The 57,671-nt window shown below is 37.9% G+C and carries 51 protein-coding genes (2 of these 51 cut by a window edge); 36 read left to right on the forward strand and 15 right to left on the reverse strand.

Annotated elements, in window-relative coordinates; translation table 11 throughout:
- The 5 genes from EO766_RS08315 to EO766_RS08335 form a co-directional block, all read left to right on the forward strand.
- On the forward strand, positions 1-1,328 hold the 3' portion of the coding sequence (locus EO766_RS08315; RefSeq protein ID WP_074420904.1) for an efflux RND transporter permease subunit. The gene continues 625 nt to the left of window position 1, outside the view; only the last 1,328 of its 1,953 coding nucleotides appear in the window; its start codon lies beyond the left edge, outside the window; the stop codon is at positions 1,326-1,328.
- Between the two features lie 50 nt (positions 1,329-1,378).
- On the forward strand, positions 1,379-2,635 hold the full coding sequence (locus EO766_RS08320; protein WP_074420317.1) for a TolC family protein: 1,257 nt from the start codon (positions 1,379-1,381) through the stop codon (positions 2,633-2,635).
- A gap of 13 nt (positions 2,636-2,648) precedes the next feature.
- A complete protein-coding gene (locus tag EO766_RS08325) occupies positions 2,649-3,980 on the forward strand; it encodes a heavy metal-binding domain-containing protein (RefSeq protein WP_218331433.1) in 1,332 nt (443 codons plus the stop codon).
- A gap of 21 nt (positions 3,981-4,001) precedes the next feature.
- On the forward strand, positions 4,002-5,222 hold the full coding sequence (locus EO766_RS08330) for an efflux RND transporter periplasmic adaptor subunit (protein ID WP_074420319.1): 1,221 nt from the start codon (positions 4,002-4,004) through the stop codon (positions 5,220-5,222).
- Between the two features lie 522 nt (positions 5,223-5,744).
- On the forward strand, positions 5,745-6,227 hold the full coding sequence (locus tag EO766_RS08335) for a transposase (RefSeq protein WP_074417400.1): 483 nt from the start codon (positions 5,745-5,747) through the stop codon (positions 6,225-6,227).
- Between the two features lie 165 nt (positions 6,228-6,392).
- Here EO766_RS08335 and EO766_RS08340 read toward each other — a convergent pair whose 3' ends face one another.
- The 11 genes from EO766_RS08340 to EO766_RS18550 form a co-directional block, all read right to left on the reverse strand.
- Positions 6,393-6,824: a DUF6799 domain-containing protein gene (locus EO766_RS08340; RefSeq protein ID WP_074420310.1), complete on the reverse strand. Its 432-nt coding sequence runs from the start codon at positions 6,822-6,824 to the stop codon at positions 6,393-6,395.
- A gap of 76 nt (positions 6,825-6,900) precedes the next feature.
- Positions 6,901-7,353 carry a heavy metal-binding domain-containing protein gene (locus EO766_RS08345; RefSeq protein ID WP_143439548.1) on the reverse strand — a complete coding sequence of 151 codons (453 nt, stop codon included), beginning with the start codon at positions 7,351-7,353 and terminating at the stop codon, positions 6,901-6,903.
- A gap of 65 nt (positions 7,354-7,418) precedes the next feature.
- Positions 7,419-8,294 carry a hypothetical protein gene (locus EO766_RS08350; protein ID WP_074417403.1) on the reverse strand — a complete coding sequence of 292 codons (876 nt, stop codon included), beginning with the start codon at positions 8,292-8,294 and terminating at the stop codon, positions 7,419-7,421.
- Positions 8,295-8,693: 399 nt separating this feature from the next.
- Entirely contained in the window at positions 8,694-9,863 is a 1,170-nt protein-coding gene (locus tag EO766_RS08355; RefSeq protein WP_074417405.1) for a putative porin, read from the reverse strand.
- A 27-nt stretch (positions 9,864-9,890) separates the two neighbouring features.
- Positions 9,891-10,322 (reverse strand): c-type cytochrome, encoded by a 432-nt coding sequence (locus EO766_RS08360; RefSeq protein WP_074417406.1) that lies wholly within the window; start codon positions 10,320-10,322, stop codon positions 9,891-9,893.
- A gap of 53 nt (positions 10,323-10,375) precedes the next feature.
- Positions 10,376-11,272: a hypothetical protein gene (locus EO766_RS08365; protein WP_074417407.1), complete on the reverse strand. Its 897-nt coding sequence runs from the start codon at positions 11,270-11,272 to the stop codon at positions 10,376-10,378.
- 22 nt (positions 11,273-11,294) lie between these two features.
- Entirely contained in the window at positions 11,295-12,698 is a 1,404-nt protein-coding gene (nrfD, locus tag EO766_RS08370) for an NrfD/PsrC family molybdoenzyme membrane anchor subunit (RefSeq protein ID WP_074417408.1), read from the reverse strand.
- 10 nt (positions 12,699-12,708) lie between these two features.
- Positions 12,709-13,671: a 4Fe-4S dicluster domain-containing protein gene (locus tag EO766_RS08375; RefSeq protein WP_074420313.1), complete on the reverse strand. Its 963-nt coding sequence runs from the start codon at positions 13,669-13,671 to the stop codon at positions 12,709-12,711.
- 87 nt (positions 13,672-13,758) lie between these two features.
- Entirely contained in the window at positions 13,759-14,250 is a 492-nt protein-coding gene (locus EO766_RS08380) for a helix-turn-helix domain-containing protein (protein WP_074420901.1), read from the reverse strand.
- A 115-nt stretch (positions 14,251-14,365) separates the two neighbouring features.
- Positions 14,366-14,953, reverse strand: coding sequence for a hypothetical protein (locus EO766_RS08385; RefSeq protein ID WP_074420315.1), 588 nt, complete (start codon positions 14,951-14,953; stop codon positions 14,366-14,368).
- Positions 14,954-15,151: 198 nt separating this feature from the next.
- Positions 15,152-15,544, reverse strand: coding sequence for an HYC_CC_PP family protein (locus tag EO766_RS18550; protein WP_502697232.1), 393 nt, complete (start codon positions 15,542-15,544; stop codon positions 15,152-15,154).
- A gap of 177 nt (positions 15,545-15,721) precedes the next feature.
- On the opposite strand from EO766_RS18550, the gene EO766_RS08390 reads away from it, so the two are divergent.
- The 11 genes from EO766_RS08390 (at position 15,722) to EO766_RS08440 (ending at position 29,480) form a co-directional block, all read left to right on the forward strand.
- Positions 15,722-16,294, forward strand: coding sequence for a hypothetical protein (locus EO766_RS08390; protein ID WP_179853763.1), 573 nt, complete (start codon positions 15,722-15,724; stop codon positions 16,292-16,294).
- Positions 16,295-16,301: 7 nt separating this feature from the next.
- Entirely contained in the window at positions 16,302-16,532 is a 231-nt protein-coding gene (locus EO766_RS08395; RefSeq protein WP_074420900.1) for a hypothetical protein, read from the forward strand.
- A gap of 153 nt (positions 16,533-16,685) precedes the next feature.
- The gene (locus EO766_RS08400) at positions 16,686-17,717 is read left to right on the forward strand and encodes a hypothetical protein (RefSeq protein WP_074420899.1); all 1,032 of its coding nucleotides are present in this window, start codon (positions 16,686-16,688) and stop codon (positions 17,715-17,717) included.
- A gap of 60 nt (positions 17,718-17,777) precedes the next feature.
- Complete coding sequence (locus EO766_RS08405; RefSeq protein WP_074420898.1) at positions 17,778-20,942, forward strand: ATP-dependent helicase; 3,165 nt, start codon at positions 17,778-17,780, stop codon at positions 20,940-20,942.
- A 94-nt stretch (positions 20,943-21,036) separates the two neighbouring features.
- Entirely contained in the window at positions 21,037-22,452 is a 1,416-nt protein-coding gene (locus tag EO766_RS08410; protein ID WP_074420897.1) for an Ig-like domain-containing domain, read from the forward strand.
- A 65-nt stretch (positions 22,453-22,517) separates the two neighbouring features.
- Entirely contained in the window at positions 22,518-23,135 is a 618-nt protein-coding gene (recR, locus tag EO766_RS08415) for a recombination mediator RecR (protein ID WP_074417417.1), read from the forward strand.
- 155 nt (positions 23,136-23,290) lie between these two features.
- Positions 23,291-23,707 (forward strand): OB-fold protein, encoded by a 417-nt coding sequence (locus EO766_RS08420; RefSeq protein WP_074420896.1) that lies wholly within the window; start codon positions 23,291-23,293, stop codon positions 23,705-23,707.
- A 62-nt stretch (positions 23,708-23,769) separates the two neighbouring features.
- Complete coding sequence (locus EO766_RS08425) at positions 23,770-24,297, forward strand: YceI family protein (protein ID WP_074420895.1); 528 nt, start codon at positions 23,770-23,772, stop codon at positions 24,295-24,297.
- Positions 24,298-24,662: 365 nt separating this feature from the next.
- Entirely contained in the window at positions 24,663-25,679 is a 1,017-nt protein-coding gene (locus tag EO766_RS08430; RefSeq protein ID WP_074420894.1) for a homocysteine S-methyltransferase family protein, read from the forward strand.
- 26 nt (positions 25,680-25,705) lie between these two features.
- Positions 25,706-28,429, forward strand: coding sequence for a methionine synthase (gene metH / locus EO766_RS08435; protein WP_074418469.1), 2,724 nt, complete (start codon positions 25,706-25,708; stop codon positions 28,427-28,429).
- Positions 28,430-28,559: 130 nt separating this feature from the next.
- Positions 28,560-29,480: a PfkB family carbohydrate kinase gene (locus EO766_RS08440; RefSeq protein ID WP_074418468.1), complete on the forward strand. Its 921-nt coding sequence runs from the start codon at positions 28,560-28,562 to the stop codon at positions 29,478-29,480.
- A gap of 56 nt (positions 29,481-29,536) precedes the next feature.
- Here the strand turns inward: EO766_RS08440 and EO766_RS08445 are convergent, their stop codons facing one another.
- On the reverse strand, positions 29,537-30,235 hold the full coding sequence (locus tag EO766_RS08445; protein ID WP_074418467.1) for an SDR family oxidoreductase: 699 nt from the start codon (positions 30,233-30,235) through the stop codon (positions 29,537-29,539).
- A gap of 75 nt (positions 30,236-30,310) precedes the next feature.
- Between EO766_RS08445 and EO766_RS08450 the strand changes: the two genes are divergently transcribed.
- On the forward strand, positions 30,311-31,006 hold the full coding sequence (locus EO766_RS08450) for a YjjG family noncanonical pyrimidine nucleotidase (protein WP_068243789.1): 696 nt from the start codon (positions 30,311-30,313) through the stop codon (positions 31,004-31,006).
- 72 nt (positions 31,007-31,078) lie between these two features.
- Here EO766_RS08450 and EO766_RS08455 read toward each other — a convergent pair whose 3' ends face one another.
- On the reverse strand, positions 31,079-31,261 hold the full coding sequence (locus tag EO766_RS08455; RefSeq protein ID WP_141676812.1) for a hypothetical protein: 183 nt from the start codon (positions 31,259-31,261) through the stop codon (positions 31,079-31,081).
- Positions 31,262-31,323: 62 nt separating this feature from the next.
- On the reverse strand, positions 31,324-31,992 hold the full coding sequence (locus EO766_RS08460; RefSeq protein WP_074418465.1) for a phosphatidylserine decarboxylase family protein: 669 nt from the start codon (positions 31,990-31,992) through the stop codon (positions 31,324-31,326).
- Positions 31,993-32,251: 259 nt separating this feature from the next.
- On the opposite strand from EO766_RS08460, the gene EO766_RS08465 reads away from it, so the two are divergent.
- From EO766_RS08465 to EO766_RS08520, 12 genes are all read left to right on the forward strand, one after another.
- The gene (locus EO766_RS08465) at positions 32,252-34,240 is read left to right on the forward strand and encodes a M1 family metallopeptidase (protein ID WP_074421154.1); all 1,989 of its coding nucleotides are present in this window, start codon (positions 32,252-32,254) and stop codon (positions 34,238-34,240) included.
- A gap of 70 nt (positions 34,241-34,310) precedes the next feature.
- On the forward strand, positions 34,311-34,916 hold the full coding sequence (locus EO766_RS08470; protein ID WP_228733219.1) for a sigma-70 family RNA polymerase sigma factor: 606 nt from the start codon (positions 34,311-34,313) through the stop codon (positions 34,914-34,916).
- A gap of 53 nt (positions 34,917-34,969) precedes the next feature.
- The gene (locus EO766_RS08475) at positions 34,970-36,106 is read left to right on the forward strand and encodes a FecR family protein (RefSeq protein ID WP_074421155.1); all 1,137 of its coding nucleotides are present in this window, start codon (positions 34,970-34,972) and stop codon (positions 36,104-36,106) included.
- A 168-nt stretch (positions 36,107-36,274) separates the two neighbouring features.
- Positions 36,275-39,628 carry a TonB-dependent receptor gene (locus EO766_RS08480; RefSeq protein ID WP_143439643.1) on the forward strand — a complete coding sequence of 1,118 codons (3,354 nt, stop codon included), beginning with the start codon at positions 36,275-36,277 and terminating at the stop codon, positions 39,626-39,628.
- A 20-nt stretch (positions 39,629-39,648) separates the two neighbouring features.
- Complete coding sequence (locus tag EO766_RS08485) at positions 39,649-41,154, forward strand: RagB/SusD family nutrient uptake outer membrane protein (protein WP_074421156.1); 1,506 nt, start codon at positions 39,649-39,651, stop codon at positions 41,152-41,154.
- A gap of 30 nt (positions 41,155-41,184) precedes the next feature.
- Positions 41,185-42,045: a LamG domain-containing protein gene (locus tag EO766_RS08490; protein WP_074421157.1), complete on the forward strand. Its 861-nt coding sequence runs from the start codon at positions 41,185-41,187 to the stop codon at positions 42,043-42,045.
- Between the two features lie 77 nt (positions 42,046-42,122).
- Complete coding sequence (locus EO766_RS08495) at positions 42,123-43,805, forward strand: glucoamylase family protein (RefSeq protein WP_218331400.1); 1,683 nt, start codon at positions 42,123-42,125, stop codon at positions 43,803-43,805.
- 33 nt (positions 43,806-43,838) lie between these two features.
- Positions 43,839-45,167, forward strand: a complete 1,329-nt coding sequence (locus EO766_RS08500; protein ID WP_218331399.1) for a glucoamylase family protein — start codon at positions 43,839-43,841, stop codon at positions 45,165-45,167.
- 3 nt (positions 45,168-45,170) lie between these two features.
- On the forward strand, positions 45,171-46,937 hold the full coding sequence (locus EO766_RS08505; protein WP_218331398.1) for a family 43 glycosylhydrolase: 1,767 nt from the start codon (positions 45,171-45,173) through the stop codon (positions 46,935-46,937).
- A gap of 26 nt (positions 46,938-46,963) precedes the next feature.
- Positions 46,964-49,252, forward strand: coding sequence for a beta-glucosidase BglX (gene bglX, locus EO766_RS08510; RefSeq protein WP_218331397.1), 2,289 nt, complete (start codon positions 46,964-46,966; stop codon positions 49,250-49,252).
- A 130-nt stretch (positions 49,253-49,382) separates the two neighbouring features.
- Positions 49,383-50,762, forward strand: a complete 1,380-nt coding sequence (locus EO766_RS08515) for an aldehyde dehydrogenase (RefSeq protein ID WP_074421273.1) — start codon at positions 49,383-49,385, stop codon at positions 50,760-50,762.
- A 68-nt stretch (positions 50,763-50,830) separates the two neighbouring features.
- Entirely contained in the window at positions 50,831-51,421 is a 591-nt protein-coding gene (locus EO766_RS08520; RefSeq protein ID WP_074421272.1) for a glutathione peroxidase, read from the forward strand.
- Between the two features lie 93 nt (positions 51,422-51,514).
- Here the strand turns inward: EO766_RS08520 and dusB are convergent, their stop codons facing one another.
- The gene (gene dusB / locus EO766_RS08525; protein ID WP_074417971.1) at positions 51,515-52,552 is read right to left on the reverse strand and encodes a tRNA dihydrouridine synthase DusB; all 1,038 of its coding nucleotides are present in this window, start codon (positions 52,550-52,552) and stop codon (positions 51,515-51,517) included.
- A gap of 70 nt (positions 52,553-52,622) precedes the next feature.
- Here dusB and EO766_RS08530 point away from each other — a divergent pair, with 70 nt between their 5' ends.
- The 7 genes from EO766_RS08530 to paaB form a co-directional block, all read left to right on the forward strand.
- Entirely contained in the window at positions 52,623-53,585 is a 963-nt protein-coding gene (locus tag EO766_RS08530; protein ID WP_287100869.1) for a CPBP family intramembrane glutamic endopeptidase, read from the forward strand.
- 9 nt (positions 53,586-53,594) lie between these two features.
- On the forward strand, positions 53,595-53,810 hold the full coding sequence (locus EO766_RS08535; RefSeq protein WP_068245973.1) for a putative signal transducing protein: 216 nt from the start codon (positions 53,595-53,597) through the stop codon (positions 53,808-53,810).
- Between the two features lie 14 nt (positions 53,811-53,824).
- Positions 53,825-54,715 carry a phosphatidate cytidylyltransferase gene (locus tag EO766_RS08540; RefSeq protein WP_074417961.1) on the forward strand — a complete coding sequence of 297 codons (891 nt, stop codon included), beginning with the start codon at positions 53,825-53,827 and terminating at the stop codon, positions 54,713-54,715.
- 55 nt (positions 54,716-54,770) lie between these two features.
- The gene (locus tag EO766_RS08545; protein ID WP_074417960.1) at positions 54,771-55,361 is read left to right on the forward strand and encodes a TetR/AcrR family transcriptional regulator; all 591 of its coding nucleotides are present in this window, start codon (positions 54,771-54,773) and stop codon (positions 55,359-55,361) included.
- Positions 55,361-56,488 (forward strand): 1,2-phenylacetyl-CoA epoxidase subunit PaaE, encoded by a 1,128-nt coding sequence (gene paaE, locus EO766_RS08550; RefSeq protein WP_287100870.1) that lies wholly within the window; start codon positions 55,361-55,363, stop codon positions 56,486-56,488. The genes EO766_RS08545 and paaE overlap by 1 nt, the downstream gene beginning before the upstream one ends.
- Before the next feature lie 61 nt (positions 56,489-56,549).
- Positions 56,550-57,527 (forward strand): 1,2-phenylacetyl-CoA epoxidase subunit PaaA, encoded by a 978-nt coding sequence (gene paaA / locus EO766_RS08555; RefSeq protein ID WP_074417959.1) that lies wholly within the window; start codon positions 56,550-56,552, stop codon positions 57,525-57,527.
- Between the two features lie 29 nt (positions 57,528-57,556).
- Positions 57,557-57,671 carry the start of a 1,2-phenylacetyl-CoA epoxidase subunit PaaB gene (gene paaB / locus EO766_RS08560; protein ID WP_081300470.1) on the forward strand. Its footprint extends 242 nt past the window's final position, so the window shows 115 of its 357 coding nt (coding positions 1-115); it begins with the start codon at positions 57,557-57,559; its stop codon lies beyond the right edge, outside the window.

Raw genomic sequence — 57,671 nt, forward strand, 5'->3', positions numbered from 1 at the left:
ATTCTCCTATCAGCATGGTAGAAACCATTATTATGCTGAAACCAAGAAACGAATGGAGAAAGGGGTTTACCAAAGACAGTATTATCAATGAACTGAATGCAAAGCTTCAGATACCCGGTGTAACCAACGGATGGACACAGCCTATCATCAACCGCATCAATATGCTTTCCACAGGCATCAGAACAGATGTGGGGATTAAAGTATATGGTCAGGACTTAGACACGATTTATGCTTTTGCACAACAAATTAAAAAAGTGTTAGACGGAACCCCTGGTGTAAAAGATTTATATGTAGAACCAATTACCGGGGGAAAATATATTGACATAACTGTAAAACGTGATGAAATCGGAAGATATGGATTAAGTATTGATGATGTAAACACAGTAGTGGAAAGTGCATTGGGTGGTGTCAGGCTTACCACAACCATTGAAGGGCGGCAACGTTTTTCTGTCAATGCACGTTTTGGCCAAAACTTCCGAAATAATATTCAGGCATTAAAAAGGCTGCAGATTCAAACACCCGGTTATGGCCCCATTCCGCTGGAAGCAGTAGCAGATGTAAAAATTACAGAAGGCCCCCCTATGATTAACTCAGAAAATGCCATGCTCAGGGGAACCGTACTTTTTAATGTGAGGGAAAGAGACTTAGGCAGTACTGTTGATGAAGCACAAAAAAGGGTAAGCGCAATGATTGCTAAAATGCCCAAAGGATATTTTCTTGATTGGAGCGGACAATACGAAAATTTAATCCACGGCGAAAAAACATTAAAAATGATTTTGCCGGTTGTGCTGGTTATCATTTTTATGTGTATGTATTTTGCTTTTCATTCCGCACGGGAAGCTTTCTTCAGTCTGATTTCTATTCCTTTTGCATTGATTGGGGGTGCCTTGATGATTTATTTCTGGCATGTCAATTTATCTGTTGCTGTAGCTGTTGGCTTTATTGCATTGTTTGGTTTAGCAGTAGAAACAGGGATTGTAATGGTTATTTATCTCAATGATGCTATGGACCAATTAATAGCAAAAAAAGGAAACTCAAGTAAAACAATTACCAGAGATGATTTAAGGGAATATGTAATTGCCGGTGCAGCTAAAAGATTAAGGCCAAAGCTGATGACCGTAAGTGTATCCCTATTTGGTTTGGTCCCCATTCTTTGGAGTACAGGTGTGGGAAGTGATGTAATGATTCCTATTGTACTACCTATGATTGGTGGAGTAATTACTTCATCAACACATATACTTTTGGTAACACCATTAATATTTTTAATGCAAAAGGAATATGAGCTAAAAAAGCACGGGAAAATAGAAGTATTGGAAACAAAACATTAAATGTAAAAGTGGTAATGAAAAATGACATATTTAATTTAAAACATGTTTTCATGAAAAGAAAATTTTTTTTTATAACAGGGTTATCGATTTTCATAACTTTCTCAGCCCGGTCTCAAAAAATATTAAACATTAATTCAATCCTCGATTCTATTCAGGCTAGTAATCCATCCATGAAAATGTACGATGCAGAAATACGTTCATTGGATGAAGCCGCCAAAGGTGCTAAAAGCTGGATGGCGCCTGAATTAACTTCCGGTTTTTTTATGACGCCTTATGCGCCAAGATATTGGAAGGCGGCAAACGGGGTGCCAGGTATGGGGCAATATGTAATTGGTGCCCAGCAAATCATTCCTAATCCCAAACGGTTAAAAGCAGACGCTAACTATATGTCATCCATGTCCTCTGTTGAAAAAGAAAAAAAAGGGTATACACTCAATCAGCTATACGCAGAAGCAAAGAAAAATTATTACGAATGGATAGTGATTAAAAAGCAACTGCTGATTTTGGATGATAATGAAAAGCGCCTGAACTACATGATTCAAAGCGCTGAAATACGTTATAAAAACGGGCTGGGAAAAATTAATGCGTATTACAAAGCCAAAGCAGCATTGGCCAATGTACAGAATAGCAGGATTATGCTGGAGAACCAAATAAAACAAAAAAAATACATCCTTAATACATTAATGTATCGCGATAAAACAATTGACTTTGACATTGATACTGCCTATACTTTAAAAGATTATCAAAACATAGTATTTGATACTACCTTATTTGTAACCAACAGGAGCGATGTAAAAGCCCTTGAAAAGGAAATGTATGTTAACCGGTTAAAACAGGAAACCGAAAGGACAAGGTTGTTGCCTGAATTTGGGGTACGGTTCGAAAACGCTTATGGATGGGCACAGCAGCCATTGCAATTCTCGGCAATGGGTATGGTAAGGTTGCCAATGGCAAGATGGTCTTCTAAAATGAATAAAGCCAATATTGAAAGCCTGAAATGGAAAAACGAATCGTTGCAGCAGCAAAAGCAAATGATTTTAAATGAATCTGTAGGCACAGCTTATGGAATGAGGACAGATATCCTCAACAAAAACAAACAAATAAAATTGTACGAAGAAAAAATTTTGCCGGCCTTATACAAAAACTTTAAAACCTATGAATTGGGATATGAACAAAATACAGAAGAACTGTTTGAATTATTTGATGCCTGGGAAACATTAAACATGACACAGTTCGAATACCTCGGGCAGTTGCAACAATTACTGGCTATGCAGGTTGAGCTGGAAAGAATTCTTCAAATACGATAAATTAAAAACATTTATGAGTGGAAAGAAAAATAAAATACTAATTATTATCATGGCTGTAATAGCACTATTAGCTGCTGTTGCCTTACTCTATTTTAAATTCCTGCATCCTAAAAATGCTATTCATACCCAGCATAGCGGGATGGCTGATATGGGAAACATGAATATGCCTGCAAAAGAAGAAAAGGTTTTGTACACTTGTTCCATGCACCCGCAAATTATTCGTGAGCAGCCGGGCAATTGCCCTATTTGCGGCATGCGGTTGGTAAAAAAAGAAAACGAAAGTAAAAAGATACACGATATGTCTTTGCATACCTTGTTACTACCAACCAATAGTTACGCTGTTTCTAGCATACCTGCCACTACCTTACTCAAGAGTAAAGAACCAATAGAAATAAATGCACTCGGATATACAGCCTACAATACTAAAGAAGTAGGGGCTATATCAGCCAGGATAAGCGGCAGAATTGAAAAATTATATATTCGGTACCGCTATCAGAAAATCAGCAAAGGCCAAAAGATAATGGACATTTATAGCCCTGAGTTACTGACTGCACAGCAGAATCTTTTATTCCTGCTAAAGAACGATCCATCAAATACTTTATTAATTAATGCCGCTAAAGAAAAACTATTATTACTGGGTTTTCCAGGTGAACAATTACAGCAGGTAATAACCACACAACAACCACTGTTTACAGTTTCTGTTTACAGCAATTACAGCGGTCACATTCATGATGCTTTAAATAGTGGGATGAATAATAATGCAGTTCCGGAAGCCCCGGCTATGAATGAAGCTACCTCAATAACTACGCAGGGGCTTGCCCTTAAAGAAGGGATGTATCTGCAAAAAGGGCAAACAATTTTTGAAGTGTATAACATGGATAAAGTATGGGTGTTGCTTAATATTTACCCATTAGATCAGCCTTTTATTAAAGTGGGTAATAAAGTAAGAATAGTACCGGAAGCAAGGCCCGACAAAGATTTTCGCAGCTTCATTTACTTCATTGAACCCTTCTTCCGCCCGGGAAGTAAAACGGTAACAGCAAGAGTAAATGTTGATAATAATGTTTTACAATTGCCCATAGGCAGCCAGGTAAGGGCAACTATTTTTAGTAACCCGGTAAATGCAGAATGGTTACCCCGTGAAGCGGTATTATCACTTGGCCTTGAAAAAGTGGTTTTTGTAAAAAGTGGAAACGGATACAAGGCGCAAAAAATAGAAACAGGCGTAACTTATAAAAATCTGATCCAGGTAACAGGTGGTATTACTCCTGTCGATTCAGTAGCAGCCAATGCGCAGTTTTTAATGGATAGTGAAAGTTTTATAAAAGTTCAGGGTAAGGATTAACTAATGAAAAAAAATGAAAAAATGAAAAAAATATTGATAATGGCAGGATTAATACTTTTATCTCTTGCCTGTAAAAATAAAAATGCAAAAAATACTGTCCATTCAGAACATACAAAAGATACAGCCGGCGTGTATTATACCTGCTCTATGCACCCGCAGGTAATGCTGGATAAACCCGGCAACTGCCCTATATGCGGCATGAAACTGATAGAAGTAAAGAAAAGTATAACGCAGGATGACAACGAGGTAAAATTGAATGAGCAGCAAATTCAATTGGGCAATATTTTAACAGATACCATACACAATAGAATGATGATTGGCGACCAAATGGTTTTGACTGCAACACTAAATGCCGATCAGCAAAAAATTAACGCCGTTAGTGCAAGAGTGATGGGAAGAGTTGAACGGTTATACTTTAAAAATTTGGGCGATTATGTTCATAAGGGAGATAAGTTATATGATTTATACAGTGAAGAACTGAATAATGCCAAACAGGAATACATACTTTCTTTAGAAAAAAAAGAAAATCTTGATAATTCAACAATAGATTTTAACGGATTAGTGCAAAGCGCCAAAAACAAATTAGCGCTATGGGGGTTATCTGAATCGCAAATAAAGGATTTAGCAAGTACAAAAGTCATAAACCCGGTCACAACTTTTTATAGTCCCGTTAGCGGTTATATTACCACCTTAGATATACGCGAAGGGGAATATATAAATGAAGGCGGTACTATTGTCAGGATTACTAATCTATCATCACTTTGGGCAGAAGCACAGGTTTATATTTCCCAACTGTCACAGATTGATGTTAATGCAACTGCTCATGTTCAATTTCCTGATTTACCCGACAGGGAAATGACAGGAAAAATTGAATTCACCAATCCGGAAGCTAATCCGCAAACACGTATTACTTTACTGCGGGTAAATGTGGCTAATAGTGATAATCTGCTTAAGCCCGGCATGCCGGCATATGTAATTATAAAGGGGAAACAGGTAAATGCCTTAACATTACCCTCCGATGCAGTACTTCGTACCGGCACCGGTGCATCTGTATGGGTGCAAACCGGCAATCGCTCATTCAAAACCAGAATGGTTGAAATTGGCATGGAAGATGGAGATAGGGTTCAGATAAAATCGGGCCTTCAACCGGGGGATGTTATCGTTATCAGCGGCGCTTATTTATTAAACAGCGAGTATATTTTTAAGAAAGGCGCTAACCCCATGGCCGGGATGAAGATGTAAAACTGTAAATAAGGAAATAGATTTGTCCGTTCGTTTCAATGGGAGTGTAAAATAAACTATATCAGTTAATAATTTTGAGGTATAATACTGAAAAATAGTTGGTAAAATCGTCTGTAATTCAATACAGAGTTGAATTATGAGGAAGTTTGGTGAAAACACTTTCACCAAACTTTTTTTGTTTATGAAAAAGCTAAAAAAAACGTTACTGGAGTTGTCAATCTTTGTCGGTAATAGATAGGGTGGGGTAAACAACAGAATAAACAACGATTTAAGTGCAAAAACTGCGGCACTCTATTTAGCAATAATGACAAGTTACAAACTGTTGAAAACCGTTTTATATGGTTCAAAAAATGGATATTAGAAAGGCAAACATACAAAACATTGCAAAGGGAAAGCGGCTTATCAAAAGATACTTTGCAACGCACCTTTTATCACTTTTTAGCTTAAGCTCCTTTAACCCCAATAATTCACCACGACAATGTATATTTAGGGGTAAATGCTACTTATTTTAAACGCTTTTGTGTGGTGTGTTATCAAGATGATTTATTGAGTTATACCCAGTTATTTCGCTTCTCTGATGCAGAGCGATATGAAGAGATTAAAGAAGATTTAAGCAACCAGGGTCATTTACAATTTATGATTATAGACGGCAGGTTTAACAGCGGAGCGTTTGAAACATTTTTGCGGCAAATGATAAAGTATAGCAGGCAGAAACTATATTTTGTAACAGAAGGGCACCCAGCGTACAAAACAAAAAAACTAAATGAATGGCTCCAGGCAAATAGAAACAAGATTGAAGTATTTTTTCTTCCACCATACAATCCGGAATTGAATCCGCAGGAGTATGCCAATCAGGATGTAAAAACAAATATGATAGGTAAGAAAAGGCCAATCAATAGGGCTCAAATGCGAACCAACGTGGAAGATTTTATGTACAACAGGAAAAAAGACAAAAGGCAGGTGCAAAAGTACTTTCATGTAAGCCATGTCAGGTATGCGGCGTAGCCATTTTATAAGACTTAAATAACTAAACGATTAATAAAGGATTTTAATCTAAAAAATCACCAACTATTTTCCAGTACATTACCAATTTTGATAGAACAGAGCCTGCAGAGGAGTTCTTGCTACCGATAGTCGAGCACAATACGTTGGTTTAACAGCTACACCTGTTCACTTCATATTTTGATGATGGCTGCCGCTACCTCCATTCATATTTTGACGATGACCGCCTGACTGCATTTTTTGCCCCTGCATGTTCATTCCATGATTCCCCTGCATTTGTCTTTGCATCATTCCTTGGGATCTGTATTTCCTTCCATTCATATCCATACATTGCCCATCACGCAGATGTAACTGTTTGCCGTTCTTTAAATGGTAAGAGCCATCGGGCTTAATGATCGTGCCGTTTTTCAATGTCATATCATTTTGCATCTGCATTTCCTTTCCATCCATGTTATGCAATATTTTTCCATCCTTCATTACTAAATGTTCGTTCTTCATTACAGCATTTTGATGTTTTTTTTGTTCTACTTGTTGGCTTTGCGCAACAATAGTACCTGTTAGTATTATTAGCGACATTGATACTAAAAGCATTTTTTTCATGATTGTGTGTTTTAATGTTAAAAAATATTTATCCTGTTATTATTTTATTTACTGTTATTTCAAAATATATAATTGTTTAACGGCTTATCAAAAAAACCAACATCCCTGCCATCATTATTCCCATTCCTATTCCCATTGAAGACATTTTGTGCTTCTTTTCTTTTAAAGTGAGTTTAGAAAATTGGGCAGAATCATTGGTTATTTTATTATTCTCCATATTTTCTCCCGACTTGTCGGGACTCATATTACTCACATTACTCATGCCCTTCATCATCGGGCACATCATTTTCATCTTGTGCTTTTTATGTTTTTTTTCTGATGCTTCAGATTTTTTTACTAATTCCATTCCGCATTTCGGGCAGGTGCCGGGTTGCTTGGATTGTATTTCGGGATGCATGGTGCAGGTGTAAATAACAGTACCTGGTTGGGTGGTATCGACCACACTTTTATTTTGCCCTATTACAGGTACGCCCGCAAATATAAAAACCGTTAATGCCAGCATCATTAAAATCATTTTTTTTGTTTTCATTGCCATAAAGTTTAATTGTTATTATACCATTTGTTAAATACGATGAACATATATTTGGGGGTTTATTAAAATTTATAACTTACCCCCAGAGACCAGAAAAAATTATTGGAAAGATCCTCTTTATAAATATTTGGACCATTGGCAATTGTTGCAGCATTAACTGGTATAGCATAAACAGGGTAAAAGGAAAAACGGAATTTATTAAGTGTATAACTAATCAGTACACTCAGTTCATAATCTAGCATGTAAAAAGAAACTGCTTCGCCCATACCTCCTCCCATTGGAGAAGAGCCTCCGCCGCCAATCATGTGCCGCCCAAAGCGGAGGTTATTGTTATAATTACTATAATAGTTTTGTGTACCGGCATTCAGGTAAACGGTAGGAGTAATTGCGAGGTTATCGTTGGCTGCGTAAAAGGTATGGCTTACAGCAGCGCCCAAAATGAAATCAGTAGTGTTACTAAAATAGGCACTGCCATCAATATATACATCCACTATATCAAAATCATAGTCGGCATAAGCGCTCACATAGCCAGACAATTCCGACTTTACAGTATAACTTTTGTTGTTAAAAAAATATTTGCTTCCGGAGATACCAGCATTGAAATTTTTTAAATAGAAATCATAGCCGGTTGTCAGTGTAAATAAATCAAACCTGTTTTCCCCGGTAGCTGCCAGGTAAGAAGCTCCGCCATTAATGAATAAACCTGATTTATGATAATACCCTGCAAATGCAGATAAGTAAGGAGCCGCTAAAAAACTCTTGCGCCCTAAAAAAACAATATTATTGTTATAATTGGTACTGACCAAGCCATAAGACTTTTTCTCATCTGAACTTTCCTTTTCGGTAGAATCTGCGTTGAATTTTTCCTGCGCAATCGATTTTATTGGTGTAATAAAAAGTACCAATAAAAAGGAGGCAAAAAGTAGTATATTTTTCATTTTATTTTTATTCATACATCCCGATATATTTCGATCATGTCTTTATTCTGCTTAAATCTATTTTGTTTTTTGCCTCCATTGTTTTTTCAACGGAAAAAATATATTAAATATCCTAATCGCCTGTCTGTAGAAATTCCAGGATTTTTTTTGATTCAGTTTCAGTTAGCATTGCCCGCTGCCGCATGTGGCTGCTAATTATGTTCCATTGAGTATTGGTAAAAGCCGAGCTGGGTGGCGAGTTGTGGCACCTCATGCAATTTTGTGCCCAAAGCTGACTGCCGCTTTTGTCAGTTACTTTAGATGATATACAGCTGGCAAACACTAAACCCATAGTGATGATAATTGCAAATACAATTATTAATATATTACGTTTCATAATTTTTATTTTTATAAAATGAATTAAAATCCAACTGCAATCTGGATGAAAATTGCATTGTTATTTTTCTCCGACTGGAAAGCTGCTTTGAATGCAGTACGCCAGTTAAACCAATAATTAATTCCATAGGTATATTGCCTGATTTCCTGAAGGTCTTTAGCACCTGCAGGAGGATTGAAACCGGCATACCGGAATACTAACTCCGTTTTTTTCAAAAATTTGCTTTGAGACATAGTAGGCCGGTAAGCCGCCTGCGAAAAAAAAGAGGTACGCTTATTATCAAATGTGTACCAGGTTGATCCTGTAGGGTCGCCTGGATCTACATAACTGGCATTATCAATATTTGCCTTATTCCATTGCGCTTTAATATCGAGTGTACCTTTAATGATGTCTATCGGATTGATATAAGAAAAGTCTGCCGCATACATAGCAGCTTTAACAGACTTATAATTGTAACTGGTATCCCCTACATTTCCATATCGGTAAGAAAACCCGATTTCAAGGGAAGAATTTTCTATGGGCAATAGACCCACACGACCGCCATACGACAATTTTTTACTTTGTACATCTACATTGCCATAACTAAGTGTGCCTTGTTTAGAGGGTATTGCGGGATCAGTTATTAATGCAGCATTATTACTTACAAAAAAACTATAATTAATTTTCGATGCTCCTATTTGAGCCCCTCCCCGAAAATCAAAACCAACTTCAGATACAGGGCCAAAAGCCAGTTCATCTTCACCGTTGGCTAATGGTACCGTTGGTAGTTTATTAATCCAGGAAGGATGCAGCCTGTCCTGAAAAATACCAAAAGGCGCTAAAAACTTTCCGGCCCTGATGGTTAAATATTTATTCACAAAGAAAGAAGCATCTGCATAGCCCAACTCTATATTTGTGGCATTACCCATAATGGCTGTTTCCATTTCAACCTCCACTAAAATCCTTTCATGCGGTTTCCATAATAATATTGGGGTAAACCCAACATCTGAAAACGTTGACTGATTATTTGAAAACTTACCGGTAAAAGTTGTAAATCCTGATATTAAAAACTTACTGGCTTTTGCAACTTGTGTCTGTGTACTATTTTTTATCAGGCTGTCAATTAACTCCTGGTTATACTGTTGTGCATAAATTTGGGGACTGTTTATCAATCCGCCAATTGCAAACAGGATGATTATTAATTTAGGTTTCATATCGCTATTTTTTTGTTATTAAACTGATTATTTACTGAATGTTCGGATATAATTCAATACTTGCCAGCGTTGTTCATCCGTAAGGGATTTTTTGGTTGATGGCATTGGCTTTCTCCCTTCTTTAATTTTCCAGAAAAGCTCCCCATCTGTCTGATTCTTTACTTTCAGAGTATTGAAACTTTCGGGAGATTTATCAAGTGTAGCGCTGTTCGGTCCATTACCCAATCCCTTTTTGCCATGGCATTCTAAGCATTCTTTTATGTAAATAGCCTTTCCGGCAGCAATAGATGCGTCATTTGCCGGAATGGGGTTCTTTATATTTTTTGCAGATTCCGGCGCCTTCCATTCACTTTGTTGTGGGATGAAAGAAGCTAAAACTAGGCAGACAGCAAAAAAGATGACGCTTATACTTATAAAAGCAGATTTTGTTAGTGGCTTGTATTTTAAAATGTTTTTCATGTTTCTTGTTTTAATTTGTTAAATAATTAAGTTGTACTATTCTTTGGTTGCTCTTATGCTGATGCTTTCTTTTCAATTTTAGTTATCTGATAAATTACAAATCCGTAGGTAAACCAAATGCCACCGAAAATGATGCTGAAAGAGATAATTAAAATGATAGGAGCTCTTGGTTCCCATAGTGCACGGGGAAAGGGATTTTTTTCAACAACCAATGGTTCCCCCCATTTTGAAATAGAAGTGGCTTCCACATTTCCATATACTTCATTGTCTATTATTCTTGCCACCAGAACTACATTTCCTTTTTCATCTCCTTTTATTTCTTTGGGAAAATTAAAAGTTGCCATACCCCTGTCATCTGTTGTTACGTTTGCTTCATCACTTAATGGCATTATGCCGAACAACCGTTGAATGCCAAAGTTTACTTCTACATTTGGTATCGGTTTTTCTTTCCCGTTAGCCAGTATCTCTGTTGCAAGAACGGATATCAATTTGGATGAATCCTCTTCAGATAAACTAAGAACCAGCCTGGCATCTTTCACAGAAGCCTGCGCTTCGGCATCTTCATATCCTTTATCATTTTCAATGCGTGCGATAATAGTAACACCTGAAGTATCTGTGGAAATTTCTTTTGGAAAATTGATGCTTGCTTTACCTCCTTCACTGGTTAAAGCTTCCCCTAAAAATGATTTTCCGGCTAATGCGGATGTATAAAAATTGATTTTGACACCCCGCACAAAAACCAGCTTCCCACTATCATTTTTCGTAGATACATTGGCAACAATTGTCCTGTCTCCATCGGCATTTTTATAAAAAGATAGCTCAACCGTGGCTGTCTTTTTTTTATCAAGTTGCTGCTGGTCTCTGGTATATGAAGTATTCCAAATCAAAACAGCAGCTAAAATGAACGTGGCAGATTTAAATACAATTTGATTTTTTAAAGTAAGTTTCATTTTTCTTTATTTTTTTAGTCGGTTATGATGTAGCTACCTGTACGTTTTCTTTCTCATTTTTAATAGCGTTATCAACCTGTTCATACTTTTCTTCAATCTCTCTCCCTTCTTTCACTTCCCAAATGGAAACGATGGGGAAAATTTTAGCAAACAGTGTTATCACCAGGAATATACCTGCTAATGCCCCAAAGGTGATAGACCATTCAACCCAGTTAGGAAAATATTGTGACCATTCTATCGGCACTTTCTGGATGGGTAAGTAAGGATGTAAAAGGGTTGGTATGACGATGATGTATCTTTTTACCCAGGCTCCAATCACGATAATGATACAGACAATGCTTGCCATAACGGGTGTTCGCCCTTTAGGGAAGGCAAGGATTATGGCGGGTACTAATACGGTACCCAATTGGAGTATCCAGAAAACGGAAGAATAACTACCACTAAATAGGTCGTGCAATAAAAATCCTTCTGAGCTTGCCATCTTATAAGCGGGTACTGCATACTCGTTCAAATTAAAGTAGGCATAGATAAGGGTTAGGGCCAGCACTATTTGCCCCATGTAGTTAAACTGCTTTTTGGTGATATATTTTTCCAAATGATACATCCTGCGGAAGGCCGCCATAATAAGCACTACAGCTGCTGAACCGGAATAAAGGGCTCCTGCTACAAAGTAAGGTCCGAAAACGGTGCTGTTCCATCCGGGGCGAAGCGTCATGGCAAATATGTATCCAACTACCGTATGCACGGAAACAGCAATGGGAATAATAATGATGGTCATTACATGCATTCCTTTTTCCAGCCGTTTCCAATTGCCGGGTGTGTCTTGCCATCCTAAGGATAGTTTTCTGTAAATCCATTTTCTTAAGCGGGTAGCATTACCAGACAAGCGGTCGCGGCAAAGAGCAATATCCGGTATCATAGGTAAATACAAAAACAATGAGCTGCCAACAAAGTAAGTTCCGATACAAATAATATCCCATAAGAGAGGGGATTGCAATCTGCCAAAAATTACTAAATTGGGTATCCGGTCAGGACGTCCCATATCAATAATAGGCATGATGCCGCCAAAAAGTAACGACACCCATGTAAGCAGCTCTGCCGAACGGGTTATGGGTCTTCTCCATTCTTTATTGGTGATCCTGAGTATAGCAGATACTAATGTACCGGAGTGGCTTATTCCAATGAAGAATACAAAAGTGGAAATGTAGAGGCCCCACGATACATAATTTCGCATGGCAGTGGTTCCCAAACCAAAATATATTTGCCGGATGTAAATTGCTGCTCCCCATACTACGATGATAAGCAGAAATCCAATCCACAAACGATTGAGTGGGCTGTACTTTCCTATTGGTTTTAAAAAGTCATTTTCAATACTCTCTACATTATTATTATTTGTAACAGTAGTATGTTCATTTTTCTTTTCCATATAATTTTTTTTACATGTTCATTGACTCATGATTGTGATTTTTCTTTTCGCCTTCTTTTTCATTATTCATGTCTGGTTTCGGGTACTTCCTGTTTTTTGGGGGCAGATAATAGACCCTGGGTTTTGTTCCTAATTCTTCTAAATACCTGTATGCAGCATTATCTTCCAGTAATTTGCTTAACTGTACAGTTACACCTACACTATTTGTAACAGCATTTTCGTTTTCATCCCCCATGTAAATAGCGCCCATAGGGCAGCCTGTTACACAAGCGGGCAATTTGCCTTCTCTCATTACATGAGGGCAAAAATCACATTTCTCTACAGTACCAACTTTACGTGGAAAACTTTGTTCAGGAGAGTATGGTATCATTTTTTCAGCTGCCGATTCTTCGGGTCTGTCCCAATTAAAAAAGCGGGTAGAATAAGGGCAGGCCACCATGCAAAACCGGCACCCGATACATCTTTCATTATCAATGAGCACAATGCCATCCTGGCGCTTAAATGTTGCATCAACCGGACAAACCTTGGTACAGGGAGGATTATCACAATGAAAGCATGGTTTTGGGAAATAATAAGGCGCTAATTTTTCATTATCCTGCATCGTGAACACTTTTATCCATTCCCGGTCAGGTGGGGTAAAGTGCATTTTCTGACAGGCTTTGGTACATTCACCACAGCCATCGCATTTAGCCAGGTCAATCACCATCACAAATTTCTTTCCGGGAATTCCTTTTCTCGCTTCAGTATTGCTCACAGGAGGGGCATTGTGTTCATGTTGTAAATGTGTGCTGTTTACCTCTACTAACTTTCCATCCGGCGTAAGCACTTTCACTTTTTCTCCTTGTGTCTCTCCTTTGTCATTACAGGAAACAAAAGAGTTGATTACCGAACTCCCAATAACACCGGCTGTTATAGTTGCCACTGAAGACTTTAAAAACTTTCTACGCTCATTGTCAGGTGTATTTTTTTGCATAAATCAATGATTTAAGAATTTATAGTAAGATTATCAAAATTGGTTTTAGCGCTTCTTCGCTTTTGTTTGTTATCAAATCCGGTTTGTTCAAAATATTGCGCAGCAGCTTTTTTCCCTGTATTTTTTTCGAAACGGGTTGCAGTTTATATTCATCCGGGGATATCCCTGTTTCTTTTCTAAACAGGGTTCTGAATGTTTGCTGCGAACACGGTAACCCAAATGCAAAGCAATATCTGCAAGGCATAGCTCTCTTTGTACAATGAGTTCTTTGGCCTTCTCTGTTTTTAAGCGGGTATAATATTTTTCAATAGTTACCCCTGTAACATCAGAAAAAATTTTGCTTAAATAATTATAATTGCAGTGCATCAATTCAGGCAGGTAAGCAGGAAGCCTGGGGTGCTTTCTTTCTTTTGCAACAGCCATATTGAGACATTTGCATAAATGCGAATGTATTTTCACTACAAGTTTATCTTCCTCTTTATCAGCAATATCAAATCCATATTGATTAAACGCTACCCTGATTGCAGATAAATCATCCTGACTTAAATGCTTAGCAATTACCGCCTCACCTAAAGTCACTGAAAGCGTTTTATACCCCACCTTTTTTAAAAGGTTCCTAACTGTATCAATGCATCGGTTACAACACATATATTTAATATAAGAATGAATGGTTTCCATAATCTCTTTCTACTAATTACTCCATGATACTTTTATATATCCGGTTTAGCTTGTACATTTTGTGAAAATCATCATAGCGTATGAGATCTGGATCTGATTTGAAGTTTTCATCCAGCATATCGTGAAAAGCATGATTGTTTGGAAATGTTTTTTTTAGATTTATAATAGTTAAAGGTTGCGGAAGAGAAAATGCCCCTACACTAAAAAAATACGTCGGCGCATATTTTGCAGCTGCTTTAGGCGGATATGAAGGAGGCTGGTAAACATACATAAGTAAGTATTCGCCTGGGTTTAGTATTTTATATTGTTTATTATTTATAAACCTGAATTCTTCACCGTTTGTATTCCTGTAGCCATACGTATCACTTTTTAGCAGCATGTATGTATTGCCTTTGTGCTTAATGACTATTATCTTATCGTTGAACAAAATATCGTCTTTTATTTTATGCTTTTCATTTTTATAATTAATTGCATACGATAATTTTCTTTCCTGAAAATCCTGGGCAGTTTTATAAATTCCACTGCTGTCTTTTTGTGCAACAGCATTTCGGGTAATAGCCAGCAGGCTGATTACCAACATCAGGATAAGATGCTTTTTTTTCATTTCTTTTGATTGTAAGTATGGAGAAATAATTATTGATCTTTTTTTCCACCTTTCGAAAATGCCCTTTTTGGCATAAGGAAGGGATGATAATACCGTTGATAAATAACTGTTTTTTATATAAGAAAGCAGTAATTGAGGAATACTACGATTCCTCTCAACATCTCAATAGTATCGTGAAATGATAGATGTTTGAAGGAATCATATTCTAAAAGTCCTATTGAGGAGAAATATAGGAGGTTGGGAACAACTTCGGTCAATTTTATTGATAGCAATACCGAAATTTAAACCATCATTAAGAGGAATAAAACAATTATTATATAAAGAAGAAGGCTCAATGTCAAAATATATGCCAGCAACTAATAAAGAGTTAACCTGGGCACCTTTGTGAATATTAACTTTCGTAAAATGCAATTTATCCTTACAACATCCCTTCGGCATATCTTTTGGGTTGCAATTGCATCCTCTGTGCCCACCAAAATTTAAGACTGATATTTTTGTTAAGTGACCCTGGCAATAGTGAGAATTAATAGCAATGCTGAATGCACTGGCTGAGTAAACAAAGAGAAGCAGTATGACTATTATTTTTTTCACCTTATTTGCATTTAAGGACGGTGTAAAAGTACTTTTTGAAATTATCTGTAAATATGATTTTTGTCAGTTTTTGTCAGGAATAAATATGATTTTAGTCAGTATATGAAAGTTTATTTTCATTTTAATGAAAAGCCATTATTAATTTTTAGGATGCCTGTTTTAACTAAAGTATTATATTTGACACTAAATGTCAACATTCATTTATTGGTATTCCCACCAAAAGAGAAAATCAACGGACACAAAGGAGCCAACTCTTACATTCGTTTAGGTGAATCAATGGGCGTAAACAAAGGCTACAAAACAGGCATCCGTGACAATTGGTTTGTAATCCCTTCAATAAAGTTGTCAGATGCTTTATTTATTAGCAGAAACAATTTATATCCTCGTTTAATCCTGAACGAAGCAAAAGCCTACGCAACGGACACAATGCACCGTGTGTTTATGAAAAAAGATACGATTAAAAACACATTCATAGCCAGTTTTTACAATTCACTTTCATTGGCTTTTTCAAAAATCGTTGGTCGTAGTTATGGTGGTGGAGTATTGGAATTAATGCCAAGCAAAGCAGAAAAAATACTGCTCCCATATCAAACTGAAAATGCTGAATTACTTGCTACCATTGATAAAATGATGCGAGACAAAAAAAGCATTGATGAAATTTTGAAAATCACAAACAAACAAATCCTGAAAGACGGGTACGGCTTTACAGATAAAGAAATAAAGATAGCGGATAGTGTTGTATTTATTTGACAATGATATGAGCTTTGAAATTGGAAAAACAGCAATTACCGAGAATATGTTTTTTGTAGGTGAGCAAGATATTGAAGATTCAATCAGTGACGAAATTTGGTTAAATATCCTTAATGACTATTATCAAGGGGTATTAGAATTTAGTATAAAAGAAATTAAAGATTGGAAAAATGCAGTTGTAAAAAAACTAGGTGTAACGATTACGAAAAATTCTATCCAATTCTTAAAAAAGGAATAAAAACGAAGTGCAAAAAAAATATTGATTACGATTCACTTAAGAGAATGCCTTCAAAGGGGGCTAAATCAGCAGATTTTTTGCAAAGGTTTATAAATTCTGAAAATGACATTCCTGTTAAAATAAAAGAAGCATTTGATAAACTAAGAACTTATTATGCCAACAATAAAAATTAACCAACAACTCAAACGAATCGAAGTCAAAGAATTTGAAATCGAAAATCAAATCGTTTTCAGCTATTTTGATAATCTTCCTGCGAGTGAAAGAGATGAAAAATTGCTGAGAGTAATTTACATAGGTGTTTTGGCTTTAATGGAAGACCGTATTTCCTCGTTTCTTTCAAAAACATCTAACGAACTAGGAACAGAACTAGAAAGTTTGAAGATGATTTTTGAAATGAAGAAAGAACTTTTCTATAAATCAACTATCAAAGGAATATTAGCAGAAGATGAAATTGCAGAATTTTTAAATCAATACTTTTCAGAAAAACGCTTGAAAGACAGAGCGTTTTTAACCGGAAATTCAGCGGGGAATCTTCCTAAGAATAAAACAGGAGATATTATTTGTGAAGTGCACGGAACACCTGATTTAAAAATTGCCATTGAATGTAAGTTTGATAAAAGTGTTCGTTTAGGAGATATTGAGAGCAAAGATATTTTTACCCGAAATTCTCCCACCGCTTGGAGCCAATTAATTGAAGCACAAGCCAACAGAGATAGTAAAGTAAGTTTGATTGTGTTTGATATTTCGTTAGTTGATAACTCTATTCTAAAGAACGTTGAGAATGTCGGTTACATCCCGGGAATTGGTTTCATTGCAATCATTAATTCACAAAAAGGAGATTATAGTAATTTGGCAATTGCTTATATGCTTGCAAGAGATATTGCCTTAAATGCTAAGGAAATTGAATTGGATAAAGATGTTTTGGCAATGATGGTAAACCGCATTATCAAAGACATCAATGAAGTTTTGACAATTAAATCACTCGTTCAGAATAACATTGACAATAACAAAACAATATTGAAACAACTTGAAAAATCAATCCTTTTAATGGAGTTTAATCAAGAATATTTAAAACGGTTTTTAAGTCAGGGAACATTAACTAAAAAAGATTTGCTGGACTTCTATTCAGGTGAAAATGTGAAAGATAAATACCGTTTAATTGAAAAAGAAATTGATGCATCATAGTATCCAAAACAATATGCATAATAAATAGCATAACATTTGTTTGTTAGCAATAAATTTTAAATGAACATAATTAATGTAAAAACTACTACCTATATGCAACTCAATGAAGATTTTCAAAAAATATACCAACAATTAAATGATGAGCAAAAGAAAGCGGTAGATCAAATAGAAGGCCCTGTAATGGTCATTGCCGGGCCTGGCACAGGGAAAACACAAATTTTATCGGCACGAATAGGAAAAATTTTGTTGGAAACCGATACACTGCCCGAAAATATTCTTTGCTTAACTTATACTGATGCCGGTGTTGTTGCCATGCGTAAACGCCTCATGAGTTTTATTGGGCCCGATGCTTATAAAGTGAACATTTATACCTTCCATGCCTTTTGTAATGATATTATTCAGGAAAATCTCTCCATGTTCGAAAAAACAGTACTCGATCCAATTTCTGATTTGGAGCTTACTGCATTGCTTAAACAACTCATTGATACTTTTCCCAAGAATCATCCGCTCAAACGTTACAGGGGTGATGTATATTTTGAAATAGAAAACCTGCAGAAATTATTCAGCACCATGAAAAAAGAAGGGTGGACACCTGAATATATCCTTTCTGCTATTGATGCTTATTTGAATGATTTGCCCAATCGTGAAGAATTTATTTATAAAAGAAAAACCGGCCGTAATAATCCGGGCGATTTAAAAGAAAAACAAATACACGAAGAAAAAGAAAAAATGGAAAAACTCCGTGCTGCCGTGCAGGAATTTGACCGTTTTCAGGCAATGATGAAACAAAACAACCGCTACGATTTTGATGATATGATTAACTGGGTAATTCAGGCATTTGAACAAAACCCGGGTTTATTGTTAAAATATCAGGAGCAGTTTTTATATATTTTGGTAGATGAATACCAGGATACCAGCGGTACACAGAATAAGCTGGTACAATTGCTCATTAATTATTGGGAAGAACCCAATGTTTTTGTGGTGGGCGATGATGATCAAAGTATTTACCGTTTTCAGGGTGCTAATATCGAAAACATGTTCACGTTTGCACAACAATACCAAAATAGTTTAGAAAAGATTGTGCTCACAAAAAATTATCGTTCCATTCAACCTATTTTGAATACTGCTAAATCTGTGATTGATCGCAATGAAGAGCGTTTGGTAAAACACATGGAAGGGTTATCAAAAGAGTTATCTGCCGCTAATCCTCATATTAGTGAAATGAAGCAACCGCCAGTTGTGCAGGAATACGATAATCAACAGGCAGAAATGATAGGCATTACACTTCAAATTGAGGCCCTTTTACAACAAGGAATTGCACCCGGAAAGATTGCGATAATTTATAAAGAACATAAATTTGGAGAAGAACTGGCTAAATATTGCACTGTTAAAAATATTCCTGTTTTTACCAAAAAGCATGTCAATATTTTCACCATTCCTTTAGCAAAAAAAATACTCTTGCTATTAGAGTATTTAGCTGCTGAACACGATGCACCTTATGGGGGCGATGAAATGTTATTTGAAATTTTGCATTTTAACTGGTTTCAAATTCCACCCATTGAAATTGCAGCACTCTCTGTTGAAGTGGCCGATTTGAAATACACTACAAAAAAAACATCCATCCGAAAATTATTATACGATAAAGCCAATGCACCTGCCAAAGATTTATTTACTGAATCACTGCTTCCTGCTTTAAAAGAAGCTTCTTTCATCATCGAAAAACTGATTGCTGCTGTACCCAATGTTACCCTGCAACATTTATTTGAAAAAGTAATTTCTGAAACAGGTATTATACAACACATCATGCAGCAACCCGATAAGTTTTATGCATTGCAGGTACTCACCGCTTTATTCGATTTTGTGAAAGAAGAAACCCGCCGCAATCCTTTTTTATCACTAAAAGAATTTGTATCTCTCATTCAATTAATGCAAAGCGAAAAAATTCCATTGCCCTTAGTACAGGTGAACGGAAACGATAAAGGCGTTAACTTTTTAACAGCGCACGGTTCTAAAGGGCTGGAGTTTACTTATGTATTTTTTGCAGGTTGTAATGCATCTTTCTGGGAAAAAAAGCGCAAACAAAGTGATGGGTATAGTTTTCCCGATACCCTTTTTGCTTCTACTCCTAAGCATAAAGAGGAAGAAGAATTGCGCCGCTTATTTTATGTAGCACTTACCCGGGCAGAACAATATTTAACGGTAAGCTATGCGGCATTTAAAAATGATGGCAAATACCTTGAACCTTCTATGTTTATTGCCGAAATGATGGAGCACAATGGTGTAACCATTGAAAAGAAAACCTTGGATGCGGCAACTATCGCCGATTTTCAGGCGCTTAGTTTTGCCAATACTGCTGCACCTGAAATTGATAAATTAGAAACCGATGTGATCAATCGCCTGCTCGAAAAATTTGTAATGAATGTTACGGCATTGAATAATTATTTAAAATGTCCGCTGGAGTTTTATTATAAAAATTTAATTCGAATTCCTTCACCTAAAAATGAATCAACCGAATTTGGTTCAGCGGTTCACTATGCACTGGAAAAATTGTTTAAAAAAATGAAGGAAGATCCCAATAACCAATTCCCTCCATTGGAAGAATTTATTTCCGATTTTGAATGGTACATGCACCGCCATCGCGAAAGCTTTACTAAAGAGCAGTTTGAACGCCGGTTAGAATACGGCCAAATTGTATTAAGCAACTATTATCAGGAACATATTTTAACCTGGCATAAAATTGTAGTAGTAGAACATACCATCAAAAATATTGTCATCAATGGGGTACCGTTAAAAGGAAAATTAGATAAATTAGAATTTGATGGGAAATATGTAAATGTGGTAGATTATAAAACCGGCGATTATGAAAAAGCGCAAACAAAATTATTACCCCCGAACGATAAAAACGAATTGGGTGGCGATTACTGGCGACAAGCCGTTTTTTATAAAATTCTGGTAGATAACGATGCCACCAAAAATTGGGAAGTGGTTAGTACAGAATTCGATTTTGTTGAGCCTGATAAAAAAAACAATTACATCAAACAAAAACTGGTGATTGAACCCGAAGATGTAACCACCGTAAAACAACAAATTACCACCGTATGGGAAAAAATTCAGGCACATGATTTTTATACCGGCTGCGGCAGCACTGACTGTCATTGGTGTAATTTTGTGAAAGATAATCAATTAGCCATTGCTTTACACGAGCTGAATGAAGAGGAAACATAGATTTTATAGTTCTGTTAATCGGCTTTACCCATTTCTAAGCGTAAGTTTGCGCTTGCCGGTTCACTGCCATTTCGTTGTATAAAACAATAATTACATGCAAAAAATAATTGGATATTTCTTCATAGCTGCCTTGTTTATTCCCTTTACTTTTACGGGATGTGCTAATATTATTCCACCATCTGGCGGCCCAAGAGATACCATTCCACCTCATTTGGTAACCGCCGTACCCGATGATTCTATGTTGTATTTTAATACCAATAAAATTCTGCTAACTTTCGATGAATATATAGATGTAAAAGATGTACAAAAAAATTTAATTGTTTCCCCCAACCCTAAAAGTACCCCCATTATTGAAAATCATTTGAAAAATGTAACCATTAAATTAAAAGATACACTCCATCCCAATACTACCTATTCCATCAATTTTGGAAATGCTATTCGCGATGTAAATGAAGGAAATATTCTTAAAAATTTTATTTATGTATTCTCAACCGGTAATCATTTAGATACGTTTAGTTTCAGAGGCAAAGTATTACTGGCCGAGACCGGAAAAACCGATTCAACCCTAATTGTGGTTTTGCATGAAAATTTGAACGATACAGCCGTGGTAAAAGATGCACCTAAATACTATGCTCGTGTAAGTGGCAACGGCAATTTTGTATTTCATTTTTTACCTGCCAAAACATTTGCAGCCTATGTATTGCCCGATGATTACAGTAAACGTTATGATGATTCAACCAAAATGTTTGCTTTTCTCGATTCAAATATTGCTGTAGGTACGCATACACCTATGGTTACTTTCTATGCATTTGAGGCAGCAAAGAAAAAAGAAAAAACAGCTAAACCCAATGTGCCACCTGCTGCTAAACTCAGCAAAAACAAAGAACGGAATGAAGAGCAGAAGCGGCTGCGCTTTAGCATTAACTTCGACAATGGTAAACAGGATTTATTAAACCCGGCACTTCAAATTAAATTCAATACACCTTTAGATACGCTCAACACTGCGGCAGTGGAGTTGTTAGATACCTTGTTTAAACCTGTAAAAGGTTATACTGTTCAGTTAGATAGTACCAAAACCATTTGTAGTATTACTTATTCTTGGAAAGAGGCTGAACATTTTGTATTGCTGCTTCAAAAAGATGCGGCGGTTGATACCAACCACCTGCAATTAGCCAAGACCGATACCATTCGCTTCACCACTAAAAACGAATCAGATTACGGCTCGCTGCGCATACGTTTCAATCATCTCGATTTGGCCAAACATCCGGTGTTACAAATGTTACAAAACAATACCATCGCTGAATCAATCCCCATTACTTCAAAAGAAATTTACAGAAAATTATACCGCCCCGGCGATTATGATTTGCGTATTCTTTACGATACCAACCAAAATGGCATTTGGGATACCGGTAATTTTAAAAAACACCTGCAACCTGAAATTGTATTCGATCTCGATAAAAAAATTGTGCTGAAAAATAATTGGGATAATGAGTATGAGTTGAATTTGTAAATGCCATTTTTGTTTTTACGCTTCAACAAAATGTGTTCCTTACTGCAAAACTTTATCTTTGCGCCATGCAGTTACCTTCCGGTTTATTAGAAAATGCAGTGGCGCAATTTGCCAAATTACCCGGCATAGGCAAAAAAACTGCCTTACGCTTAGTTCTGCATTTATTAAAACAAAACGAGAATGAGGTAACCGTTTTTGCCAATACCATTGCCAAAATGCGCCGCGAAATAAAATTTTGCCAACGCTGCTTCAATATCAGTGATGGCGATATTTGCAGCATTTGTGCCAATTCTATGCGCAACGCCGGGGTTATATGTGTAGTAGAAAATATTCGCGATGTAATAGCTATTGAAACCACACAACAGTTTAACGGAACGTATCATGTGTTAGGCGGCATTATATCGCCGTTAGATGGGGTTGGCCCCGATCAGCTTACCATACAGCCATTGGTGCACCGCTTGGAAACCGAACATACCGAAGAGTTGATTTTTGCATTAAACCCCACCATTCAGGGCGATACCACCATTTATTATATCCAAAAAAAAATACAGCACCTGCCCTGTAAAATTACTACCATTGCCCGTGGCATTGCTTTTGGCGGAGAGTTGGAATATGCCGATGAAATGACTTTGGCCCGCAGCTTAGCCAATCGCTTACCCATACAACAATATGTTAAAGGTTAGCTGAAGGTAGTACAATAATTTTTTTAAAAATTTACAGCTCATTATTTTTAGGTAATTACACTTTGGTAGCATATTGGTACAACATTTAAGTCATCTGTTGGTTGTATATAAAAAAATAATACAATTCAGCAGTTGTACAAAAATTGAATACACACATGAAAAAAACATTGAAATATTTTTTAATTCTGGTAGTAGTAGTAGCCATTGCTGCTACCGGTTTTGTAGTGTATGTGTATAATAAACCACACAGAAATGTTGCTAAAGAAAAAGCAGTAACCCTTACTGCAGAACAATTATATCATGCGTTTAAAGACAATGAACAACAGGCCAATCAGCTATATTTAGATAAAGCCATTGAATTAACAGGTCGAATTGCACAAATTGCTACCAATCAGCAAGGCCAAACCGTTATCGATTTTAATACCGCCGATTCAATGGTAACCATTAATTGTACCTTTAAAAATAAGCCTGCTAATATTAAAGTTGGCGATTCTGTTCACTTTAAGGGCATTTGTACCGGCTATATCCCCGATATGAATGTGGTAATGAACAATGGCATTTTAGTAGAATAGATGTTTCAATCAATTACAGCCATCTGAAAACAATTCATAAAATAGTATAAAATCATCGCTTCATGTATACTAAACTTTCTCTTCTATTCCTTTTCTGCGTTTTAAGTGTTTCCTGCCTTCAGGCACAAAAATCGTTTGTTACCCGTAACGGGCAAATTAGTTTTGTAGCCACCAATGATGATGATGTAAGTGCTGTGAATAATGAAGTAGCCAGCCGTATCACTACTAACGGACAAATCACTTTTAGTCTGTTAATCAAAAGTTTCTTTTTTCAATATGCCGAAATGCAGGATCATTTCAACAGCGATTATCTGCAAAGCAATACCTATCCGCGTTCCGATTATAAAGGCAATATCACCAATATCCAATCCGTTAATTTTTCGAAAAACGGAATATATCCTGTTACCGTACAGGGTAATTTAACGCTGCATGGCATTACAAAACCCATCACCGTTCCCGGTACCATAGAAGTGGCAGACAATAAAATTATTGCCAAAGCCAGGTTTATATTGGTTTTGAGCGATTTTAACATTCATGCCGACAGGGTAGCCAAAAAAGTAGCCATTCAATTCAATTGCACCTGTCAATAATCTATTGCTACTAACATTTGTTTGTATTTTTTCCCGCTTACTTACCTTAACTTTGCAGCACTTCAGGTGGATTTGTTTATTGTTCGGCCTGTGCAAATTGAACTAATAAACGGTAAAAGCTGCTGCATTTTCTTCACAGTAACTCAATCGTTCAACAGTTCAAAATTTTTATGTTACCGGCTGCAGTAAGGCTATTGAACTGCCGTTGCGTCGCACACTGCATCGTTCAAAACACTGCTCAGCCAAACCGCTCCGCAACAAACATTCCACCATCGAAGTAAAGTTTGTTATAAAATGGCATGTGCACAGCACGCAAAACTTTATAACAATATTTATCCGGGTATCAAAAAAAAACAGATACAAAAATGAAATCAATTAAAGAATGTTTACAGGAACGCATATTAATCATCGATGGAGCCATGGGTACTATGATACAACGGCATCAATTACAGGAGGCCGATTACCGGGGCGAAAGATTTAAAGACTGGCCGGTAGATGTTAAGGGAAATAATGATTTGTTGTGTATTACCCAACCCGAGATTATTAAAAATATACACCGCCAATACCTGGAAGCCGGTGCAGATATTATTGAAACCAATACGTTCAGCAGTACGGCCATTGCCATGGCGGATTATAAAATGGAAGCGCTGGCTTATGAACTGAATGTTGCAGCCGCAAAATGTGCCCGCTCTGTAGCCAATGAGTTTACCGCCAAAAATCCCGATAAACCGCGCTTTGTTGCCGGTGCCATGGGGCCGCTGAACAAAACACTCAGCCTTTCGCCCGATGTCAATAATCCAGGTTTTCGTGCTGTTACCTTTGATGAGGTAATGCAAGCCTACTACGAACAGGTAAAAGGTTTGGTACATGGCGGCGTAGATGTATTGCTGATTGAAACCATTTTCGATACCCTGAATGCTAAAGCGGCCATATTTGCCATTAAAAAATATTTTCGCGACCATCAGCAACCGGAACTGCCCATTATGATCAGCGGTACCATTACCGATGCCAGTGGGCGCACTTTAAGCGGACAAACACTCGAGGCGTTTTATACCTCTGTTATGCATGCACAACCCTTAAGTGTTGGTTTAAATTGTGCATTGGGTGCAGCAGAAATGCGCAGCCATATTGAAGAGTTATCGCAAATTGCTGCCGCATACACCTCTGCCTATCCCAATGCCGGCTTGCCTAATGCCATGGGCGAATACGATGAACAACCTCACGAAACGGCACATTTTATTGAAGAATGGGCAAAACAGGGCTATGTAAACATTGTTGGAGGTTGCTGTGGTACCACGCCTGAACACATAAAACATATTGCCAATAATGTAAAAAATATAAAGCCGAGGCCGTTACCTGTTGTTGAAAATGAAATTGTATAATCCTATACTAAGTGTAAATTATTGTTATGAGTGAGCTAATTGTAATACATCCTTATTTGCGTTTAGCAGGACTGGAACCCTTAGTGGTGCGACCCGAAACCAATTTTGTGAATATTGGAGAGCGTACCAATGTAACCGGTTCAAAAAAATTTGCCCGGCTTATTCGCGAAAATAAATTTGAAGAAGCGCTTTCTGTTGCCCGGCAACAGGTTGAAAATGGTGCGCAGGTGTTGGATGTAAATATGGATGATGCCATGTTAGATGGCGTATTAGCCATGACAACATTTTTAAACCTGTTACAGGCAGAACCCGATATTGCCAAAATTCCCATCATGATCGATTCATCTAAGTTTGCAATTATTGAAGCAGGCTTAAAATGTGTACAGGGAAAATGCATCGTCAATTCTATCTCCCTGAAAGAGGGAGAAGAAAAATTTATTGAACAGGCCATCATTTGTAAATCATTTGGTGCAGCAGTGGTGGTCATGGCTTTTGATGAAGCAGGCCAGGCCGATACCCTGCAACGCAAAGTAGAAATTTGTAAACGTGGTTATCAAATTCTTACAGAAAAAGTGCATTACCAGCCTCAGGATATCATTTTCGATCCAAATATTTTCGCCATTGCTACCGGTATTGAGGAACACAATAATTATGCAGTAGATTTTATAGAAGCTACCCGGCAAATAAAACAACTGATGCCAATGGCTAAGGTGAGTGGCGGTGTATCTAATGTGTCATTTTCTTTTAGAGGTAATGATGTAGTACGCGAAGCCATACATGCCGTATTCCTGTATTATGCTATTCAGGCAGGTATGGATATGGGTATCGTCAATGCAGGGCAATTAGCTGTGTACGATGAAATTGAACCTACATTAAGACAGTTATGTGAAGATGTGGTACTGAACCGGAATAATGACAACAACCAGGCTACCGAAGCCTTGATTGCTTATGCCGAAACTGTAAAAAGTAAAGGGAAAACAATTGTTAAAGATGAAGCCTGGCGCAATGCCCCTGTTGAAGAACGCCTGAAACATGCACTTGTAAACGGCATTACCGATTATATTGATGTAGATACTGAAGAGGCTCGCTTACAATATTCGCAGCCTTTAGATGTAATTGAAGGCCCTTTAATGGATGGCATGAATGTAGTGGGCGATTTATTTGGCGCCGGTAAAATGTTTTTACCACAGGTGGTTAAAAGTGCCAGAGTAATGAAAAAAAGTGTGGCCATATTAACGCCTTATATTGAAGCGGAGAAGGAAGTTCGTAAACAGGCACATTTGGCAGCAGGCACCGAAAATACAGAAGCAGCAGGTGCGGCAAAAATATTGCTGGCCACCGTAAAAGGTGATGTACACGATATTGGTAAAAATATTGTAGGTGTGGTATTGGGCTGTAATGGTTATGATGTAATTGACTTAGGCGTGATGGTGCCCACCGATAAAATTTTAGATACCGCTATTAAAGAAAAGGTAGATATTATTGGTTTGAGTGGATTAATCACTCCTTCACTCGATGAAATGGTGCATGTAGCCAAAGAAATGAAACGCCGCAATATGCAGCAGCCATTGCTGATTGGAGGTGCCACTACTTCACGCATACATACTGCCGTTAAAATTGCACAGGAATATCCAAATGGCGTAGTGCATGTGTTAGATGCTTCCAGAAGTGTAACAGTAGCAGGCGCTTTATTAAGTGCAGAACAAAAAGATGCTTTTTTACAACAAACTGCTGCTGAGTACCATAAATTACGTGAATCATTCTTAAATAAAAAGCCCGTAAAACAATACATCAGCTATCAGGAAGCGCTGACACATAAAACCAAAATAGATTGGAACAATTATACTGCTATTACTCCAAAATTTATAGGCAATAAAGTTTTTGATGATTTTCCTTTAAATGAATTAAGGCCTTTTATTGATTGGAAACCCTTTTTTATCGCATGGGAAATGCACGGAAACTTTCCGGATATTTTAACCGATGAAGTGGTGGGCGTAGAAGCTTCAAAATTGTATAAAGATGCCAATGCCTTATTAGATAAAATTATTCAGGAAAAATGGCTTACAGCAAAAGGCACCATTGGGTTTTATAAAGCCGGTAGCCATAACGATACCCTGTTGGTGCAGCATGGTAATGAAACCTACCGGTTAGAATGCTTGCGTCAACAGGTAAAAAAAGCTGCCGATCAGCCCAACTTATCATTGGCCGACTTCGTAAAACCTGCCAATTCAATCAATGAAGCAAATGATTATATAGGTGCATTTGCCGTTGCCATTCATGGTATTGAAAAACATATTAAAAAGTTTGAGCAGCAATACGATGATTATAATAAGATCATGTTACAGGCATTGGCCGACAGACTGGCTGAAGCTTTTGCAGAATGTTTGCATTATAAAGTTAGAACCAACTATTGGGGTTATGCTTCTAATGAACAGCTGAGCAATGATGATTTAATTCATGAAAAATACCAGGGTATTCGCCCGGCACCGGGTTATCCTGCCTGCCCCGACCATACCGAAAAATATAAGTTGTTTGCTTTGCTCAATGCTACTGAAACAACCGGCATACAATTAACCGAATCACTGGCAATGTATCCGGGAGCAGCAGTTTGTGGCTGGTATTTTTCGCATCCGCAAAGCCAGTATTTTGGTATTGGCAAAATTCAGCGCGATCAGTTGGAAGATTATGCACAACGTAAAAACTGGCCGTTGGAAGAAGCAGAAAAATGGCTAAGTCCGGTATTGGAATAGGTTGTACGCATTCAATTATGCTGCACAATGAATGAATATTAAAATTAATTGAATGCTGTAGCTGTAAAAAATTAGGCATATCTGCTGCATTTTGTATAGTTTCGCTCCCCGATAATCAAATTTTTTTATTATGTCATTAGTTGTTGTCGGTTCTATGGCTTTTGATGCCATTGAAACGCCTTTTGGAAAAAGCGATAAAATAGTAGGAGGTGCTGCCACTTATATAGCCTGGTGTGCCACTAATTTTACACCGGTTAAACAAATTTCTATAGTGGGGGGCGATTTTCCGGCAGAGGAATTGAGTGCTTTGAAAGCAAGAGGCGTTGATTTAGAAGGGGTGCAAATTAAAAAAGAGGAAAAATCTTTTTTTTGGAGTGGCCGCTATCATATGGATATGAACAGCCGCGATACATTAATTACCGAATTAAATGTACTCGCCAATTTTGAACCCAAAGTGCCCAAAAGTTATCAGGATTGCGAATTTTTAATGTTAGGAAATTTGGTACCATCTGTTCAGCGCAGTGTAATTGAACAATTACGCCAACGGCCAAAACTCATTGTAATGGATACCATGAATTTTTGGATGGATACCATGCCGGAAGAGCTGGAAAAAACCATTGCTATGGTAGATGTTTTGATGGTAAATGATAGTGAAGCCCGACAGTTAAGCGGTCAATATTCTTTAGTAAAAGCTGCAGCCACCATTTTAAGAATGGGCCCTAAATTTTTAGTGATTAAAAAAGGCGAACATGGTGCATTGTTGTTTCATGATAACAAAGTTTTCTTTGCTCCTGCATTGCCGTTAGAGGAAGTGTTTGACCCAACCGGTGCCGGCGATACTTTTGCTGGTGGCTTTATTGGTCACTTAGCCAAAACAAAAGATATTTCATTTGAAAATATGAAAACGGCAATTATTATTGGTTCGGCATTGGCCAGTTTTTGCGTAGAAAAATTTGGCACTGCCAAACTTCGTGAAATTTCAGCAAACGATATTACTGAGCGTATTGAAGAATTTGTACAATTGGTACACTTTGATATTAACCTGAAATAAAGGAAATTGAATGAAATGAATCGGGGCCGGAATACTGAAATGTATTTCGGCCTTTTTTATAAATCGCCCAATTGTGGCCTGATGATGATGTCTTCTACACAGGCTTGCGGTGATAAGTTTGCTGCTGAAAATATTAAATTGGCAATATCCTTTACTTCCATAATGCGTTGTGGGTCAATTCCACTGCCATACCAGCTTTCGGTATATACAGCGCCGGGCATTACAGCCGTTACTTTTACATGATGCGGTTTTAACTCTTCACGTAAATTTTTACTGAATCCCAATAAAGCAAATTTACTAATGCTATATGCTCCTCCGTTAGGATAGGCATTTAATGATGCAATTGAACAAATATTAAAAATATGTCCTTTTTTTTCTGATATCATTGCAGGGGCAATGATTCTGGTTAAATGATAAGCGCTAAAAAGATTTACCTGCATTAAATCCATCAGGGTACCTTCCGGTTCAGTTAAAATAGAGCCGGGCTTATATTGGCCGGTATTATTTACCAGAATATCCGGTGCGCCAATACCCAGGCACCAATCACCAAAAGCAGCTACTTCATTGTAATCAGACATATCCGTTGCCCTGAAATGAATAGTTGATTGCGGGTATTTTTGTTGCAATTCATCTGCTGTTGCCTCAAGTGTTACTGCATTTCTGGCACATAACAATAAGGTATACCCCTGCTCGGCAAATTTTCCTGCAATCGCTTTTCCCATTCCTTTTGAAGCGCCGGTAATAATGATATTCATGGTATTGCTGGTTAATTGGTAATAAATTCTGTTACATTTGTTCTCAAATATCGCACATTATTCAGAATAAATAATATGAAATATCAACATATATTTTTTGATCTTGACCATACGTTATGGGACTTTGAAGCCAATGCAAAAGCTACACTGCAGGATTTATATGCGCTGCATCAGTTGTCAGACAAAGGTATTGATTCATTCAACCATTTTTTTGAACGCTACAGTTATCATAACGAACGTTTATGGGATAGATATACCAAAGGGTTTATTAAACAGGATGAATTGCGTTGGAAAAGAATGTGGCTTGCTTTATTAGATTTTAAAATTGCAGATGAGCCACTTTCCCGGCAAATGGCTGTTGATTTTTTAGAAAGATTGCCATTCAAGAATGCAGTTTTTCCCTACACGAATGAAATACTCATTTACCTTACACAAAAAGGCTATCAGTTACACCTCATTACCAATGGCTTTGAAGCTGTTCAACACAAAAAATTATACAATGCCGGCTTGCAGGGTTATTTTAAAAAAGTAATTACTTCTGAGGTTTCCAATAGCTTAAAGCCCAATAAAGAAATTTTTTTATTTGCAATGGAACAAGCCGGTGCAGTTGCAGAAAACAGTATTATGATTGGCGATAATTTAGATGCTGATATTCAGGGTGCAGTGAATGTGGGTATGGATAGTATTTTTGTAAATCATTTGGGCATAGAGCCACATATTCAGGCCACTTATGCAGTAAGTCATTTACAGCAATTGGAAAATATTTTATAATTTTAGGAAATTAAAAACCGGCTACTCATGTTTGAATGGGCAGCCGGTTTTTTATGGGAATCAAAATATTTCTTATTTATACATGGCGGTAGTTCCGGACTTTTTGCAACAATCCTTTTTGCAAATTTTTTTGCACTCTTTTTTAGAACAGTCTTTACAATCTTTATTATTGCATTTCTTTTTTCCACCATCCTGAGCAATTACGGTTCCTGCCAATAGCAGAACCAGTATTCCTGCAGTTGCAAATTTTTTCATGTGTTGATGATTTGTTTGAATTAAAGTTAAGGAAATTTTAATTATTTGTACTGCCACAAATGTTAAATATTAAAAGTCCAGGTGGCTAAAACGGTTACTCCGCCCTGTACTTGTTGGTTAAGTTTTACTTTAATATTGGTATGTAAAGGCAATATAACATCTACCCGGCTGCCAAATTTAATAAAACCATATTCAGCACTCTGTTGCACTTTATCGCCCACTTTTGTATAATTACAAATGCGTTTGGCTAAAGCTCCGGCAATTTGTTTGTATAATACTTCACCATAACCATTTCTAACTACCACACTCCAACGTTCATTTTCAGTAGAGCTTTTCGGGTGCCAGGCTACCAGATACTTTCCTTTGTGATATTGGTTGTAAACAATTTCACCACTCATTGGGTTTCTGTTTACATGAACGTTGGCAGGGCTCATAAAAATGCTTACCTGAATACGTTTATCTTTAAAATATTCAGTATCTGTTATTTCCTCAATCACCACAACTTTCCCGTCTGCCGGACAAACAATGGCATTGTCCTGTATGGTTAATGTGCGATGCGGTATCCTGAAAAATGAAATAATAAATAATAACAAAATTAGAGTAATGATAAAAATGGCAATGGACAGCCATAGTACCGCGCCGCTTAAAAATGCAAATGATAAAACATTGATGAGCCCGAACAGCAAACTGGCAATGCCTATAGTACGGTAACCTTCGTGGTGTATTGTCATTCTAATTGGTTATGCTGCAAAGTTAATAGATGCAGGGTAAATTTGTAAATTCAGTGTTCTATTGGTTTTTCGCATATCCCGGATAATAGAATAGTACCCATTTTAATTTTAAATTCAAAATTAGTTGTTGCATAATTTTCGGAGCATAGTTAATACAATCTGCTTAATTTCAATTTTTGAATGAAGGTGGGCTTTGATGCTGTAATTTTTAAAATATTGATCCAGCAGCCTTCAACATCTAATCGTTAAATATTGTACAATGAAAAGTAGTTATGTTTTTTTAGGAATGGTATGGTTAATGACTTTTTCAAGGGTGCAGGCACAAAATATACAGCAAAAAAGCTCATTAAACGGCAATTGGCAGGTATTTGCGCCACTCAGTTATCAAGGTAACGGAAGTGTATACCGTTCTGCTAATGGCGCTCCGTTAGCAGATTATTGGCAAAATAGAAGCGATTATAAAATACATGCAACTTTAGATACTGTGCAGAATATACTCACTGCTTCTGAAACAATTACCTATACCAATAACAGTCCCGATGCGTTAAATATTTTGTGGTTGCAATTGGACCAAAATACCTATTTACCCAATGCCCGTTCTCAATATTATACCAATCGTATCCGAAATGAATCTACAAATGGTTTTCAAATTGCATCTGTGCAAATTGAAGAGAATGGAAAATTGCAGCAGGTAAACTATTTGGTGAATGATACCCGTATGCAGATACAATTATCAAAAGCGCTGGCAGCAAAAAATGGTAAAATTTTCATTCATATTCAATATCAATATCAGATTCCAGGTGCATTTGGCGGTAGAACCGATTATGTTGCTACGCAATATGGTAAAATTTTTGAGATAGCACAATGGTACCCAAGAATGTGTGTATACGATGATTTGGAGGGATGGAGTACTTTGCCATTTTTAGGTAGCGGAGAATTTTATTGTGATTATGGCGATTACGATTACACCATTACATTACCTGCAGGAATGATTGTGGCCGGTAGTGGCGAATTGCAAAATCCGGAAGAGGTATTAACTCCTTTGCAACTGAATAGGCTTGCCGAAGCTGCAAAAAGTAACCAAACCGTATGGATTAGAACACTTGCTGAAGTGCAACAACAGCCTGCTTTAAAGGGAAATAAAACCTGGCATTTTAAAATGTTTAATACACGAGATGTGGCGTTTGGTGCATCAAAAGCATATATATGGGATGCATCAAAAGTAAATTTACCAAGTGGTAAAAATTGTATGGCCATGTCGGTTTATCCGGTCGAAAGTATAGGGGATAGCGCATGGGGCAGGGCAACTGAATACTTAAAAAAATCAATTGAATATTTTTCTGAAAAATGGTTTGAATATCCCTATCCGGTAGCCATTAACGAGGCAGGCATTGCCGGTGGAATGGAATATCCGGGAATTGTATTTGATGGCATTACCGATAAAGGAAAAGAATTATACTGGGTAACTGCGCATGAAATTGGGCACAACTGGTTCCCCATGATTGTAGGATCTGATGAACGCAGGTATCCCTGGATGGATGAAGGCTTTAACACATTTATTGATGTGTATGCATCTGATGTGTTTAACCATGGCGAATATGCTCCTAAAAGAGATGGCGAGTATGCACCGGATGGAGGTAATCCTGCAGATGAAATAGTGCCTTATTTATCTGATCCGCATGCTCCGGTAATGATGACCAGGGCAGATGGTATTCCCGAAAAATATCGACATCCTATGGTATATTTTAAACCGGCGTACGGGTTGGTTTTATTGCGTGAAGTAATTCTGGGCCCTGATAGATTTGATGCAGCTTTTAAGCACTACATTCAGCAATGGGCTTATCGGCACCCTGCACCATTCGACTTTTTCAACACCATGAATAATCAGGGTGGCGAAGATTTATCGTGGTTTTGGCGGGAGTGGTTTTTTGACAATCAATCGCTCGATCAATCCATTGAAAATGTTGTGTATACAAATCAAAACCCGGCTGATGGTATAGATGTTACTCTTATAAATTTGCAATCCATGGTAATGCCAATACCCTTGGAAGTTAAATACACCAATGGCGCAAAAATGCAATTGCAGTTACCGGTAGAAACCTGGTTGCAAGGCAATCACAGAACGGTACATCTTGCTACCAGCAGCCCCGTAAAAAGCATTGTTATTGATCCCAAAAAGCTGTTACCGGATGAAAACAGAAAGAATAATGTATTTATGATGGCAACTGTGCAGCACAATTCTAATTAAGTTTTATGGTAAATTCCCATAACGTATTACGCAAAAAATATTGGCGGCAATTCTAAATGAATGAATAACTTTGAGTGAAAATCTGCTGAAATTGGCTGCTAACAATAGTATATTCAATTGTAATATTGCTGAATTGCAGTACCAAATAGCCTCTTATGAAGATGAGACTGCTTACAAGAAATTATTTTTTTGTGTCTTCCCCTCTCTTCAAAATCATGCCTATGCTATTTTGCAATCAAGACAATTAGCTGAAGAGGTTGTTTCAGATGTATTAATTGAAATTTGGAAACGCAGGGCAACCTTACTTGAAATAGAGAATTTAAGACTTTACCTGTTCGTGAGTGTTAGAAATGGTGCGTTAAAAAAATTACAGCAGGAGAAAAAAACATTTCGATACCAACCCATTCATGAGTTGAAGGTAGAATTGATTTCTGAATACATTCAACCGGATGAAACCCTTCAGCTTTCAGAAACAGCGCAACAATTAAAAGAAGCCATTCAACAATTACCACCACAATGTAAACTCATTTATAAACTGGCCAAAGAAGATCAGTTGAAATATCGGGAAATTGCCAGTATACTTCAAATCAGTGTAAAAACAATTGATCATCAATTGGCTATTGCACTTCGAAAGCTGGCAGAACGGCTTTCTATTTCCCGCAAACAAAAAAAATAATGATCCCCCTTTAGGGGATTTTCTTTTTTGAATACTCTTATTGATACAGAACTATGGAGAAAAATGACAGAATATGGCAATTATTGGCACGCAAGTTTACCAAAGAAGCTACGGAAGCTGAATTGGAAGAATTGGCTGGTCTTTTAAAACAAGATGAAGTCAATGCTGCAGTTGCTGCCATTCTTGAAGAAAACTGGCAAACATATCCGGATGTGGATATGGAATTTTTAGATGCCACTTTCTTATTGCACCTGCAACGTATGCAGGAGCAGGGTATAACAATGGGAACTGCCCATCAGAGAGATTCAACTGTTATTCATTCTGCACAACCACTTCATAGCAAACAACGTATCAATAAATACATGACAGCCGGTGTGTTCTCATTTATTTTGATATTGCTTATTGCAGGTTGGTGGCGTTTTTCAGAAAACAAGCAGCAGCCCATTCCACAACCTGCCGTTAAAACAGTAGAAATACCTAATGAAATTGTTACAAAAAATGCATCTAAAACAAAAATTATATTACCAGATGGTTCTACCGTTTGGCTCAATGCCGATAGTAAATTATGGTATTATAAAAGTTTTGGAAATGTACAACGTGAAGTTTATTTGACCGGTGAAGCATTTTTTGATGTTGCAAAAAATGCTGCGAAACCCTTTATCATCCATACCAAACTGATTGATGTAAGGGTATTAGGTACCTTATTCAATGTACGTTCATATCCGAATGATAAAACCGTAGAAACCAGTCTGGTAAGGGGTTTGGTGCAGGTTACTTTGCATAGTCGCCCGGATGAAAAGTACTTTCTGAAACCCAATGAAAAATTAGTAGTGTTGAATGTGCCTGATTCTGTAAATGCGCAGAAAAACATACAACCTGTTTTGAAAAACTTAGATGATAATCTTGTTGCCATTAAAAACTTAACACCGCTACAACAGGATGATTCATTAAAAATTGAAACTGCATGGACTAAAAACCGATTGTGTTTTATAGATGAAAGCTTTGATGAAGTAGCGCACCAGTTAGAACGTTGGTACGATGTACAATTTGTGTTTAAAAATGACAGATATAAAAATATAAGGCTAAACGGTTCTTTTGTAAATGAAACGCTAACTCAAGCGCTTGATGCGTTAAAATTTTCTACCAATTTTCATTATGAAATAAAAGATAAAACGGTTACCATTTATTAATTCAAATTTTAAAACGACTGCCTATGCCCATCCTCAACTCCGGTTAAATCAACAACTATATTCAAAAAAAAGCGGGAAATGCTGCAACATTCCCCGCCGGAAAAACACCAGAATGCTTGCTATGAATAGCAGGTTCTTAGCATTATTCACTTATTCAAACACTAATGTATGAAAAAATCGATTGCTGTTGCAGGGAAGTTGCGTCTTCCCTTAAAGCCATTAATTTATATGAAACTAACACTACTACTTAGTATTTTTTGCATTTTTAATGCCACTGCCGGTACCCATGCGCAAACGGTTTCTGTAAAAATGAATAAAACAGAAATAGCCAAGGTGCTGGGAAATATTGAGCAGCAGGGCGGATACAGATTTTTATTCAACAGCCGCTTGAAAGACCTGAAGGAAAAGGTAAACCTCAACGTTAACAATGCGGCCATTGAAACTGTGCTTGACCAATTATTTTCCGGCACCAGTTTAACCTATAAAATTTTAAGCAATAATTTAATTGCCATTCGTTCTGTTAATCCAGATGAACAGGATATTAAAATAACGGGAAAAATAGTAAACGAAAAAGGAGAACCGTTAAGCGGCGTAAGTATTTCCATTCAGGGTACATCAAAAGGTACGGTTACCGATAATAATGGTAATTACTCATTGAATGTTGCGCCTAATGCGGTTTTAATTGTTTCCTATATTGGCTATACCACACAGGAAGTAAAAGTAAATAACCAGAATGTGATTAATATATCATTGGTTGCTTCCGAGAAACAGTTAGATCAGGTAGTAGTAGTGGGATATGGTACCCAACGTAAACAGGATGTTACGGGTTCAATTGCTACCATTCAAGGTTCTGAAATTTCAAAACAGGCTTCTGTTAACCCCATTAGTGCATTACAGGGTAAGGTAGCCGGTGTGCAAATTACCAACTCTGGCGCACCGGGTAGTGCACCACAAATCAACATTAGAGGCCTAGGTACTTATTGGTCAAATACCGGCCCGTTATATGTGGTAGATGGTGTTTGGTTAAATGACGTTAATTTTTTAAACCCCGCCGATATTCAATCTATCAGTATTTTAAAAGATGCCTCCAGCGAAGCTATATACGGTATTAAAGGGGCCAATGGTGTTGTAATTATTACAACTAAAAAAGGAACGGGTGCTAATAGAAAGCCGGTAGTTAATTATACAGGTTATGTGGGTTATCAAAAAGCTACCAATCAGGTAAAAATGGCCGATGCTCATCAATATGCTGTTTTATTTAATGAATTGGGCAGAATGACAGGGGCTACCAACTTCTTAGATTCTTCGAAATTTGGCACAGGTACCAATTGGTTTGATCAGGTTTTACGCAATGCCATCATTACCAATCATCAGGTATCGGTAACCGGTGGTTCTGATAAAAACACCTATAATTTTTCTTTGGGTTATTTAACTCAACAAGGTATTTTAAAAACAAACGACTATACCCGTTATACTGCCAATCTGAGCAATGATATACAAGTTTCTAAAAACATTAAAGCAGGCTACACTGTAATTGGCAATTTTAATAATTCGCACAATGCACCAGGTGGAATTTGGCATGCATTGTATGCTGCTCCTCCTGTTTTACCTGTAAAATTTGCCGATGGTGTTACTTATGGCGATCCGGGTTATTATGGATTGGGTTCTGCAGTTAGCAATCCGCAGGCAACATTAGATTATAATAATTCATATAGCAGAGGATACAACTTTACCGGTAATGCTTATGTAGATATTCGCTTTGCCAGTCACTTTGATTTTAAAACAACCATTAGCGGGGTATATGGCGATAATGAATCTAAAAATTATGTGCCTGTTTATAAAGCTACCTCTACGCAACAAAATTCTGTTAGTAACCTGGGTGTTTCCCGAGGTGAAAACAGATCGTGGATCGCAGAAAATACCATTACTTATTCCAACACATTTGCTACCAATCATCGGGTAACTATTTTAGCCGGTCAGCATGCGGAATGGAATAATTATAATTTTATTTCAGCATCTGCACAAAATGTTCCGAATGTTAATTCCGGTAACTGGTTTTTGGGTTTGGGTAATAACCCCTATGTAAATGATGTGGATAATAGTTATAACCAGCAATATCCATTACAATCTACCATCTCCTCTTATTTTGGAAGAATCAATTATGCGTTTAAAAATAAATACATGTTGAATGCTACCATGCGTGCAGATGGTTCTTCTAAATTTACCGGAAGTGAAAGATGGGGATATTTCCCATCTATAGGTGCTGCATGGATTGTTTCTCAGGAAAATTTTATGCGCAATCAACACATATTTAATTCGCTGAAATTAAAGGCTAGTTGGGGTAAAGTGGGCAATGCAGGTGTACCCACATTTGTGAGTACACAACAAACCGTTTCAGGCGGCGCATACAGTGTAATTTATGGCAATAGTGGTACCGTTTCGCAGGGTGTAAGTGTTGCATCCATTCCTCCACCACCATTAAAATGGGAAAAGAGTGTTGGAACAGATATTGGCCTGGAAGCCTCTGTTCTAAATAGTCGCTTAACTATTGAGGCAGATGTGTACAATAAAAAAACACAGGATATTATTATGAATGTTTATTTGCCGGGCTCTGCAGGATTGGCCAACCAATTTATTACAACTAATGTGGGTGATGCACAAAATCAGGGTTTTGAATTATCGTTGAACTGGCATGATAATGTAAACAAAGATTTCAGTTACTCTATTAATGGTAATGTTTCTTATAATGAAAATAAATTTTTAAGTAACAGTGCAGGCGGGCAAAAAATTTATGATGGTGGTTCCGGTGCTACCGGTGGTCAGTTTACTACGTTAACAACAGTAGGCCAACCTATTGGGGTATTTTATGGATACAGAGTAGTGGGCATTTTTCAAACTGCTGCAGATGTAGCGAATTACAAAGACAAATCCGGTAACTTATTTCAACCCAATGCTCAACCGGGCGATTTTAAATATGCCAGCACAACAGGCGTAGGACCCATATCTGCTAACGACAGAGTAGTATTGGGCAACCCAAATCCAAAATACATTTATGGTATCAGTACCAATTTTGTTTACAAACAATTTGATTTGTCGGTTGATTTTCAGGGAGTAGCAGGTGTAGATGTGTACAATGCCAATAAGGGTTTGCGTTATGGTGCTGAAAACTGGACACAGGATTTTTACAATAACCGCTGGCATGGTGTAAATACTTCTAACAGTTACCCTTCTGTAAATATTGGCGGTGGTAATAATTACTGGCCCAATTCATGGTATGTAGAAAGTGGCAGCTATTTCAGAATTAGAAATATGCAATTGGGTTATACTTTACCGAATGCCCGTTTACAACATTTAGGTATCCAAACACTTCGGCTATATGTAAATGCGCAAAATGCATTTAATTTCTTTAGCTACAAAGGTTTCTCTCCTGAAGTGGGTGGTAGCCCGGGTAATATTGGTATCGACAACAATACCTATCCGTTATCTGCTATTTACAACTTTGGTGTAAATCTTTCTTTCTAAACTTATTAAAGCATATTATTATGAAAAATATATTGAAAATAAAATTGGTCACCCGGGTGGTAAAGCCGGCAATATTATGTTTGTCGATGGCAGTGATTGTTTCCGGTTGCTCAAAAAATTTTTTGGAAGTACCCGTTCAGGGTCAGCAACCCGCTACACAAATTTGGAAAACCGCTACCGATGCAGCTAATGCAGTAAACGCCATTTATGGAAATTTACGTAGTTGGAATAATGTGGCTTTTGCCCCTATTTGTGTAGAAAGCGTAGGATCTGATGATGCAGCAAAAGGCAGTGTGCCCAGCGATGCTACTTTCATTAACGCTTACGATAATTTTACTGTAACAGCTACTGATGGCCAGTTAGATGGTTTTTGGACAGGCCAGTATCAGAATATTAACTTATGTAATCAGGTGCTTGATAATGTGCCCAATATTAATATGGATGCAACTTTAAAAGCACGGTATTTGGCAGAAGCAAAATTTGTAAGGGCTTATTCTTATTTTAGATTGGTACGCGCTTTCGGAAATATTCCACTCATTTTACATGTGCCGTCAAAACCTGCTGAATTAAACCCTGTACAAAGTAAACCTGCTGATGTGTATACTGCCATTGAACAGGATTTAACAGATGCTGCCGGCGTTTTACCCGCTACTTATGGCCCTGCCGATATTGGCCATGCTACCAAAGGTGCGGCATTAGCTTTGCACGCCAAAGTTGCCATGTATCAGAAAAAATGGAGTGATGTAAAAACATATACCGATCAAATTATTGCATCGGGTACCTATAGTCTTTTCCCTAGTCCGTATAAGTTGTTTAGAATTCCGAATGAGAATAATGTAGAATCCATTTTTGAAATTCAGTGCAATTATGTTGCGGGCAATGGCGGGCTCTCTAATAGCCAGTATTCACAGGTGCAGGGTAACCGAGATGCTAATGCAGGATGGGGTTTTAATGTACCAACCCAAAATTTGGTGAATGAATTTGAGCCCGGTGATCCGCGTTTAAATGCAACCATTATGTTTGCCGGTACTACTACACCGGATGGTGATGTAGTGCCGTTGCCGCAGGCCGGTGCTCCTTCCATGTATAACATGAAATCTTATGTTCCCTTTGCATTAGCGTTAGTGGATAATCAGGGTGCCGATCAAAATGTTCGGGTAATTCGTTATGCTGAAGTGTTGTTAATGAATGCTGAGGCGAATAATGAATTGGGTAACACAGCAGCAGCATTGGCTTCTTTAGAAAAAGTAAGAGCCCGTGCCAGAGCACAAAGTGCTAACCCTGCAGTTGATTTACCCCCGGTTGTTACCACCGATCAGGCTACACTTCGTAATGCCATTTGGCACGAAAGAAGGGTTGAACTGGCCATGGAGTTTGATCGTTATTTTGATGTAATTCGTCAGGGCCGTGCAGCCACTGTTTTTGGCCCATTAGGTTGGAAAGCCGGTAAAAATGAAGTATGGCCTATTCCTCAAAACCAAATTGATATTAGTGGCGGGGTATTGGTTCAAAATCCCGGATACTAATTGTTTTATTCATTAATTAAACTTCTGATTATGAAACGGAATAAAAAATATAATTTTTCAACATATATTTCCGGAATTTTATTGTTGGCCATTGGAATAACTTCCTGCCAAAAATCCTTCGATCCTGCCAGTTATGCACCTGCCCAAACATTTGGGGGTTATACAACATCAAGAGAAATTGCAGCTTCTAATCTGGTGGGCTATTGGGGCTTTGAAAACTCGCTGATTGACAGTGTTTCAAATAAAAATGGCAACGGAGTAGGTACTTCATTTACAACTGGTATTAAGGGAAATGCCTTGCAAGGTGCCAATAACGGCTATTTTATTACTACACCCAGCAGTGCAGTGGTGGGTTTAAAAAGTTTTACCATTTCATTTTGGGTAAATTCACCACAAAACACAAATGGTACTTTTGGATTGGTTTGCTTATCCAATACGCAGGATTTTTGGGGCAATATTGATATTTTCTTTGAAAATGGCAGTACACCTACCAATGCAAATTTAAAAGCGCATATTGAAAACTGGGTGAATCCTACAACTGATAACGACCAATGGTTGGGTACTTTTGCCGCAGGCAATATCTGGAATAAATGGTCACATATTGTGTTGACTTACGATGCTACCACTTCTACATTTGTTACTTATTTAAATGGCAGCGCTATCAATACTACCGTAAAAGCAGGAAATGGTCCATTAACTTTTCAAAATGCGTCAGCTTTAATTTTTGGTACTATGCAGTTTAATACAACACCTTCATTGGGTACTGCAGGTAGTGCGCAGGGGTGGGCCAGTTATATGCCAGGTGCTATGGATGAGGTGCGTATATACAATAAAGCCATTGCTGCAGCAGATGTAAAAGCTTTGTATCAGTTACAAAATTTGGGTAAATAATTTTTTCATTGTTGTAAATAAAAAAGTGTGTCCTGTGGTAATCATGCGTACAGCAGGATGCACTTTTTACTTTTATTATGAAACTTTTTTTTAAAAACGGTTGGATGGCTTTTATGCTGCTTGTTTTTTTTAGCGGTTGCAAGAAAAAAGATACAACTGTTTTACCAGGCCCTGCACCTGCACCGGCATCATTTAGCCTGAACAGTTTAAAGGTAAATGGGCAATACAGCGGATTTACCTATTACAATGTAAATACAACTCCCTTCATTTTATTTTCATTTACAGCCCCCATTAATAACACTTCATTGGCAAACAGTATTCAATTAGTGGGTGGCAGTGGTGTAGTAATACCCATCAATACTACATTGCAAAATAATGATAGTGCAGTTTTAATACAACCTGTTAATAACATTAACCCTATTACGTTATATACTTTAACTGTATCAACTGCATTACAATCAAAAGCCGGAGGAAATTTACAATCGCCGGTTTCGGTTAAACTCATTACAGCCATCGATTCAACCGATAAATTTCCCCAAATTGCCGATACTGCATTGCTTACGTTGGTGCAACAACAAACCTTTAAATATTTTTGGGATTTTGGTCATCCGGTAAGTGGTATGGCAAGAGAAAGAAATACGTCTGGCGATGTGGTAACAACAGGCGGTACCGGATTTGGTATCATGAGTATACTGGTTGGCGTGAATCGTGGATTTATTTCCAGAACTGACGGACTGAACAGAATCAATACCATTGTTTCGTTTTTGATGAATAATTGTACGCGTTACCATGGTGCCTTTGCGCATTGGATAAATGGCGCCACTGGGGCAACGGTACCTTTTAGTACGCAAGACAATGGAGCTGATTTGGTAGAAACTGCTTATTTAATGCAGGGCTTATTGTGTGCCCGACAATATTTTAATGGGGCTGGTACAACGGAAACCACTTTGCGCAACAACATTAACAAATTATGGAATGGAGTAGAATGGAATTGGTTTACACAAAATAATCAGCAGGTGCTTTACTGGCACTGGAGCCCTAATTATAACTGGAATATGAATATACAGATTAAGGGATGGAATGAAGCTTTAATTACTTATGTGCTTGCAGCATCTTCAACCACCTCTTCCATTAATCAGGCTGTATATACCAATGGATGGGCTTCGAATGGAGGTATGAAGAACGGAAATACCTATTACGAAAATGTATTACCGTTAGGACCTGCATTAGGCGGCCCATTGTTTTTTGCGCATTATTCTTTTCTCGGTATTAATCCCAATGGGTTGAATGATGTTTATGCCAATTATATGATACAAAACACAGCACATGCAAAAATAAATTATGCTTATTGTGTGGCCAATCCTGCACATTATAATGGGTACAGCAGCGCTGTATGGGGGCTTACCGCCAGCGATGATAATGTTTCCGGTTATTCAGCACATTCCCCAACTAATGATGTGGGTGTAATTAGTCCCACTGCTGCTATTGCCTCTTTGCCCTATACACCAACAGAATCTATGGCCGCTATCCGATTTTTCTATTACAAATTAGGCGATAAAATTTGGGGGCAATATGGATTTACCGATGCATTCAACTTAACCAACATCTGGTTTGCCAGCAGTTATCTGGCTATTGATCAGGGTCCTGAAATTATTATGATTGAAAATTACAGATCGGGGTTGTTATGGAACCTGTTTACTTCTTGTCCGGAAGTGCAAAATGGTATGCGTAATTTAGGTTTTACGGCACCTTATCTGTAAATGAAATATTGCATTATTGAAAAAACATTTCTTATGAAAAAATTATGTTTTATTTTGTTGTGTATGATTGCTATAATGCCTGCATCCTTTGCTCAATATAAAGCAGGCAATTCAAGATTATCAGACAGTGCGCTGTTAGATTTGGTACAACAACAAACATTTAAATATTTCTGGAATTTTGCTCATCCCGTTAGTGGTATGGCACGTGAACGCAGCAATGTGGCTTATGATTATGGTGATGAAGTGGTAACTACCGGCGGTACCGGTTTTGGCGTAATGGCTATGATTGTGGCAGCAGACAGGAAATGGGTACCACGTGATACCATTGCTGCAAGGTTGCTGAAAATGATTCGCTTTCTTTCAAAAGCTAATTCCTATCATGGTGTATTTCCACATTGGATGAATGGCACAACCGGTGTTACCATTCCTTTCAGTAGAAAAGATGATGGCGCTGATTTGGTAGAAACAGCTTATTTGTTTCAGGGTTTATTATGTGCCAGGCAATATTTTACAAATGATAATGCAGTAGAAACAGAAATCAGAAACCGTATTAATTGGTTATGGAATGATATAGAATGGAACTGGTTCACCAAAGGCGGACAAACAATTTTGTATTGGCACTGGAGCCCCAACAATGGATGGGCCATGAATTTTCCGATACGTGGTTTTAATGAATGTTTAATTACTTATGTGCTGGCTGCATCTGGAACCCGATATCCCGTTTCTGCCGATGTGTATCATCAGGGCTGGGTACAAAGCGATTTTTTTAAAAATGGTAAACAGTTTTATGGTATTACCCTGCCATTGGGTTTTGATGGTGGTGGGCCATTATTTTTTTCTCAATACTCATTTCTGGGGCTTGACCCTCGTGGTTTAAAAGACCACTATGCTAATTATTGGGAACAAAATCGCAATCATACATTAATTAATCATGCCTATTGTTTGGCTAATCCAAAGCAGTTTAAAGGCTATGGGCCCAATTGCTGGGGCTTAACCGCCTGCGATACCTACAATGGTTACAATGCTTTTTCACCTACAAATGATGCGGGTACCATTGCGCCAACTGCAGCTTTGTCTGCTTTTCCCTATACGCCCGAATATTCAATGAAAGCATTGCGTTTTTTTTATGATAGTCTTGGCTCAAAACTTTGGGGTGAATATGGTTTTAAAGATGCATTTAATTTATCAAAAAACTGGTTTGCTTCTTCCTATCTGGCAATTGATGAAGGCCCAATAGTGGTAATGATTGAAAATTATAGAACCGGATTGTTATGGAAATTATTCATGAGCTGTAAAGAAGTACAGGGAGGGTTAATAAAATTAGGTTTCCAAAGCCCATGGTTGCAACAGAAAAATAATTAAACAATGAAAGTTAAATTTTTTTCGCTTTTGATAATATTGTGCTTTGTACATGGCGTACAAGCGCAATGGCAACAGAAAACTTATTGTAATCCTATTAATATTGATTATGGTTATACACCCATTCCAAATTTTAGTGAGGCCGGCCGTCACCGTGCAACTGCCGATCCGGTAATTGTTCGCTATAAGAATGATTATTATTTGTTTTCTACCAATCAGTGGGGTTATTGGTGGAGTACTGATATGTTACACTGGAATTTTGTTTCCCGTAAATTTTTGCGTCCCTGGAATGCTGGCTATGATGAGCTTTGCGCTCCTGCTGTTGCTGTATTAAGCGATACAATGATTGTATTTGGCTCTACTTATACTTCAAATTTTTCTGTTTGGATGAGCACTAATCCTAAAGCAAATGAATGGAAACCTTTGGTTGATTCCTTTGCAATTGGTGGATGGGACCCCGATTTTTTTGTAGATACAGATGGTAAATTGTACATGTATAATGGTAGCAGCAACCGATATCCGTTATACGGTATTGAATTAAACAGGAATAATCTGGCACCTATGGGTTCCAGAAAAGAAATGTATTTATTGGAACCCTGGCGTTATGGATGGCAACGTTTTGGTGAGTATATGGACAATACCTTTTTAGATCCATTTATTGAAGGTGCCTGGATGACAAAACACAATAACAAATATTATTTACAATACGGCGCACCGGGTACTGAATTTAGTGGCTATGCTGATGGTGTGGTTGTGGGTGAACATCCTTTAGGTCCTTTTACGCCACAATCTGATCCGCTTTCATTTAAACCCGGAGGTTTTGCCCATGGTGCCGGTCATGGCAGCACTTTTCAGGATGCATGGAATAACTGGTGGCATGTTTCAACCATGGTTATTAGTGTTAAAAACAATTTTGAAAGAAGGTTGGGAATATGGCCTGCCGGTTTTGATGAAGATGATGTGATATATTGTAACACTTCATTTGGCGATTATCCACATTATTTACCCAATGTAATTAAAAACAGTAACCATGCTACTTTAAACGGTAGTGGCTTTACGGGATGGATGTTGCTGAATTACAACAAACCTGTTCAGGTATCTTCAACATTGGGTGCGTTTGAGCCGAATAATGCTGTAGATGAAAATATTAAAACCTACTGGAGTGCCGCTACCGGCAAAAAAGGAGAATGGATTCAAACAGATTTGGGCGCTCAGGATTCTGTATATGCCATTCAAATCAACTATGCCGATCAAAATGTAGACAGTAGTTTTTTAGGAAAACAATCCGGCTCTTTCCATCAATATAAATTGTATCAGTCCGCAGATGGCAGGAATTGGACTGTTTTAGTAGATAAATCTTTGAATACATCTGATATACCACATGATTATGTAGAACTACCAACACCGGTGCAAACCCGTTTTATAAAATTAGAAAACATACATATGCCTACGGGAAAATTTGCTATTAGTGGATTGCGTGTTTTTGGAAAAGGAATGGGTAGTGTTCCCGATTCTGTTAAAAACTTTATTGTTTTGAGAACAGAAAAAGACAAGCGGAGTGGCTGGCTGAAATGGCAAACCGTTAATAATGCCTATGCATATAATATTTATTTTGGAACACAGCCTGATAAGCTTTACAATTCAATTATGGTATATAACCAAAATGAGTATTGGTACAAAGGAATGGATAAAGAAAAGCCTTATTATTTTGCCATTGAAGCCTTGAATGAAAATGGAATATCGCAAAGAACAAAACCTGTTCTTGTAAAATAAATTTGCATTACCCAAAAATACAAAGTATGAAAAAAACGTCTTTATTATTCGCTGTTGTGATGATGTTCAATTATTCTGCAATAGCACAGCAATTACCTGCTTCGGTTAAAATGCACCAATTCATTGAAAAATTAATGCAGCAAATGACGCTGGAAGAAAAAATTGGGCAGTTGAATTTGCTGACACCCGGAGGAGGTATTCCAACCGGCGCCGTAGTAAGCACTGATGTAGAAACCAAAATTAAAAACGGACAGGTGGGTGGTTTATTTGGTGTAATTGGCGCCGATAAGGTATTACAGGCACAGCGGCTGGCAGTGGAAAAATCCAGGTTACACATTCCCTTAATTTTTGGTTCTGATGTGATTCATGGTCATAAAACAACTTTCCCTATTCCATTAGGCCTGGCTTGTAGTTGGGATACCACTTTAATTAAACAAACTGCCCGTGCTGCAGCAATTGAAGCTACTGCAGATGGATTGAGTTGGGCCTTTTCGCCCATGGTAGATATATGCCGCGATCCCCGTTGGGGCCGTATCGCGGAAGGTGCAGGGGAAGATGCTTTTTTAGGCAGCGCTATTGCCGGTGCCATGGTGCGTGGTTATCAAAACAATAATCTTCAGCAAGATAATACCGTTATGGCTTGTGTAAAGCATTTTGCATTATACGGTGCTGCTGAAGGTGGCCGTGATTATAATACGGTAGATATGAGCCGCATCAGAATGTATAATGAATATTTACCCCCTTATAAAGCTGCTATCGATGCCGGTGCAGGTAGTGTAATGAGTTCGTTTAATGTAATTGATGATGTTCCGGCAACGAGTAACCGTTGGTTGTTAACCGATTTATTGCGTAAGCAATGGCAATTTAATGGATTTGTGGTGAGCGATTATACATCTGTAAATGAAATGGAAGCACATGGTTTGGGAAATTTGCAACAGGTTGCTGCATTAGCGTTAAAAGCAGGGTTAGATATGGATATGGTGGGAGAAGGTTTTTTAACCACTTTAAAAAAATCATTACAGGAAGGCAAAGTAACCTTGAATGATATTAATACTGCCTGTAGAAGAGTGCTGGAAGCCAAATATAAATTAGGATTGTTTAACAACCCATATCGTAATGTTTCAGCCAACAGAGCATCTGTTATTTTATCGCCCGAACATATAGCACTTTCCCGAAAAGCTGCTGCCAAAGCTTGTGTATTATTAAAAAACAACAATAGCGTATTGCCTTTACAACATACCGGTACCATTGCCTTGGTTGGTCCTTTGGCTGATAGCCGAAGAAATATGCTGGGTACCTGGAGTGTTTCCGGTGACTGGCATCATGCAGTTACTTTGAAGGAAGGAATGGAAAATGTGGCCGGCCAACAGGTGAAAATTGTTTATGCCAAAGGCGCTAATATTTCAGATGATACCCTCTTCAATAAAAAAGTAAATGTATTTGGACCTGAAATTGAAATGGGGCCTACATCATCAGATGCCATGATTCAGGAAGCAGTGGCCGCTGCTATGCAAGCAGATGTGGTGGTGGCTGCATTAGGTGAAGCTGCCGATATGTCGGGTGAATCATCCAGCAGGGCTGATATAGGGTTACCCGAAAGTCAGCAAAAACTATTGCATGCACTGGTGCAAACCGGAAAGCCGGTAGTAATTGTGTTATTTAACGGAAGGCCTATGACGTTGGTAAAAGAAAGCCAAATGGCTACAGCCATTGTAGATGTATGGTTTGGTGGCACCGAAGCCGGCAATGGTATTGCAGATGTGTTGTTTGGCCATGAAAATCCTTCCGGGAAATTAACCGCTTCTTTCCCTTATAGTGTAGGGCAAATTCCGGTGTATTACAATCACTTAAATACAGGCAGGCCTTATGTTTTAGGTGGCCCAACCAAATTTAAATCAGACTATTTAGATATTCCTAACGCACCCCTGTTTCCGTTTGGTTTTGGATTAAGTTATACACGTTTTCATTATTCCCCGGTTACTTTATCTGACATTAATTTGAAAAATGGAAGAACCATTCATGCATCAGTAAATGTTACGAATACCGGTAATTATGATGGGGAGGAAGTGGTACAACTATACCTGCGTGATGAAGTGGCTTCTATTAGCCGACCGGTTAAAATGTTGAAAGGATTTCAAAAAATATTTTTAAAAAAGGGCGAAACCAAAACAGTTGACTTTCCGATAACGATTGATGTATTAAAGTTTTATAACAGCCAGTTAAAATATGTTACTGAGCCCGGAAAATATGAAGTGATGATTGGTACCAACAGTAATGAAGTGCAAACAGCTTCATTTACACTATTCAATAATTAAAAATTTGTGGTAGTCGTTTTTGTTAGATAGGGCCTGTTGCAATTACTTGCAATGGCCCTTTTTGTGCTATCAATGATTGGGTTTTATTTGTAGCGTTATTTTCTTTATCTTTTCTTTGAAATTAATTGATATGCAGCCGAATGATTTGTCTTTTCTCAATGATTTAAGAACGAATTTTCAATCAGGGGTTACCAAAACTTATGCTTTTAGAAAGCAGCAGTTACTGAATTTAAAAGCAGCCGTTCTTCAATTTGAAAATGACTTGTATACTGCGCTGGAAGCTGATTTAAAAAAAAGCAGGGAAGAAGCCTGGGTTACGGAAATTGGGATGGTGGTGGCTGAAATAAATCATGCTCTGCACCATTTAAAAAATTGGATAAAGCCAAAAATTGTTGGTACTAATTTAGCGAATCTGCCTTCTTCCAGTAAACTATATGCAGAACCTTGGGGCGTTGTATTAATCATTGCGCCATGGAACTATCCGGTTCAATTATTATTAAGTCCATTAGTAGGCACCATTGCTGCCGGTAATGTGGCGGTGGTAAAACCGAGTGAGTTTGCGGAGGCAACTGCAAATGTGTTACAAAAAATAATTGATACCACTTTTTCTAAAAATTATATTGCTTGCATTCAGGGAGATGGTGCTGTTGTGGTACCTGCTCTGATACGTTCATTTACATTCGATTATATTTTTTATACCGGCAGCACAGCCGTGGGTAAAATTATTTATAAAATGGCTGCTGAAAACTTAGTACCTGTTACCTTAGAATTGGGAGGTAAAAGCCCTTGTTTGGTGGATAAAGATGCAAATATAGCTGTTGCTGCAAAGCGGATTGCAGTAACTAAATTTTCCAACTGTGGTCAAATGTGCGTGGCACCAGATTATGTTATGGTACACCAATCTGTCTATGATGCGTTTGTGCAGGAATTGAAAAAAGTGATTCAACAATTTTTTGGGGATGATGTTGCCGGTAGTCCTGATTATGGTAAAATGATTAATGAAAAACAGTGGAATAGAGTAGTGGGCTATTTGGAACAGGGAACGGTATTAGAGGGTGGCACCTTTCAAAAAGAAAATCTTTATATAGCGCCAAGTTTATTAGCTGTTACTGATTTAAACGGGGCTGTGATGAAAGAAGAAATTTTTGGCCCGGTTTTACCTGTTATTCCCTTTCATACACCTGAAGAAGTAGATAATATCATCTCCGCAAACCCAAATCCGCTGGCGTTTTATGTGTTTACGCAATCCCAAAAAAATGCCGAAGATTGGATACAAAAAATACCATCAGGTGGTGCCTGCATTAATAATGCCAGTTGGCATTTAACCAATCCTAACCTGCCTTTTGGCGGCAGGGGTGCCAGTGGTATTGGCTTATACCATGGAAAATATTCCTTTGATACCTTCAGTCATAAAAAAGCGGTAATGCAAACGCCGGTTTGGTTTGATCCGGCTATCAAATACCCGCCTTTTAAAGGAAAGCTGAAACTCTTTAAATGGCTGATTCGGTAAATGATGCGTTTTTTTGAACAACATCCATCAATGATGTGTTGCATTGTTAGTACATTTTAAAATATAGTATGACAGTAAAACAAAGTTTGTTGAAATGGATATATCCCATTACCATGCAAATAGGTAAGTGGATGCCGGATAAAAAAAATTATCTGGTCAATTTACAACAAGTGATACCGCCGGTAGATTTTTACACTTTGCACGCCATTCAATCTGATGGCTCCGTTTTCAACTTTTCATCTTTACACGGGGAAAAAGTATTACTGGTAAATACTGCCAGTAATTGCGGTTTTACGGCGCAGTATAATGCGTTACAGAAATTATATGAAACTTATAAAGACCGGTTGATCATCCTGGCATTTCCATCCAATGATTTTAAAAATCAGGAACCGGATACGGATGCCAATATTAAAAATTTTTGCAGCTTGCATTACGGAGTACAATTTCAGTTAATGCAAAAATCGGTTGTGGTAAAATCTCAGGTGCAGCATCCTGTGTTTCAATGGTTGAGTGATGCGAACAGGAATGGATGGAATAATCAGGCACCAGTTTGGAATTTTAATAAATACCTTGTGAATGAAGCAGGTATGTTAACGCACTATTTTTCTTCTTTTGTTTCGCCTTTATCTCCTAAATTTTTGGCCGCTATTAAACAGTGATGCTGTAATTGCCGCTTGCCGCATAGCGATAGGAACGTACAAGTGTGCGACGCAACAGGCGCTGCACCACGATTTGTTGCCGGTAACATAATATTATACCGGGCATTTCTCGTGATAGTTAATCAGTTCAATGGGTGTGCGCTCAAAACTGTACCCTTCATAATTCTGTTCAATTTCAGATAAGATGGCAATAATTTCTTCTGTTTCTTTTACGGTCACCAATCTGTTGCGGTACTCTTTAATGCCCGGTAAGCCTTTTAAATAATTGGCGTAGTGGCGGCGCATTTCATTAATGCCAACGATGGGACCCTTCCATTCAACCGATTTTAAAAGATGGTTTTTACAAACGTCAATCCGTTCCCGTATAGTTGGTGAAGGTAATACTGTTTGTGTTTCGAAATAATGTTTAATTTCACGAAAAATCCAGGGATAGCCAATAGCGGCGCGGCCAATCATGATGCCATCTACACCATACCTGTTTTTGTATTCAAATGCTTTTTCGGGTGAGTCAATATCGCCATTTCCAAAAATGGGAATTTTGATGCGGGGATTATTTTTTACTTTGGCAATCAGCGTCCAGTCGGCTTCTCCCTTATACATTTGTGAACGGGTGCGGCCATGAATGGCTAATGCTTTAATGCCCGCATCCTGCAAGCGTTCTGCTACTTCTTCAATATTTTTAGATTGCTCATCCCAACCCAAACGGGTTTTAACAGTTACCGGCAAATGCGTAGATTTTACAACGGATTCGGTCAGGCGTACCATTAAATCAACATCTTTTAAAACGCCGGCTCCGGCACCTTTGCTGACTACTTTTTTAACCGGGCAACCAAAGTTAATGTCAACCAAATCGGGTTGTACGGTTTCCACAATTTTAGCACTGAGCGCCATGGCTTCTTCATCGCCGCCAAAAATTTGTATGCCAATGGGGCGTTCGTAATCAAATATGTCTAATTTTCTTCTGCTTTTAATGGCATCACGAATCAATCCTTCACTCGATATAAATTCGGTGTACATTAAGTCTGCCCCATTCTCTTTACATACTGCCCTAAAAGGAGGATCGCTCACATCTTCCATAGGAGCCAGCAATAAAGGGGAGGCCGGTAAGCTGATGTTTCCTATTTTTACCATTCCATTAAAAATTAATTGGTTGGTTAACAACCAAAGCGCAAATTTACAATCTTACAGATAAATTATGGATATGATTGAAAATACAACACCGGCACATGATGGTTTTGATGCCTTTACAGCAGAAAAGCCGGTTTTACGTAGTAGTAAAATTTCTTATTTTGGGCAGTTGGCCATTTTGATTGGCTTTGCGGGAATGGGTATTGTAGTGAGTAGTGTATTGGCAGTAATTATTTGGATGATGATGACGCACCAATCGTTTACCAGCATGGCTACCGATATTTTATTACCGGCTTATGCCAATGCAGCCAAACTAATTCAGTTGGTAATGTCTTTTTGTATGTTTTTTTTGCCGGCATATTTTTTATCATTGTTATTGAGCCGCAAGCCTTTGCAATACATGCAATATAATCGTAAAATAAGTATTCGTCAGGTATATTTGGTGATTGCAATGGTATTTGCGGGTTTGTTTTTAAGTGGTGCATTAACGCAGCTCAACCAAATTATTCCCATTCCACACAAATGGGAAGTGAGTTTTAAAGCAATGGAAAAAGCATATACCGATGGCGTGAAAGGGATGGCTTCCATGAAAAATTTTGGCGATTACCTGTACACATTGTTCGTTATTGCCATTGCGCCGGCCATTTTTGAAGAAACTTTTTTCAGAGGAGGGTTACAAAATATTCTGGTAAAATGGACTAAAAATGCGGCAGTAGGCATCATTATTACCAGTATCATTTTCAGTGCAGCGCACACCAGCTATTATGGTTTTTTACCCCGTTTTGGACTGGGCATTATTTTAGGCTATATTTATTATTACGGTAAAAATATATGGCTCAATATTTTGTTGCATTTTTTGAACAATGGCTTTGCTGTTACCATGTTGTATTTTGCTACCAAAAACGGACAGTTAAAAGAAGATGCTTTGGATGATACAACTTTTCCCTGGTATATTGGCATTGCAGCCGTTATAGCGTTAGTAGCATTATTTAAGTACTTTAAGCAGGTTACACCAACGCAGCAATCATTGGTATAAACTTTTTTTATGAAGGATAAACCCTCCTGGTATTTGTTATTCAGTACACAAAATTTTCCGAAAGCCAGCATTATAAAAGGGGTTTTGGAAGAAAACAGTATTCCGGTTCAGGTGCTGAATAAATTAGACAGCAGTTACCTGATATTCGGACAAATTGAAATTTATGTGCCCATGCATTTGAAAGATGTGGCACAGCATTTATTACAACAGTCGCTTTTAAATTAATTGAACGAATTGCTATGGCATTGAACCTGCAAACATTTAAAACCCGCACACTTACCGCATTGCTTTTTGTTATGATTATGCTGTCCGGGTTACTGATTAATCAGTGGAGTTTTTTTATATTATTTACCCTTATTCATTTTGGCTGCTGGCATGAGTATCAGCAATTAATTAAAAAAATATATCCGCCCTACAATGGTATTGGGTGGGTGCATGAATATGGAGTTATGTTTTTGGGATGGTGCTTTATGGTTTGGCGTTTTCATAACCCTTTTCCATTGGGCCAGGTAACCATGTATGGTTTGGGATGGTATTTGTTTTTATTAATGGCTGTTTTTTTAATGGCCAAAGAAATTGTGTTTAAGAAGGAAATAGATCTTAAAATAATCGGGTATTCCTTTTTGGGGCTTATTTATATATCATTGAGCTGGAGTTTAATGATGGATATTCGAATTGGTTTTTGGCCTGTAGCCGGTAGTAATAACGTACAAATTTTTCCGGGGCTTGCCATTGTATTGCTATTGATTGGTACCATCTGGATCAATGATACCATGGCCTATTTGGTGGGTTCCTTTATCGGTAAAAGGCCGCTTTCTGCTATTTCTCCCCAAAAAACCTGGGAAGGTACCATTGGTGGGGCTATTATAGCCATAATTGTAGCTACTTTTCTGGGTATTCAGTTTACAGGTATTTCGCTAAACATTGCATGGGGTATTACCATTATTGCTACGGTGGCCGGAACTTTCGGCGATTTGTTGGAGAGCAAATTAAAACGAATGGCGGGTGTAAAAGACAGTGGACAAATTATGCCGGGGCATGGTGGTTTTTTAGACCGGTTCGATTCCTTGTTACTGGCTACGCCCATTGTTTGGCTTTTTTTATGGGCAATGAGTGAATTCCCTCTTTAAACTAACAGTATGAACTTTCATTTGGTGCTAACGTTAGTTAGTGTATTTTTGCAGCATGGGAAGAATTAAAACCGACACCAATAACTCTCGTAAAGAAGTAATTGTAGCCAAAGCCGCTACTTTATTCAAAGAAAAAGGTTACAAAGCAGCCAGTATGCGTGAACTGGCTGATATTGTTGGCGTAGAAGCCGCCAGCCTTTACAACCATATTAAAAGCAAAAGTGAATTATTACACGAAATATGTTTTAGTGTAGCCAATCGCTATGGGCATTTTATGGAAACAGTAGAAGCTGAAACTTGCAGTAGTATCGAAAAAATAGAAAAGATTCTCCGTTTTCATATACATGGCATGATTAATCATTTTGATGAAGTATATGTGAGCGATCGGGAATGGAAATACCTTGAAGATCCCTATCTGTCTAATTTCCAAAATCAGCGGCGTACTTATCGCAAACGTTTTGCTGCCATTATAGAATCGGGTATTCAAAAAAAAGAAATAAAGCCCATCGATGCAACTACAGCGGTGCTGATTATGTTGCATGCCATCAGCGGCATTGAAAGCTGGCACAGAAGTAAACAGCGCATTAGTGGTGATGTATTAGAAGAAAATATGATTACCATTCTGGTAGGCGGATTGAAAAATTAATGGATAGTACTCAATCAACCAGTTTCCCCAAATCATTAATTAAATCATTCGTTGTGGCACATTTTTATCCGGTAAAAGTGAATGAAGTATACCATGATACCGATACGGCTGTTGTAATTGGTTTCGATATTCCAGATGAACTGAAGGCTGCATTTGCATTTACCGCAGGTCAGTACATTAACCTCCGGACATATATCAATGAGGAAGAAGTCAGGCGATCTTATTCACTGTGTTCTGCTCCTTCCGAACAACGGTGGCGCATTGCTGTAAAATTGTTGCCGGATGGTATTTTTTCAAATTATGCATTTCATTGTTTAAAATCCGGCGATAGTATTGAACTGATGCCCCCCATGGGTAAATTTTTTACCCCTTTACATCCCGAACAGCAAAAAAAATATGTTGCATTTGCTGCAGGAAGTGGTATTACGCCCATTTTATCCATCATTACCGCTACTCTGCAAACCGAAACTAAAAGTAGCTTTACATTAGTGTATGGCAATAAAAGCCGTGCTGATATGCTATTTAAAGAAGCCTTGGAAGCACTGAAAAATAAATACATGGATCGTTTTATACTTATACCTGTTTTTAGTAGGGAAAGAGTAGAAAGTCCATTGAACGAAGGACGCATTGATGCGCCAAAATGTGCTGTTTTAGCCAAACAGGCAATTGATCTTTCTGCCAGCGAATTTTTTATTTGCGGCCCTTTTGAAATGATTACCATTGTTAAAGATTTTTTGCTGCAAAAAGGTATTGCTGAGCAACATATTCATTTTGAGCTGTTTACTGCCTTGCATGCCAAACCAAGAACTGCAGCTATTGTTTATCAGGTGAATAAAAGTGTGTCTGCCAGTAAAGTTACCTTACAGTTAGACGGGCGTAGTTTTCAATTTCCATTGGCTGCTAATGGCATGAGTATTTTAGATGCAGCCCAGCAACAGGGCGCCGATGTGCCTTATGCCTGCAAAGGTGGTGTATGTTCAACCTGTCGTGCTAAACTATTAAAAGGTAAGGTAAATATGGAGGTAAATTATGCCTTGGAGCCTGATGAAGTGGCTGCGGGTTTTATACTTACCTGCCAAAGTCATCCTGCTTCTGATGAAGTTTGGGTAGATTATGATGCTAAATAAACTAACAATTGTTAGTAAATAGCCTGTATTTTTCTTATATTTGAAATCTAAATGGTTGGTTATGGATACAACAAAATTATCAGAGCAGTTTCAGCAAAAAATAGATAAGGATATAAAAATTGAGCCGCAGGATTGGATGCCGGATGAATATCGCAAAACATTAATTCGCCAAATATCGCAACATGCTCACAGCGAAGTGGTGGGTATGTTACCCGAAGGAAATTGGATTACCCGTGCCCCATCACTCAGGCGAAAAGCCATTTTATTGGCCAAAGTGCAGGATGAAGCCGGCCATGGCCTCTATCTGTATGCTGCTGCCGAAACACTGGGTATTACTCGCGACGAAATGTATCAGCAGTTACACAGCGGCAAAGCAAAATATTCTTCCATATTTAATTATCCCACCCTCACCTGGGCCGATATGGGTGCCATTGGCTGGCTGGTAGATGGGGCTGCCATCATGAATCAGGTGCCTTTATCGCGCTGCTCTTATGGGCCTTATGCCCGTGCAATGGTAAGGGTTTGTAAGGAAGAGAGTTTTCATCAGCGGCAGGGTTTCGAAATTCTTTTAACTTTATCGAAAGGCAATGCTGCACAACGTAAAATGTGTCAGGATGCCATCAACCGTTGGTGGTGGCCTTCGTTAATGATGTTTGGGCCTTCCGATAATGATTCACCACATACTGCGCAAAGCATGCAGTGGAAAATTAAACGATTTACCAACGATGAGTTGCGCCAAAAATTTGTAGATGTATGTGCTGAACAGGTAAAGTTTTTGGGAATGACCTTGCCCGATAAAGATTTAAAATGGAATGAAGCAAAACAGCACTATGATTTTGGTGCCATTAACTGGGATGAATTTTGGAATGTGGTAAAAGGCAATGGCCCCTGTAACAAAGAAAGATTGGCAACCCGTGTACAGGCATGGGAAAATGGTGCCTGGGTTCGGGAAGCTGCTTTAGCGTATGACGAGAAAAAAGCAGCAAGGCAGTACCGTTATAATACAACACAGGTTGAAAGCAAAATGCCTGTAGGATAGTTGAATTCATCATTTTTAAAGTAACTTTTATGTTGCAGTTAATAAAAAAATATTATTATGGCGATTATGGTGAAATTGAAGGGGGTGCTGCCCCGGCCTCTAATTCCCGTGAATGGCCTTTATGGGAAGTATTCATCAGAAGCA

It is taken from the genome of Hydrotalea sp. AMD, from assembly GCF_004100315.1.
In the GTDB taxonomy this organism is placed as follows: domain Bacteria; phylum Bacteroidota; class Bacteroidia; order Chitinophagales; family Chitinophagaceae; genus Hydrotalea; species Hydrotalea flava.

Bases quoted from the DNA above. Each gene is read 5' to 3' on its own strand.
- EO766_RS08330 (WP_074420319.1), top strand. From the start codon at position 4,002: ATGAAAAAAATATTGATAATGGCAGGATTAATACTTTTATCTCTTGCC.
- EO766_RS08345 (WP_143439548.1), bottom strand. From the start codon at position 7,353: ATGAAAACAAAAAAAATGATTTTAATGATGCTGGCATTAACGGTTTTT.
- EO766_RS08445 (WP_074418467.1), bottom strand. From the start codon at position 30,235: ATGAATATCATTATTACCGGCGCTTCAAAAGGAATGGGAAAAGCGATT.
- EO766_RS08545 (WP_074417960.1), top strand. From the start codon at position 54,771: ATGGGAAGAATTAAAACCGACACCAATAACTCTCGTAAAGAAGTAATT.
- EO766_RS08410 (WP_074420897.1), top strand. From the start codon at position 21,037: ATGCAAAAAATAATTGGATATTTCTTCATAGCTGCCTTGTTTATTCCC.
- EO766_RS08495 (WP_218331400.1), top strand. From the start codon at position 42,123: ATGAAACTTTTTTTTAAAAACGGTTGGATGGCTTTTATGCTGCTTGTT.
- EO766_RS08490 (WP_074421157.1), top strand. From the start codon at position 41,185: ATGAAACGGAATAAAAAATATAATTTTTCAACATATATTTCCGGAATT.
- EO766_RS08535 (WP_068245973.1), top strand. From the start codon at position 53,595: ATGAAGGATAAACCCTCCTGGTATTTGTTATTCAGTACACAAAATTTT.
- EO766_RS08350 (WP_074417403.1), bottom strand. From the start codon at position 8,294: ATGAAAAATATACTACTTTTTGCCTCCTTTTTATTGGTACTTTTTATT.
- EO766_RS08325 (WP_218331433.1), top strand. From the start codon at position 2,649: ATGAGTGGAAAGAAAAATAAAATACTAATTATTATCATGGCTGTAATA.
- EO766_RS08395 (WP_074420900.1), top strand. From the start codon at position 16,302: ATGAGCTTTGAAATTGGAAAAACAGCAATTACCGAGAATATGTTTTTT.
- EO766_RS08500 (WP_218331399.1), top strand. From the start codon at position 43,839: ATGAAAAAATTATGTTTTATTTTGTTGTGTATGATTGCTATAATGCCT.
- EO766_RS08385 (WP_074420315.1), bottom strand. From the start codon at position 14,953: ATGAAAAAAAAGCATCTTATCCTGATGTTGGTAATCAGCCTGCTGGCT.
- EO766_RS08430 (WP_074420894.1), top strand. From the start codon at position 24,663: ATGAAATCAATTAAAGAATGTTTACAGGAACGCATATTAATCATCGAT.
- EO766_RS08400 (WP_074420899.1), top strand. From the start codon at position 16,686: ATGCCAACAATAAAAATTAACCAACAACTCAAACGAATCGAAGTCAAA.
- EO766_RS08480 (WP_143439643.1), top strand. From the start codon at position 36,275: ATGAAAAAATCGATTGCTGTTGCAGGGAAGTTGCGTCTTCCCTTAAAG.
- EO766_RS08460 (WP_074418465.1), bottom strand. From the start codon at position 31,992: ATGACAATACACCACGAAGGTTACCGTACTATAGGCATTGCCAGTTTG.
- EO766_RS08530 (WP_287100869.1), top strand. From the start codon at position 52,623: ATGATTGAAAATACAACACCGGCACATGATGGTTTTGATGCCTTTACA.
- EO766_RS08365 (WP_074417407.1), bottom strand. From the start codon at position 11,272: ATGAAACTTACTTTAAAAAATCAAATTGTATTTAAATCTGCCACGTTC.
- EO766_RS08520 (WP_074421272.1), top strand. From the start codon at position 50,831: ATGACAGTAAAACAAAGTTTGTTGAAATGGATATATCCCATTACCATG.
- EO766_RS08450 (WP_068243789.1), top strand. From the start codon at position 30,311: ATGAAATATCAACATATATTTTTTGATCTTGACCATACGTTATGGGAC.
- EO766_RS08425 (WP_074420895.1), top strand. From the start codon at position 23,770: ATGTATACTAAACTTTCTCTTCTATTCCTTTTCTGCGTTTTAAGTGTT.
- EO766_RS08375 (WP_074420313.1), bottom strand. From the start codon at position 13,671: ATGCAAAAAAATACACCTGACAATGAGCGTAGAAAGTTTTTAAAGTCT.
- EO766_RS08420 (WP_074420896.1), top strand. From the start codon at position 23,291: ATGAAAAAAACATTGAAATATTTTTTAATTCTGGTAGTAGTAGTAGCC.
- EO766_RS08465 (WP_074421154.1), top strand. From the start codon at position 32,252: ATGAAAAGTAGTTATGTTTTTTTAGGAATGGTATGGTTAATGACTTTT.
- EO766_RS08515 (WP_074421273.1), top strand. From the start codon at position 49,383: ATGCAGCCGAATGATTTGTCTTTTCTCAATGATTTAAGAACGAATTTT.
- EO766_RS08485 (WP_074421156.1), top strand. From the start codon at position 39,649: ATGAAAAATATATTGAAAATAAAATTGGTCACCCGGGTGGTAAAGCCG.
- dusB (WP_074417971.1), bottom strand. From the start codon at position 52,552: ATGGTAAAAATAGGAAACATCAGCTTACCGGCCTCCCCTTTATTGCTG.
- EO766_RS08320 (WP_074420317.1), top strand. From the start codon at position 1,379: ATGAAAAGAAAATTTTTTTTTATAACAGGGTTATCGATTTTCATAACT.
- EO766_RS08505 (WP_218331398.1), top strand. From the start codon at position 45,171: ATGAAAGTTAAATTTTTTTCGCTTTTGATAATATTGTGCTTTGTACAT.
- nrfD (WP_074417408.1), bottom strand. From the start codon at position 12,698: ATGGAAAAGAAAAATGAACATACTACTGTTACAAATAATAATAATGTA.
- bglX (WP_218331397.1), top strand. From the start codon at position 46,964: ATGAAAAAAACGTCTTTATTATTCGCTGTTGTGATGATGTTCAATTAT.
- EO766_RS08455 (WP_141676812.1), bottom strand. From the start codon at position 31,261: ATGAAAAAATTTGCAACTGCAGGAATACTGGTTCTGCTATTGGCAGGA.
- EO766_RS08360 (WP_074417406.1), bottom strand. From the start codon at position 10,322: ATGAAAAACATTTTAAAATACAAGCCACTAACAAAATCTGCTTTTATA.
- paaA (WP_074417959.1), top strand. From the start codon at position 56,550: ATGGATACAACAAAATTATCAGAGCAGTTTCAGCAAAAAATAGATAAG.
- EO766_RS08475 (WP_074421155.1), top strand. From the start codon at position 34,970: ATGGAGAAAAATGACAGAATATGGCAATTATTGGCACGCAAGTTTACC.
- EO766_RS08540 (WP_074417961.1), top strand. From the start codon at position 53,825: ATGGCATTGAACCTGCAAACATTTAAAACCCGCACACTTACCGCATTG.
- recR (WP_074417417.1), top strand. From the start codon at position 22,518: ATGCAGTTACCTTCCGGTTTATTAGAAAATGCAGTGGCGCAATTTGCC.
- EO766_RS08355 (WP_074417405.1), bottom strand. From the start codon at position 9,863: ATGAAACCTAAATTAATAATCATCCTGTTTGCAATTGGCGGATTGATA.
- EO766_RS08440 (WP_074418468.1), top strand. From the start codon at position 28,560: ATGTCATTAGTTGTTGTCGGTTCTATGGCTTTTGATGCCATTGAAACG.
- metH (WP_074418469.1), top strand. From the start codon at position 25,706: ATGAGTGAGCTAATTGTAATACATCCTTATTTGCGTTTAGCAGGACTG.
- EO766_RS08340 (WP_074420310.1), bottom strand. From the start codon at position 6,824: ATGAAAAAAATGCTTTTAGTATCAATGTCGCTAATAATACTAACAGGT.
- EO766_RS08405 (WP_074420898.1), top strand. From the start codon at position 17,778: ATGAACATAATTAATGTAAAAACTACTACCTATATGCAACTCAATGAA.
- paaE (WP_287100870.1), top strand. From the start codon at position 55,361: ATGGATAGTACTCAATCAACCAGTTTCCCCAAATCATTAATTAAATCA.